The organism is Kitasatospora sp. NPDC059973 (assembly GCF_042737525.1).
In the GTDB taxonomy this organism is placed as follows: Bacteria; Actinomycetota; Actinomycetes; order Streptomycetales; family Streptomycetaceae; genus Kitasatospora.
Map to the genome: position 1 here is coordinate 1 of NZ_JBHWUI010000031.1, position 55,685 is coordinate 55,685.

A 55,685-nucleotide genomic window follows, 5' to 3' on the forward strand; every position below is an offset into this window, starting at 1 on the left:
GCGGGCCCCCCGGGGCCCGTGCCCCAAACCCGGGTGTGTAAAATTACATCCGGGGGGGGGGGGGGGGTTCCGGGTGGGGGGGGGGGGGGGGGGGGGGGGGGGGGGGGGGGGGGGGCCCCCCCCCCCCCCCCCACCGCGGGGCTCAGACGGACCGGCCGACCAGCTCGTAGCCGGCCTCGTCGACGGCCGCGCGGACCTGGTCGTCGTCGAGCGGGGCGGCCGAGGAGACCGTCACGGTGCCGGCCTTGGCGTCGGCCGCCACCTGGGTGACGCCGGCCAGCGCGGTGAGCTCCTTGCTGACCGAGCTCTCGCAGTGGCCGCAGCTCATGCCGGTCACGGTGTAGGTGATGGTGCTGGACATCGGGGCCTCCGGGAGGTCTGTTCGGCCGCGGGCGTGCGCCCGGGCTCCCACTCTTGATGACACCATACCCCTGCGGGGTATTCCCCGAAGGGGGTGGTGTGGTGCGGATCGCATCGGGGACGCGGTCCGACAGCAGAGCGTATGCGCCCGGACACGCTGCGCCCGAATCCGCGCCGCCCGGCGGGCGCGTCCGGGGCGGCCGCCTCCCGGGGGGTGCGGACGATGAGCGTCCGTTATGTTCGAGAGGTGTTCCCGATCCGCCGAGCCCAGTCGCCCGCGGCCCCCACCGCCACGGGACTGCCGCCGGAGCGGCGGCGCGGCGCGCTGCTGGCGGCCGACCTCCAGGACGTACCGCTCTGGCGCCGGGCGAGCCCCGCGCTGATCGCGATCGTCCTGGTCGGGCTGGCCGACCTGCTCTCCGGCAAGGACCGCTACCTCGCCCCGCTGATGACGGTCGTCCCCACCATCGCCGCGCTCACCCTGCGGCCGCTCGAACTGCTGATGGTCTGCCTGCTTGGCCTGTTCGCGGTCTTCGGCCTGAGCCACTACGACGAGGTCGACAACGTCAACGACGAGCGCTTCCTCTACGGCGCGATGGTCAGCTATCTGCTGCTCACCGTGTTCTCCGCCTGGGTGGCCAAGATCCGCATGCGGCGGGCCGCCGCCTTCGCGGCCGTCAGCTCCGTCGCGGAGGCCGCCCAGCGCGCGCTGCTGCGGCTGCCCGGACCGGTGGTCGGTCCGCTGCACCTGGCCGTGCGGTACGTGTCCGCCGCCGACGCCTCCCGGATCGGCGGGGACCTCTACTCCGTGCTGGAGACCCCGCACGGCACCCGGGTGGCGGTCGGCGACGTCCGCGGCAAGGGGCTCGGCGCGGTGCAGACCGCCGCCGTGGTGCTCGGCTCGTTCCGGGAGGCGGCCTACGACGAGGCCGGGCTGCGCGGGGTCGCGGCGCGGATCGAGGCCAGCGTCGAGCGGCACGCCCCGGACGGGGAGTTCACCACCGCGCTTTTCGCCGAGTTCCGGGTGCCGGGCGTGATGCAGCTGCTGCAGTACGGGCACGTCCCGCCGATCCGGGTGGACCACGACGGCGGCGCGCACGTGCTGCACGCGCCCGACCCGTGGGTGCCGCTCGGCCTGGGCCGGCTGGCCGTCGGCGAGCCGGCCACCTGGGAGCAGCCGTTCGGGCCCGAGGACGTGCTGGTGCTCTGCACCGACGGCGTGATCGAGGCGCGGCACCGCGAGAACGGCGACTTCTACCCGCTGGCGGAGCGGGTCGGCCCGCTGGTCCGGGGCGCGGCCCGCTCCGCGACGGAGCTGGAGGCGGCGGTCGGCCGGGTCTACGCCGACCTGCTGGAGCACACCGGCGGGGAGCTGCGCGACGACGCGCTGCTCCTGCTGATCTCCCGGACGGACCGGTAGGGCCGGGGCCGCTCCGGGGCTACTCCGCGCCGACCACCTCCGCCAGGGCGCGGAAGAGCAGGGCGGTGGAGGTGGCGCCCGGGTCCTGGTGGCCGACGCTGCGCGGGCCCAGGTAGGAGGCGCGGCCCTTGCGGGCCTGGAGCGGCACGGTGGCCAGCGCGCCCTGCTCGGCCGCGTCCGCCGCGGCCCCGACGGCCCGCGGCAGGTCGGCGCCGGCCGCCACCGCCTCGGCGTACGCGGCCAGCGCCGGGGTGTAGGCGTCGACGATGGTCTTGTCGCCCGGCTCCGCCTTGCCGAGGGCCTGGACCGCCCGCAGCCCCTCGGCCAGCGCCTCGCCGAAGGCGGCCGGGTCGGCCGGCCCGGGCAGTGCGGCGCCCAGCGCGCGGAAGGCCTTGCCGTACAGCGGGCCGGAGGCACCGCCGACCTTGGAGATCAGCGTGCTGCCCGTTGTGCTCAGGACCGCCCCCGGGCTGTCGGGGGCGAGCGAGTCCAGTGCGGTGAGCACGGCGGTGAAGCCGCGCCGCAGGTTGCTGCCGTGGTCGCCGTCGCCGATCGCGGAGTCCAGCTCGGTGAGCCGCCCCTGTTCCTCGTCGACCGCGGCCGCGATCGCGCGGACCCAGGCCTCGGCCAGTGCGGTGTCGAAGTCCATGACCGTCCCTCCTCCGTCAGGCCCGCTTGAGGGCGGGGGTGTCCACCGGGGCGTCCCAGAGTTCCAGCAGCCGGGCGTCGGCCTTGGTCAGGGTGAGCGAGAAGCCCGCCATGTCCAGGCTGGTCACGTAGTTCCCGACCAGGCTGCGGGCCACCGTGATGCCGCGCTCGGCGAGCCGGGCGGCGACCTCGCCGAAGACGACGTACAGCTCCAGCAGCGGGGTGCCGCCGAGGCCGTTCAGCAGGGCGATCACCTCGTCGCCGGCGCTCAGGTGGTGGTCGGCGAGCACGGTCTCCACCACCTCGGCGGCGAGCTCACGGGCCGGGCGGAGCTTCTCGCGGCGGCGGCCGGGCTCGCCGTGGATGCCGACGCCGACCTCGATCTCGTCCTCCGGCAGGTCGAAGCCGGGCTTGCCGGCGGCCGGGGTGGTCGCGGCGGTCAGCGCGATCGCGAACGACCGGGAGGCCGCGTTGACCCGGGCGCCCATGGCGGTGACCTCCTCCAGCGCGGCGCCGCGCTCGGCCAGCGCGCCGGCGATCTTCTCCACCAGCACCGTCGCGCCGGTGCCCCGGCGGCCGGCCGTCCAGGTCGAGTCCTCGACCGCGACGTCGTCGTCGACCAGCACCGTGCGGACCTCGATGCCCTCCTCGGTGGCGAGCTCGGCGGCCAGCGCGAAGTTCATCACGTCGCCGGTGTAGTTCTTGACGACGAAGACCACCCCGGCGCCGGAGTCGACGGCCTTGGCGGCGGCCAGCATCTGGTCCGGCACCGGGGAGGTGAAGACCTCGCCGGGGCAGGCGGCGTCCAGCATCCCCGGGCCGACGAACCCGCCGTGCAGCGGTTCGTGGCCGGAGCCGCCGCCGGAGACCAGGGCGACCTTCGACGCCGCCGGGCGGACCGCGCGGGTGATCACCCGATGCGCGATGTCCACCGTCAACTCCCGGTGGGCGGCGGCGATTCCGGCCAGGGCGTCCTCCAGGACGCTCTCCGGGGTGTTGATCAGCTTCTTCACAGCGCTTCGCTCCCTCGGCAGACGGTGCTGACCCGACGCTACGCCAGACGGGGGTGCCCGGCACGGGGTGCGACACGCCCCCGGGCGGCCCGCGGTACGACACGCGGGGCCGGCCGGCCCCCTCCCGCGGAGCGCCGGGGCGGTCGTAGGGTCGGCGGTATGAGCGACTACGTGGGCATCGTCCTGGTCTCGCACAGCGCACAGCTCGCCGCCGGGCTGCGGGAGCTGCTGGCGGAACTCGCCTCCGGTGCGGTGCGGGTGGTGGTGGCGGCCGGGACGGAGGACGGCGGGCTCGGGACCAGCTACGACCTGATCGCCCGGGCCGTCACGGAGGCGGACGGCGGGGCGGGCGTGGTGGTGCTGGCCGACCTCGGCAGCTCGGTGCTGACCGCCGTTACGCTGCTGGAGGACGAGCCGCGGCCCGGGGTGGTGCTGGTGGACGCCCCGTTCGTGGAGGGCGCGGTCGCGGCCGCGGTGACGGCCTCCACCGGGGCGGGCGTCGCCGAGGTGGCCGCGGCGGCCGAGGAGGCGCGGGCGTTCCGCAAGCTGTAGCGGGCGGCCTGCGCGGCCGGCCCTGGGCGCGCGGCCCGACCCCGGCTACTTGGCGTCGGCGTAGCAGTCCACCACGGCGGTGGTGAGCGGGAACCGGACCGGGGTGTCCCCGAAGACCAGCCGGCGGGCCTCGTCGGCGGACTCGGCGACGGCGGCGGCCACCTCGTCGGCGAGGTTCGCCGGGGTGTGCACCACCACCTCGTCGTGCTGGAAGAACACCAGGTGCGGCCGGTCGTCCGGGCCGGTGGCGGGCAGCGCGTTCAGCCGGCGGCGCAGCGCCGCGAGCAGGGCGAGCGCCCAGTCGGCCGCACTGGCCTGGATCACGAAGTTGCGGGTGAAGCGGCCCCGGGCCCTCGCCGAGCGGCCGCCGGCCTCCCCGGCCGTCTCCGGCGCCTCGGTGAGGTCGAGCCAGTCGGCCGAGGGGGGCGGGCAGGCCCGGCCGAGCCGGGAGGCGACCACACCGCCGTCCTCGCCGGTCCGGGCGGCCGCCTCGACGTAGCCCATCGCGGCCGGGTAGCGCCGGCGCAGGGTGGCGAGGAGCACGCCGATGTCCCCGCTGGTCTGGCCGTACATGGCGCCGAGCAGACCGAGCTTGGCCTTGTCGCGGTCCCCCTGGAAGGCGGAGGCTGCCAGCGCCTCGTAGAGGTCCCCGCCGGCGGCGGTGCGGGCCAGGCCGGCGTCCTGGGAGAGCGCGGCCAGGACGCGGGGCTCCAACTGGGCGGCGTCGGCGACGACCAGCAGCCAGCCCGGGTCGGCCACCACGGCGCGGCGCAGGATGCGCGGGATCTGCAGCGCGCCGCCGCCCCGGCTGGCCCAGCGGCCCGAGACCACGCCGCCGACCACGTACTCGGGGCGGAACCGGCCGCCGCGGGCCCAGGCGTCCTGCCAGGCCCAGCCGTGCGCGGCGTGGATCCGGGAGAGCTCCTTGTAACGGATCATCAGCGCGGCGGCCGGGTGGTCCACCGCCTTCAGCTCCCAGGACCGGGTGGATCCGAGCTGGACGCCCCGGTCGGCGAAGGCGCGCAGCACCTGGCTGTGCGAGTCGGGGTTGAACGGCCGGCCGCCGAGGGCCTCCTGGAGCTCGACGGCCAGCTCGGCGAGCAGCCTGGGCTGGGTGCCGGGGACGGTCGGACGGGGGCCGAGCAGCTCGGTGAGCAGCCGGTCGTGGACGTCGGTGCGCCAGGGCAGGCCGTCGTGCGCCATCTCGGCGGCCACCAGCGCGCCGGCCGACTCGGCGGCGACCAGCAGCCGGAACCGGGCGCGGTCACCCGGCTCGGCGATCGCGGCGAGCCGGCGCTGCTGCTCGGCGTGGACGGCCGCCACGGCGGCCAGCGCGTCGGCCCCGGGCGGGAGTTGCAGCCGGTCGGGGGCGAACAGGGTGTCCTGGCCGTCCCCGGAGTCGGCGGAGCCGGGCTCGGGCAGGTCGGCCGGGACGGGTCGCCCGTTCAGCCGGGCCCAGGCGGCGCCGAGCGAGCGGGGCGCGCCGAACCGGCCCTCGTACGCCAGCAGCAGGGCCTCGGTCAGCCGGAGGTCGTGGCAGCGGGCGAGCCGGTCGGGCAGCCGGGGGAGCAGCGGCGCGTAGGCGCTGTCGGTGGCCGCCCAGACCCAGCGCGGGTGCTCGGCGGCCTCCCGCTCGGCGACGGCGGCCGCGAGGTCCGCCACGGCGGCGGGCGGCCCGAGCGGGGCCCCGGCGTCGTCGAGGGGGAGCAGCCGGCCGCCGGGGCCGTGCGGGTCGGGGACGAGGGCGATCCGGGGTGCCACGGGGGCTCCTCCTCTCGGGCGTACGGGCTGCGGACCTCGACGGTAACCGGTGGGTACGACAACCGGCGCAGGCGCGCGTGCCGATCCGTGCGCCCGTGCGCCGACGGTGCGCCGCCCGCCGGGCCGGACGCGTGTGCCCGGCCGTTGCCACGGCGTAGGGTCGGCGAAATGACCGAGAACCCGTTCTTCAAGCCCAGCACCCTGGTCTACGAACTGCCTCCGTTCGCCGAGATCCGGGAGGAGCACTACCTGCCCGCGTTCGAGCGCGGGATGGCCGAGCAGCTCGCCGAGATCGCCGAGATCGCCGCCAATCCGGAGCCGCCGACCTTCGACAACACCCTGATCGCGCTGGAGCGCTCGGGTGCGCTGCTGAAGCGGGTCCGGGCGGTCTTCGACAACCAGGTCTCCTCGGACACCACCCCGGGCGTGGACCGGCTGGACAGCGAGATCAGCCCGAGGCTGGCGGCCCACCGGGACGCGATCCACCTGGACGCCGCGCTGTTCGCCCGGATCGAGGAGCTGCACGGGCGACGGGACGGGCTCGGCCTGGACGCGGAGTCGCGGCGGCTGCTGGAGCGGCGGCACACCGCCTTCGTCCGGGCCGGCGCCCGGCTCGGCGCCGCCGACCAGCGGCGGCTGCGCGGGCTGAACGCCGAACTGGCCGCCGGCGCCTCGGCGTTCCGCCGCAACGTGTCGGCGGACTCGAAGGCGCGGGCGCTGGTGCTGGACTCCGCGGCCGAACTGGCCGGGCTCTCGCCGGACGCGATCGCCGGCGCGGCCGCGAACGCCCGGGCGCTCGGCCACGAGGGCAAGTACGTGCTGAACCTGAAGAACTTCTCCAACCAGACCGAGCTGGCCTTCCTCACCGACCGCTCGGTGCGCGAACGCCTGCTGGCGGCCTCGCTGGGCCGGGCGGCCGACGCCAACGGCCCGCTGGCGATCCGGATGTCCGCGCTGCGCGCCGAGCGGGCCCGGCTGCTGGGGTACGACACGCACGCGGCCCACGTGGTGGCGGACGAGACGGCCGGCACCGTCGAGGCGGTCGACGCGCTGCTGACCCGGCTGGTGCCGCCGGCGGTGGCCAACGCGCGGCGGGAGGCGGTCGAGCTGGCCGCGGCGGCGGCCGTCGACGGCGTCGAGGAGATCGCCGCGCACGACTGGGCGTACTACTCGGAGCTGGTCCGGCAGTCCTCCTACCAGGTGGACGCGGCCGCGCTGCGCCCGTACCTGGAGCTGGAGCGGGTGCTGCGCGACGGGGTCTTCTTCGCCGCGAACCTGGCCTACGGGGTGACCTTCACCGAGCGGCCGGACCTCCCGGCGTACCACCCGGACGTGCGGGTCTTCGAGGTGTTCGAGGAGGACGGCGGCTCGCTCGGCCTCTTCCTCGCGGACTTCCACGCCCGGGCGTCCAAGCGCGGCGGCGCCTGGATGGACGAACTGGTCACCCAGTCGCGGCTGCTGGGCCGGCGGCCGGTGGTGATGAACAACCTGAACGTGCCCCGCCCGGCCCCGGGCGAGCCGGTGCTGCTCTCCTGGGACGAGGTGCGCACGCTGTTCCACGAGTTCGGCCACGCGCTGCACGGGCTCTTCTCGGACGTGCGTTACCCGTACTTCGCCGGGACGGACGTGCCGCGGGACTTCGTGGAGTTCCCCTCGCAGGTCAACGAGATGTGGATGGTCCGGCCCGAGGTGCTGGCCAACTACGCGAGGCACCACGTGACCGGCGAGCCGCTGCCGGCCGAGCTGGTCGAGCGGATGGCGGCGGCCGACGGCTTCGGGCAGGGGTTCCGGACCGTGGAGTACCTGGCGGCGGCGCTGCTGGACCTGGCCTGGCACACCGTGGCGCCGGGCCAGGAGATCGCGGACGCCGAGGAGTTCGAGGCGCAGGCGCTGGCGAAGGCCGGGCTCGCGGTGGCGGCGATCCCGCCGCGCTACCGGACGGCGTACTTCTCGCACATCTTCGCCGGCGGGTACAGCGCGGGGTACTACGCGTACATCTGGTCCGAGGTGCTGGACGCCGAGACGGTGGACTGGTTCGAGGGGAACGGCCGGGGGGTGCGGGAGAGCGGCGAGGTGTTCCGCCGGGAGCTGCTCTCGCGCGGGGACAGCCGGGACCCGCTGGACTCCTTCCGCGCGGTGGTCGGGCGTGACCCGAGGACCGGGCCGCTGCTGGCCCGCCGCGGTCTGGCCTGAGCCGGTTCGAGCCCGGTAGGAGCCCGGTGCCGAACCTCGCGCGGTGGCCCGTCCCGTGGTCCTGGGTTCTCGTGGTCGGGGCGGGCCACCGGGCCTCAGCGGGGCGTGACGGTCACCGTGACCGGGGTGCCCGGGCGGGTGTGCGGCAGGCGGATCCGGGCGGTGCCGGCCCGGCCGCCGGCCGGCTGGTCGACCTCGACCCGGGCCGCCGGCGTGACGGTGATCCGCGCACCGGCCGGGAAGGTGGCGGCGGGCAGCACCAGGTCGGTGGTCCGGTCGCTGCCGTCGGCGTTCCAGCGCACCACGTGCCCGCCCGCGGCGGCGCCGGTGCGCACGGCCGTCCCGGCGACCGCCGCCGGGTAGGGGCCGAAGACCGGCTCGTCGCCGGGGGCCGGCCGGCCGGCCGGATCGAACGCGCAGTAGCCGCCGTTGCCCCGGCACCAGTACCACATCGTCCAGCCGGCGGCGAAGCCGTCCATGGCGGCGACCTGACGGCGGACCAGCTGGGAGTTGCCCGGGGTCCGCGCGTCCGGCGGGCCCGACTCGCCGACCAGCACCGGCAGGCGGTGGGCGGCGGGGTAGGCGGTGATCGCGGCGGTGTAGTTCTCGACGAAGCCGCCGGAGGGGTCCCAGTCGGCGCCGCCCTCGACCGCGGTGTCGTAGAAGTGCGGCGCGTAGCCGAGCCGGGGCGCGCCGGGGCGCGGGTCGCCGAAGCCGGGCAGCCGGGTGGGGACGCCCTGGCCGACCAGTACCGTCGGCTCGACGAACAGCCAGGCGCGGGAGTCCGCGCGGCGCACGGCCCGGATCAGCCGGCGGTACATGTCGGCGAGCCGGCCCTGCTCGAGGGCGGCGGAGGAGGCGGCGAGCACGGCCGGGTCGGTCGGGTCGCCGTCCACCGGGCCGAACGGTTCGTTGAACAGGTCGTAGCCCAGCAGCGAGCGGTGGCCGCGCAGTTCGCGGGCCAGCCGGGTGTAGAAGTCCGCCTGCCAGGCGCGCAGGTCGGGGTCGTCGTAGAGGTGGCGGAAGGCCGCCTGGACGGCGGGCTGGAAGTAGCCGGCGAACCAGTCGTCCGGGTCCGGGGTGAAGGGCAGGCCGTCGTCGCGGGTGGCCCAGAGCGGGACGCCGCGGTCCCCGCCGCCGAACCTGGGCCCGTAGACGTCCTGGTGGAAGTCGACCAGGGCCAGCACGCCGTAGCGGTCGGCCCAGTCCAGCACCCGCTGCACGCGGTGCAGTTCGGTCGGGTCGAGGTGCCCGCGGACGGGCTCCAGCCTGGTCCAGGAGACGGCCACCCGGACCAGGGTGAAGCCCTGGGCGGCCAGGGACGCGACATCCTGTTCGGTGGCCTCGGCGTACTTGTCGAGGTTGAAGCCGCGGAGCCGCAGCCGGCGGCCGGCGGCGTCGGTGAGGTCGGTGGTGCCGTCCGGCGCGGTGGCGGTGCCGGTGGGGAACCCGGCCCGGAACGGGGCCGGTGACCGGGAGGCGTCCGGCGACGCGGCCAGGGCGGGGGTGGGGGCGGCCAGGGCGGCGGTGGCGGCGAGCAGGAGGGCAACGGCGGTGCGGCACAAGCGCATCGGTACCTCACGGGATCTCGCGGAGCGTGGGGGTGGGGCCCGATGATGCCCGAGCTGGCATGCACAGCACAAGAGTTCAGCTCGACGACGGGTCCTGCGCCGGGGCCGGCAGGGCGGCGGTCGGCAGGTCGGCGGCGGCGGCCAGCCGGCCCCAGAGGAGGTCGGCGAGCGCCTGCACCATCCGGGTGCGCGAGCACGGTCTGGACTCCAGCCACCAGTCCCCGGCGGCCAGCACCATGCCGGTGATCCCCCGGCCCCAGGCCTCCGCGAGGAGTTCCCGGTCGGCCCCGAGGTCCACCTGGCTCTGCACGGCCCGGGTGATCTCCTCGGCGATCTGCCGCAGCGCCGGGGCGAGCGCGTTGCCGACGCCGGACGGGTCGCCGGGCTCGGGATGGGTGAGCAGCCGGTAGACCTGCGGGCGGGCCTCGATCCCGGCGAGGTAGGTGTCCAGCACGTGCTCGACGCGGTCGCGGCGCTCCAGCGGTTCGCTCAGCGCGGCCCGTACGGCGGCCAGCAGACCGCTGGTGTGGCGCTCGGTCAGTGCCCGGATCAGGCCGTTCCGGTCGCCGAAGTGGCGGTAGAGGATCGGCTTGGTGATCCCGGCCTCGGCCGCGATGGCGTTCATGCTGGCGCCCGGGCCCTCCCGCTGGACCACCCGGTCGGCGGCGTTGAGCAGCTGCTCCCGGCGGGGTGCGTCGGAGGGCGGCATGAGGTCTCCTGGCGGGTCTGGCCGACGGGGTTGCGGCTGCGGGGTGGTGCGGGCGCGGTGCGGGCGGTCGGGTGGAGCGGGTCGGGGGCGTACGGGGGCGTGGCGCGGGGCAGGCGTGCCGCGGAGCTGCCCGGCGGGGGCGTCGACGGCCCCGGGGCGTTGACATTCCTACCTATGAGTAGCAGACTCCCCGCGATGTTACCCCCGGTAACACCTGTCCGACACCCCCACTGCCCCGCCCCTGCATCCGCCGCCCCGCCGGGCGGCGAGGGGCCCCTTCGACCGGAGGCATCATGAGCACGTTCTCGCTGGACCCGGGCGCGGACCAGCTCGCCGTACGCGACTGGCTGCACGGCTTCGCCGCCGACGTGATGCGCCCCGCCGCGGCCGAGTGGGACGAGCGCGAGGAGACCCCCTGGCCGGTCATCCAGGAGGCCGCCAAGCTGGGGATCTACTCCCTGGACTTCTACGCCCAGCAGTACTTCGACCCCTCCGGCGTCGGCATCCCGATCGCCATGGAGGAGCTGTTCTGGGGCGACGCGGGCATCGGCCTCTCGATCGTCGGCACGACGCTGGCCGCCGTCGCCGTGCTCGCCAACGGCACCGACGAGCAGATCGGCACCTGGGCGCCGCAGATGTTCGGCACCCCGGACGACCTCAAGGTGGCCGCCTTCTGCTCCTCCGAGCCGGACGCCGGCTCCGACGTGTCCGCGCTGCGCACCCGGGCCGTCTACGACGAGGCCAAGGACGAGTGGGTGCTGAACGGCACCAAGACCTGGGCGACCAACGGCGGGATCGCCGCCGTCCACGTGGTGGTGGCCACCGTCGACCCGGCGCTCGGCGCGCGCGGCCAGGCCTCCTTCGTGGTGCCGCCGGGCACGCCCGGGCTGAGCCAGGGCCAGAAGTTCAAGAAGCACGGCATCCGTGCCTCGCACACCGCCGAGGTGGTCCTGGACGGCGTCCGACTGCCGGGGCACTGCCTGCTCGGTGGCAGGGAGAAGCTGGACGAGCGGCTGGCCCGGGCCCGCGAGGGGGCCAAGCGCGGCGGCGGCCGGGGCAACGCGGCGATGGCCACCTTCGAGGCCTCCCGGCCGGCCGTCGGGGCGCAGGCGATCGGCATCGCCCGGGCCGCGTACGAGGTGGCGCTGGACTACGCGAAGACCCGGGTGCAGTTCGGCCGCCCGATCATCGACAACCAGGGCGTGGCCTTCCAGCTGGCGGACATGAAGACCCGGATCGACGCCGCCCGGCTGCTGGTCTGGCGGGCCTCCTGGATGGCGGCGAACAACCAGCCGTTCACCGCCGCCGAGGGCTCGATGTCCAAGCTCTACGCGGGCGAGACCGCCAAGTGGGTCACCGCGCAGGCGATGCAGATCCTCGGCGGCAACGGCTTCACCCGCGAGTACCCGGTCGAGCGGATGCACCGGGACAGCGCGATCTACTCGATCTTCGAGGGCACCAGCGAGATCCAGCGGCTGGTGATCGCCCGGGCGATCTCGGGGATGCCGATCCGCTGAGTGCCGCGGGGCCGGGCGGCGCGACCGGCGGGTGCGCCCTTACGTCCGTCCGGCCCGGGCCAGTCAGAACCGGGGCGGCCGGCCCTCCAGGAAGGCGGCGAGACCCTCGCGGACGTCCGGGGCCTCCCGGGAGCGGCGCTCCCAGGGGTGCAGCGCCTCGGCGGCCCGCTCCGGCGGGACGGCCAGCGCGGCCTTGACCGCGCCGATGGTCTGCGATGAGCGGGTGGTCAGCAGTCGGGCGAACTCCAGCGCCCCGGCGTCGAGTTCGGCGCCCGGCAGGACCCGGTCGGCGAGACCGAGCGTGAGGCACTCCCGGCCGGTCACCAACTCGCCAGAGAAGAGCAGGTACTTGGCCCGCGACGGGCCCACCAGCCGGGCCAGCCGAAGGGTCGGCACCGCCGGGTAGACCACCCCGAGCTTGGCCGGGGTGATGCCCAGCCGGGCGTCCTCGGCGACGAACCGCAGGTCGCAGGCGACGGCCAGCTGGCAGCCGCCGCCGACGCAGGCGCCGTGCACCACCGCGACGGTCGGATGCGGGAAGTCCGCCAGCGCCTCCTCGGCCGCGACGTTGACGGCGTGGTAGTCGTCGGCGCGGTCCGGGTCGGCGTAGATCCCGGACAGTTCGGCGATGTCCGCGCCGGCGCTGAAGGTGCCGCCCGCGCCGGTGACCAGCAGGGCCCGCAGACCGGGCTGCTCGGCGAGCCGGAGCAGGACCTTCGGCAGGGCCTGCCAGATCGCCAGGGTGACGGCGTTGCGCCGGTGCGGCCGGGCGAACTCCAGCACCGCGACGCCGTCCTCGCCGGTGTAGGCGTGGAGGCCGTCGACGTGGGTGGGCAGCGGGGAGCGGTCCCGCGTGAGCAGCGGCTGGTCCATGCGCACCTCCGGAGTTCGTGGTGCGGACACTCTCTCAGGCGCGGCCGCGGCGCCGTCGGGCGGACCGTCCGCCGCCCGACGGCGGACGGTCAGGCGGGCCGGGTGCCGTAGTCGCCGAGGCCGTGCTCGGCCAGGTCGAAGCTGCGCCGGGCGTTCTCCAGGGCCTCCGGCAGTACGTCGGCGGCCCGTTCGCCGGCCAGCATCCGGCGGTGGTTCTCGTTGGTCAGCGCCAGCCGGACGCTCATCAGCTGGGCGGCCGCGACCTGGGCCCGGAGCCGGTCGCCGGCCGGGTCCTGGGCGAGCAGCTCGGCGGCGAGCAGCTCGTTCGCCGCCCGGCCCCATGCGGTGGTCGCGCGCAGGGTCAGTGCCGGTGTCCGGTGGATCAGGCGGATCACGTCGAGCACGAAGCGGTCGTCGCTCAGACCGGTGGCCGGGTCGAACCGCTCCAGGCCCGCCGCGAACCGGGCGCGCAGCGCGGCCACCGCCGAGACGCCCGGGGCACGGTCGCGGACCGCCTCGGCGGCCTCGCCGGTGTGCCGCTCCATCGGGCTCATGACCAGGTCTTCCTTGGACGGGAAATAGTTGAAGACGGTCATCTTCGAGACGTCGGCCGCGGCGGCGATCTCGGCGACCGACACCTCGTCGAAGCCGCGCTCGGCGAAGAGGGCGATCGCGCTGTGCCAGATCCGGCGGGCCGTCTGGCGCTTCTTGCGCTCCCGCAGGGTCAGTGCCGCGTCCGCGGCCGCCTCCACTGCCTCGGGCCCGGGGGTCGTGCTGCGCTCTGCCATGGCATGAGTGTACCAGGATCAAAGATTGACCGGGCTCAATGATGGACTGAGACGAAGCATTGACTCCAGAGAACAATTGACCGAGTCAAAAATACCTGCCATGGTGGGGGCGCGCCGCCGAGCCGCACTGTCCGGTGCGGTCCGGTCCGTAGCCGAATGCCCGAATTCCGCGATCCCCGGGGGGACTTCCCATGGCCGCCACCGCGCCGGCAGCAGCTCTGATGACGGAGCCCCAGCGCAAGCTGGGCATGCTGCTCTGCCTGATCACGATCGTCCTGGCGGTGCTCGACATGAACATCGTGTCGGCCGCCACCGTGCCGATCGTCCAGGACCTCGACCCCGTCCACGGCGTCGACCGACTGCCCTGGCTGGTGAGTGCCTTCGCCCTGGCGGCGACGGCGCTGCTGCCGCTCTACGGCAAGCTCTGCGACCTCTACGGTGCCAAGCGGGCGCTGCTGGGGGCGGTCGGTGTCTTCCTGCTCGGCTCGGCGCTCTGCGGAGCGGCCCAGTCGATGACCGAGCTGATCGCCTTCCGGGCGGTCCAGGGCATCGGCGGCGGCGGGCTGATGAGCGTGACGATGGTGGTGATGGCGCAGCTCAAGGACCCGGACGACGCCAAGGGCGGCGGTGGCGGCGCCGGCGGCATCGTGGGTGGAGCGGGCATGGCCGTGGGCCCGCTGATCGGCGCGCTCCTGGCGGACCACCTCGACTGGCGCTGGATCTTCTACATCAACCTGCCGCTCGGCCTGCTCGTCCTGGTCGGCTCCGCGCTCGTGCTCAAGCTCCCGCGTTCGGCCGGCCGGCGCGTCCTGGACTTCCTGGGCGCCGCCCTGGCGGCCGCGTTCGCCACCGGGCTGCTGCTGGTGACCGAGTGGGGCGGCAAGACCTACGCCTGGACGTCGCCGGAGATCCTCGGTCTGGCCGTCGCCACCCTCGCGGCCCTCGGCCTCTTCCTGTGGCGCCAGGCCACCGCCGCCGAGCCGGTCCTGCCGCTCTCGCTGTTCCGCATCCCGGAGATCCGGATCGGCTTCGCGGTGCAGGGGCTGGTCGGCATGGGCCTGATGGGCGCGATCATGTACGTGATGCTGTACCTGCAGGTGGCCCGCGGGGTCGCCGCGACCTCCGCCAGCCTCTATCTGATCCCGATGGCGCTGGGCATGACGGCGGTCGGTCTCGCGGCCAACCGGTTCACCGCACGGGGCTGGTCGGTCCGGGCGATCCTGGCCTCCGGCGCCGCCTGCGCCACGGTCGCCCTGCTGCTGCTCGGGCTGAGCGGCCCGGACACCTCGCTCTGGCTGGTGCGGGCCGAGCTCGTCCTGCTGGGCCTCGGCCTCGGCCAGCTGATCGGCCGCCTCATCACCGTCGTCCAGGAGGCCGCCCCGGCCCACCAGCTGGGTGTCGCCACCACCGGTGTCCGGTTCTTCCAGACGCTCGGCAGCGCGCTGGGCGCCGCGCTCTTCGGCACCGTGCTGGCCCGGGTCTTCGACAGCGGCGAGCCCGGTACCGCGCTCGGTGCGGTGGGCCGGCTGACCGGCGCCGCCCGGACGCACGCGGTGCACAGCTTCATCGGCGCGGTGGACGTGGTGTTCCTCTCGGCGGCCGGGGTGATGGCGCTGGCCCTCGTCCTGGCCCTGCGGCTGCGGCCGCGCCCGGTGCCCGAGCCGGTGGCGCAGGGGCAGGCGCTGGCCGCCTGAGCGGGAGCGGTACGGGGCGGGCGCGGTGCGGGCCGGGAGTGGTGCGGCGCGGGAGTGGTGCGGCGCGGCGCCCGGTGGACGACCGTCCACCGGGCCCCGCGCCGTGCACGGCCGTCAGCCGGTCGGCTGCCACTCGTGGGCGAGCAGCGACCAGATCTCGGAGTCCTGGTGGACGCCGTTGACCAGGTACGACTCCCGCATGACACCGTCCAGCCGCATGCCCAGCCGCTGCGCGAGCGAGCGGCTGCGGAGGTTGGTCGGGCTGGTGTGCCACTCCAGGCGGTGCAGGCCGCGGGTGGTGAACGCGTAGTCGACCAGGTGGCGGACGGCGGCGCCGACCAGGCCCCGGCCCTCGCCGGCGGGCTCCGTCCAGACGCCGATCTCGGCGACCCCGGCGACGGCGTCGAAGGAGACGAACATCGTGCCGCCGACCAGCGTGCCGTCCAGCCAGATGCCGTAGAGCCGGCCGGCGTCGGCGGCCTGCCGGTCGGCGTAGCCCTGCAGGGTGGCGCGGGCCGACGCCAGGTCGGTGGAGCGGTGGGCCCAGGTGATCCACGGGTTCATGTGGTCGCGGGCGCGGTCCATGTGGGTCAGGAACTCGGCGGCCTGCCACGGTTCCAGGGGGCGCAGTTCGGCACGGTCGGCGAGCGGGACGGCGAACATCGGCGGGCCTTTCGGGCGGGGCCGGGTGTGGGGGCGGGGCGCGGCCCGGCCGTTCCGGCATACATAACAAACGTTTGGTAGGTACCATACCGCCTATGACACCAGCCCGGGGAGACCATGAAGCCCGCCGCGAGGACGTCTCCGAGGCGGTCTGGCGGGTGCTCTCCTCACGCGGCTTCGAGGGGCTGACGCTGCGTGCGGTGGCCGCCGAAATGGGCGCCTCCACCGGTTTGTTGACGCACTACTTCCCCAACAAGCGGGCGCTCGTGGCACACGCCCTCGACGTACTGGACCGGCGTTCCCAGCAGCGGCCGCGCCGGACCGCGCCGGCGGACGGCAGCCCGCCGCCGCCCGCCGGACTGCCCAGGCTGCGGGCGGCGCTGCTCGACATCCTCCCGCTGGACGGGGCCGGCACGGCCGGCAACCGGATCTGGGTCGGCTCCTGGGACGTCGCGCTGGCCGACCCGGAGCTGGCCGCCGCGCACGCGGCCCGCTACGGGCGGGCGCGGGCGCTGCTGGCCGAGTCGGTGGCCGTCGCGCAGCGGCTGGGGGAGCTGCCGGACGGCGTGGACGCCGGGCAGCTCGCCGCGGGGGCGCAGGCCTTCGCGCTGGGGCTGGTGGTGCAGGCGCTGTTCGCCCCGGCGGAGTTCCCGCCCGAGCGGCAGGTGGCGTTGCTGGACGCCTATCTGGCGGGGCTGCCCGGAGCGGCCGCCGGCCAGGGGTGAGCGAAGCCGAGCGGGACTTCGCGGCGCTGAGCGGCGCCGAGCGGGGCTTCGCGGCGCCGGGGACGGCCCGCGGCCGCCGTCCGGATCGGCACCGGAGGCGAGCGGCGTGGCGGCCCCGGGGGGCGTTGTCTGATTCGCCCGTTGTTTCCGTTCGGGCCGTACGACCGGTTCGTACCGGTGTTTCCCCCGGTGTCGTTTCCGCCCCCGCCACGACACGCATTGTCACGGGCTATGCGCGTTCGGTGCACGGGATTATCCGGCGGCCCGGCCGGGCAAAGCCCTCGCCGAGGGCGTGGCCTGCGGGAATTCGGTGCGGTGCCCCCAGCAGGATTCGAACCTGCGACCTACCGCTTAGAAGGCGGGTGCTCTATCCGCTGAGCTATGGGGGCGGGACGGACGGCGCCCTGATGGGCGTGACCGTTGCCGGGATCGGGCGACGAGCGCGCGGGGCGCCCGCTGTCCGGCCCCTGCCTGAGGGTGGGGTGGGGGTTGGCGGGGCCTTGCCCTGTCGGGGACAGGATAAGGGTGTCCAGAACCTCGGCCGGGTGTAACAACACCGTCGCGGGTGTGTCGGCTTCGGTGGAGCGGTCCGATAATCGCAGGTGACGGCCGTGCGTGCAGCGGTCTGGCCCGCTTCGGCGCCGGACGTTGTGCAGTCGTTACGGGGCTGCCGCCCCACCCGTTATGGATTCGGCACGGAGAAACTACCGGTCTCGGCGCGGGTGGGGGGCCGTATTCGGGTTCGTTCGGTCGGATGACGTGGGCGGACGGCCGGGCAGGCCACCCCTGGGGGTGCGCGGGTGTGGCGGGAAGCGGGGCGTTTGTTGTCATGGCCGCGTAGAGGTCAGGCCGAAAGTAGGACCGGAAGGGCCGAAATTCACCCCTGTGAGTGACACCGGTTTTCCACAGGGCCGACTTGTCCACAGGATTTCCGATCTGCCTGGTGCGGATTTCCCGGGAAGCGCACTCTCAACTCGCGCCGGTCGATTCCGTACGGTGCATCCGGGAGAACGGAGCGTGTTCTGTGAACGAGACCCAGGTGACGGTCATCGGCAATGTCGCGACCGAGGTGAGCTGCACGCGGACGGCGGACGGGGTGGCGGTGGCCAACTTCCGGCTGGCGTCGACGGAGCGCCGGTACGACCGGCTGCGGGAGGCCTGGGTGGACGGCGAGACGCAGTGGGTGACGGTGACGGCCTGGCGGGCGCTGGCGGCTCATCTGATCGGCTCGCTGTCGAAGGGTGATCCGGTGGTGGTGAGCGGGCGGTTGAGGGTCCGGGAGTGGATGGACGGTGAGGCGCGGCGCAGCAGGGTCGAGATCGACGCCCGGTCGGTCGGGCACGACCTCAGTCGTGGCACCGCCGTCTTCACGTGGGGTGCGGCCTCGCGGGCGCAGCCGGCCGAGGGTCGGGAGGTGTCCGTGGGCGAGGCGGTACCGGGCTGGATCGCGGACGCACTGCAGGCGCGGAGGGCGGCGGTCGGCCCGCCGGTGGCACCCCTGTTGGCGGCCGCCGGGGTCGGGGCGCGGGTGGACGGCGGGGGAACGGAGAGTGACGCCCTGGCTTCTTCGGTCTGACCGCCGACCGGTCTCAACTGTCGACAAATATGTTGATCGAGACGGTTGTTGTGCCCGCGCGTGCAAACACCGGACCGGTTAAGTGAAAGATCGGGAGTTTCTGGCTGATCGTCAGCTTGTGTGGATGATGGGAGCATTGATAACGATACAGATACGGAATCGTCCTGATTTCGCATGGGGGTTTGCGCGCCTCCCTGGCTCAATAGGATTCGTCTGGTTCACACACGTGCAGCGGCGCCACAGGGGGCGCGGCAATGCAAGGCGGGCAGCCCATCGGCATGGCCCGGCCCGGAGGGATCCCAGATGTTCCAGAGGCAGGGGCGGAGTCTTCCGCGCATAACCACTGTCATGCTCACGACCAGCGTAGCGCTGGGTGGGAGCCTGCTCGCAGCCGGTGCGGCGGCTGCGGCCGACGCACCGGGTGCGGGCGTCACGGCGGTGATCCAGCCGACCATGCAGAGCGAGGAGATCGCCATCGAGGGCGGTCACTCCGTTCAGGGCGGTCTGTTCACCCTCAAGACGGCCAACGGCGAGCTTCGTACGTACTGCATCGACATCGACCACCCGGTCAACATCGAGAGCAAGGTCGAGTACCAGGAGTCGGACTGGAAGTCGAGCTCGCTCGGCCGCAAGGAGAAGGCTCAGGACGCCGCCAAGATCCGTTGGATCCTGGAGAACTCCTACCCGCAGGTCACCGACCTCAAGAAGCTGGCCGACGCGGCCGGCATCAAGGACGGTCAGCTCACCGCCGACGACGCCGCCGCGGGCACCCAGGCCGCGATCTGGAAGTTCTCCGACGGCAAGAACGCCACCCCGGTCGACGCGCAGGCCAAGAAGCTGCGCGACTACCTGGTCAGCGACGCCAACAAGGGCATCGCGGCCGAGCCCAAGCCCTCGCTGAGCCTCACGCCGGACTCGGTGTCGGGCAAGCCGGGCAACAAGCTCGGTCCGTTCACCATCAACACCAGCGCCTCCGAGGTGAAGCTCGCGCTCTCCGGCGACGCCGCGGACAAGGCGAAGCTGGTCGACAAGGACGGCAAGCCGGTCACCGGCCTGACCGGCCCGGTCGCCAAGGACACCCAGCTGTTCCTGGACGTGCCGGCCGGCACCCCGGACGGCACGGCCACGGTGACGGCCTCGGCCGAGACCGTCGTGCCCAACGGCCGGGTCTTCCTGAGCAAGGGCTACACCCCCGAGAAGCACAGCCAGACCATGATCCTGGCCGGCTCCACCAAGCTCAGCGTGGTGGACGCGGCCAAGGCCGCGTGGAAGGCCGGCAAGGGCCCGCTGCTGGACAGCAACGCCCAGGTCGAGTGCGACTCCAACGGCGTCCGCGTCAACGTCGCCAACGGCGGCGACGAGGCGGCCTCCGTGACCGTCGCACCGGGCAAGACGGTCACCGTCCAGCCCGGCAAGATGGAGAGCGTGCTGGTCCCGGTCAACGAGGACACCGCCTACGACATCAAGGTGACCGGCCCGAACGGCTTCACCAAGGAGTTCAAGGGCATCCTGGACTGCAAGGTCACCAGCGTGACCACGCCGACCGCCACCCCGTCGGCCGGCACCAGCGCCACGGCCACGGCCACGCCGACCCCGAGCGGTACCGGTACGCCGACCGCCGCTCCGTCCAGCTCCTCGGCGCACCCGGCCCCGGCCGCCAGCAGCCCGGCTCCCGGCACCACGGGCGGCCTGGCCGCCACCGGTGGTAACGACGCCACCCCGATCCTCGCCGCCGTCGCCGGTGGCCTGGTCGTGGCCGGCGGTGCCGCGGTCTTCGTCCTGCGCCGTCGCGGTCGCCACGGTCGCAGCGCCGCCTGAGGCAGCGCCGCACCGGTACTGAAGTAGTACTGAACGCAGTGAAGGGCGCCCGACCTGCTCCGGCAGGGCGGGCGCCCACCACCCGGCCCGGTCCCCCGCACTCGCTGCGGGGAGCCGGGCCGCGGTGCGTCCGGCGGGGCCGCGCCGGACGGTGGTGGCCGGGCCGGCGCGGGCGTCCGGGACGGGATACCCCAGTGGGGCAAGGCTGGCGGTTCGGGCTCTCGGCCGGGTGCGGCACAATGGAAGGCTGCAAGCCGAATTACTCCCGACGACGCCGGAGCGATCTCACGTGGCGGAATACATCTACACGATGCGCAAGGTACGCAAGGCGCACGGAGACAAGGTCATCCTTGACGACGTGACGCTCAGCTTCCTCCCCGGGGCGAAGATCGGCGTCGTGGGCCCCAACGGCGCGGGTAAGTCCACCGTGCTGAAGATGATGGCCGGCCTGGAGCAGCCGTCCAACGGCGACGCCTTCCTCTCGCCCGGGTTCACCGTCGGCATGCTGCTCCAGGAGCCGCCGCTCGACGAGACCAAGACCGTTCTGGAGAACGTCGAGGACGGCGTCAAGGAGATCAAGGGGAAGCTCAACCGCTTCAACGAGATCGCCGAGCTGATGGCCACCGACTACTCGGACGCGCTGCTCGACGAGATGGGCAAGCTCCAGGAGGACCTGGACCACGCCAACGCCTGGGACCTCGAAGCCCAGCTGGAGCAGGCCATGGACGCGCTGGGCTGCCCGCCCGGCGACTGGCCGGTCACCAAGCTCTCCGGTGGCGAGAAGCGCCGCGTGGCGCTCTGCAAGCTGCTGCTGGAGGCCCCCGACCTGCTGCTGCTCGACGAGCCCACCAACCACCTGGACGCCGAGTCGGTGAACTGGCTGGAGCAGCACCTGGCCAAGTACGCCGGCACCGTCGTCGCCGTCACCCACGACCGGTACTTCCTGGACAACGTGGCCGGCTGGATCCTGGAGCTCGACCGCGGCCGCGCGATCGGCTACGAGGGCAACTACTCCACCTACCTGGAGAGCAAGCAGTCGCGCCTCAAGGTCGAGGGCCAGAAGGACGCCAAGCGCGCCAAGCGGCTCCGCGAGGAGCTGGAGTGGGTCCGCTCCAACGCCAAGGGCCGTCAGGCGAAGTCCAAGGCGCGTCTGGCCCGCTACGAGGAGATGGCGGCCGAGGCCGACAAGATGCGGAAGCTGGACTTCGAGGAGATCCAGATCCCGCCGGGCCCGCGTCTGGGCAGCATCGTCATCGAGGTCGAGAACCTCAACAAGGCCTTCGGCGAGAAGGTCCTGATCGACGACCTGAGCTTCACCCTGCCGCGCAACGGCATCGTCGGCATCATCGGCCCCAACGGCGCCGGCAAGACGACGCTGTTCAAGATGCTGCAGGACATGGAGACCCCGGACTCCGGCACCGTCAAGGTCGGCGACACCGTCAAGATCAGCTACGTCGACCAGAGCCGCGCCAACATCGACCCGAAGAAGACGCTCTGGGAGGTCGTCTCCGACGGCCTGGACTGGATCAACGTCGGCCAGGTCGAGATGCCGTCCCGCGCCTACGTCTCGGCGTTCGGCTTCAAGGGCCCGGACCAGCAGAAGCCGGCCGGCGTGCTCTCCGGCGGTGAGCGCAACCGCCTGAACCTGGCGCTCACCCTCAAGCAGGGCGGCAACCTGCTGCTCCTCGACGAGCCCACCAACGACCTGGACGTCGAGACCCTCTCCTCGCTGGAGAACGCGCTGCTGGAGTTCCCCGGCTGCGCCGTGGTCATCTCCCACGACCGCTGGTTCCTGGACCGGGTGGCCACCCACATCCTCGCCTACGAGGGCGAGAGCAAGTGGTTCTGGTTCGAGGGCAACTTCGAGTCGTACGAGAAGAACAAGATCGAGCGGCTGGGCGCCGACGCGGCCCGTCCGCACCGGGCCACCTACAAGAAGCTGACCCGAGGCTGACACCCAGCTGTCACAACGGCCCGGCAGACTGCCCCCCGGGGGGGCGGCCTGCCGGGCCGCGGCCCACCGGCCGTCACCGCCGGCGGGTCACCGGACATCGAGGAGAACACCCGTGGCACGCCACATCTACGCCTGTCCGCTGCGTTGGTCCGACATGGACGCCTTCGGGCACGTCAACAACGTGGTCTTCCTGCGCTACCTGGAGGAGGCCCGGATCGACTTCATGTTCACCCAGGCCGCCGCGGCCGGTGCGGGGGAGTTCGCGGGCGGCTCGGTGGTGGCCCGCCACGAGATCGACTACAAGCGCCCGCTGGTGCACCGGCCCGAGCCGGTCACCATCGAGACCTGGGTCACCAAGATCGGCGGCGCCTCGCTGACCGTGTCGTACGAGATCAAGGACACCGCCGAGGACGGCACCGAGACGGTGTACGTCCGGGCGTCCACCGTGGTCGTCCCCTACGACCTGGCCGAGGGCCGCCCGCGCCGGATCAGCCCGGTGGAGCGGGAGTTCCTGGGCCGCTTCACGGACGACGACCGCGGCGCGGACGGGCACAGCCGGGACGGACGCAGCCTGGACGCCGCGGCGGCCTGAGCCCCCGGCCCGGACCACCACCCATCACCGATGCACGGATTCGAGCTGAAGCGCGTTGACCCCCACCGCCGCCCTCGCCCTCGCCGACGCCGGGGAGGCCGCCGACCTGGGCGCCTTCCTGGTCCGTCTGCTGCGCTTCGACCGGGCGGCGGCGGTGCGCCTGCAGGCGGTGGCGAAGCAGGCCGGCGGCGACGGCGTGCTGGCCGTCTTCGGCCGGCTGCCGCTGGGGAGCTCCGGCGCGCTGGCGGTCCGGACCGCGCGGCTCGCCGGGCCGGTCGGGCCGGCCGACCGCACGGTCTCGGCGGGGCAGTTGCTGGACGGCCTGGACAGTGCCGGGAACACCGTGGAGCTGCCCGTGCCCGTGACCGGTCCGGCCTGGGCCGGCCTGTTGCCGCCGCGCTCCGGCTGGCGCCCGGTCGGCGAGCCGCCGGTGGCCGAGGTGTACCCCGAACTGATGGCCGGGGTACGGGAGTTCCGTGAGCGCAGCGAGGCCGTCCCGGCGCACCACCGGACCCGTGCGGTGCTGGACGGGCTGGCCGACGAGATCTGGTCCCGGCCGGTGGGCGCCCTTCCCGAGCTGCCGCTGCGCGCCGCGCACGCGGCCTATGTGATCGGGTTCCTCAAGCCGGGTGCGCCGCTGACCGTGCACCGCGCCGGTGGCTGGCTGCGGTTGAGCGCCCCGGCGGGGTCGGTGGCGGTGCGGACCGCGGCGGCGCCCGGGGCCGGGCTCGGGCTCAGCCCGATGCGCTAGACCCCGATGCGCGGGGCCCGGTGCGCTGGACCCCGATGTGCGGGCCCCGATGCGCTGGACCCCGATGTGCGGGGCCAGGGCGCGGGGCCCCGGGCGAAGGGGCCCGGGTCAGCTCTCGGTGTTGACCATCGAGGCGGCGGCGTAGGTGAGGTAGTCCCACAGCTGCCGCTCGGCGTCGGCCGGCAGCGCCAGCTCGTCCACCGCGGCCCGCATGTGCTTCAGCCAGGCGTCGTGCGCCGCGCGGTCGACCCGGAAGGGCACGTGCCGCATCCGCAGCCGCGGGTGCCCGCGCTGCTCGCTGTAGGTGCGCGGACCGCCCCAGTACTGCATCAGGAAGAGCGTGAGGCGCTCCTCGGCCGGGCCGAGGTCCTCCTCGGGGTACATCGGCCGCAGCAACTCGTCCCCCGCGACGCCCTGGTAGAACCGGTGCACCAGTCGCCGGAAGGTCGGCTCGCCGCCGACCTGTTCGAAGAAGGTCTCCTCGCTGAGCGTGCCACGCCGGATCTCTTTCACCCGACCATGGTCGCAGACGGCGGCGGGGCCGTACACCGGGACCTGGGGACCAGGACCGGGGGCGTACGACCCCGCCGCCGTCGGCGTTCGGCTCAGGCGTCCTCCCAGCGGAAGAACCGCCAGGCGATCGCGGTGAGCACGGCGGCGAACGCCAGCAGCCCGCCCATGGTCGGCAGCGCGTCCATCACGCCGCCGCCCCGGGAGAGCACCGACTGCGCCGCGGTGACCAGGTGCTTGAGCGGCAGCGCCTCGGAGAAGGCCTTCAGCCAGGTCGGCATGTCATCGGTCGGGAAGAACGAGCCGGACAGGAACGACATCGGCAGCACGATGATCTGCGAGATGCCGTTGGCCGCCTCCTCGGTCTTCGCCAGCGACCCGGCCAGCAGGCCGATCGACATGAAGGCGATCGTGGCGCAGACCACCAGCGGGATGATCAGCCACCAGTCGCCGGTGAGCTTCAGCCCGAAGAACGGCATGGTGGCGACCACCAGGAAGACGGCGGTCTGGACCAGGGCCGTCAGCACCGAGACGGCGATCCGGGAGGCCACGATCGACCCGGCGCTCACCGGGGCCAGCCGCAGCCGCCGCAGCACCTGCTTCTTCCGCCAGGACACCAGGGTCAGCGAGGCCCCGAACACCGCGCCGGTGGCCACCGCCCAGCCGAGCAGGCCGGGGGTGAGGAACTGGATCGGCTTCAGCGAGTTGTCCTCGACCTGGCCGGAGTCCAGGACGAAGGCGGCGGGCTTGCCGCTGGCGGCCTGGTTGGCCTGCTGGACGACCGAGTTGACGATGCCCTGGACGGAGCCGGCGCGGACCTGGTCGGCGGCGCTGAAGCGCAGCACCACCTTGCCGTCCGGGCCCTCCTTGATCATCGCGTCCAGGTCGCCCTTGCGGACCTTCTCCAGCGCGGCGGCCTCGTCGTCGCCGCGGCTGATCGTGAGGACCTTCTCCAGCGCGGCCCGGCCGTCGCCCTGCACCGAGTCCAGCACCTGGACCGCGCCGACCTGCGCCACCTTGGCGTGCGGGCTGGTCGCGCCCTTGAGCAGGGTGCCGAACAGCAGCAGGAACATCAGGGGGAAGAGGATCACGAAGAAGACGGCGGTGCGGTCCCGGAGGAAGGCGACCACCATCACCCGCGAGAGGCTGGCGAACGCGCTCACCCGCTCGCGCTCCGGCTGCCCGGCGGGCGCGCCGGCGGGTTCGGGCGTGCGCTGGGCCGGAACGGCCGCGTCCCGCGTGCGTTCGGCGCTCATGCGCGGTACTCCCGTCCGGTGAGCTGGAGGAAGACGTCCTCCAGGGTGGCGCCGCGGACTTCGAGTCCGCGCAGCGCGTTCTGCTCGGCCAGCACGGCGAGCACCGGGGCCGGGAGGCGGGTCGAGACCGAGAGCGAGACGCCGTCGTCCTCGACCGAGGCGATCTCGGCGCCGGTCGCGTCGAGCAGGTCACGCACCCGCTCGACGGTCAGCAGCCCCGACTCCACGCTGATCCGCACGGTGTCGTCGATCTCGCGGACCAGCGCGGCCGGGGCGCCGGTGCGCAGGACCTTGCCGTGGTCCATCACCGAGACGCGGTCGCAGAGCACCTCGGCCTCGTCCAGGTAGTGGGTGGTCAGCACGACCGTGCGGCCCTCGGCGTTGATGTCCCGCAGGAGGTCCCAGAGGTTGCGGCGGGCCTGCGGGTCGAGACCGGTGGTCGGCTCGTCCAGGAAGACCAGCTCCGGGTCGTGGGCCAGCGCGCAGGCGATCGAGAGGCGCTGGGCCTGGCCGCCGGACATCTTGTCGGTCATCACCCCGGCCGACTCGGTGAGGCCCACCCGCTCCAGCATCGCGTCGGCCCGCTTGGGGCCGACGCCGTAGAACGAGGCGAAGGTGCGGATCGTCTCCCGCGCCGTCAGTTTGTTGAAGAAGGCCGAGGCCTGGAACTGCACGCCGATCCGCGGCAGCAGTTTCGCGTTGCGCGGCCAGGGCGCCATCCCCAGCAGTTCGATCCGGCCCTCGTCGGGCTTCCGGATTCCCTCCAGAATCTCCAGTGTGGTCGTTTTCCCGGCGCCGTTCGGGCCCAGGATCCCGTAGAACTCGCCGACCTCGACGGTGAGGGACACCCCGTCGACGGCCTGCACATCCCCGTACCGCTGACGGATTCCGTCGGCGGATATAGCTGCAGTCATGTGGCCTGAGCGTAGGGGTACACGGGGGGTGCTGGGGAGAGCGGGCGGACGTGATTTGAAGATCATTTTGCCGGGCCGCCGGGCCCCCGACCAGGGGTTCGGACCGTGCGTGTACGGGGTGACGGGCCACTGCGCGCGGTGGCGGACGCCGAGGGGCCCGGGCGGGAGCAGACTCCCGCCCGGGCCCGGGCGTCAGGGGCCCGACCCCGGGGTCAGGCGCGGTGCAGGGTGATGGTGGTCCACGCCCCGATGTGGATCCGGTCGCCGTCGTTCAGCGGGACGGCGGTGTGCGGGGTGAGCGACTCGGCGCCGCCGTTCATCGTGGTGCCGTTGGTGGAGTCCTGGTCGACCAGCACCCAGCTGCCGTCCGACTGTTCGGCGAGCAGCGCGTGCTGGTGCGAGGCGCCCGGGTCCTCCGGCGGGACGGAGAGGTCGATCTCCGGCACGGTGCCGCGGTGCTGGCTGCGCCGGCCGATCCGCAGCTGGCCGCGGCCGGTCAGCGGGATGCGCCGCTCGGGGCAGTACGGGGGGAAGAAGAGACCCGCGGCCTCCGGACCGCTGCGGGCCATCATGTCGGTGAAGTAGTCGCGGTCGGCCGAGACCACGGCGATCCAGTTGGTCCGGACCGGCTCGGGCTGCGCGCCCTGGTACGGCGGCTGGTGCGCCTGCTGCTGGGCCTGCTCCGGCTGCGGGGCGGGCTGGGGCGGCTGCGGGACCTGCTGGCCGTGCGGGTGCTGCTGCGGAGCCTGCTGCTGGACCTGCTGCGGGGCCTGCGGCGGCTGCGGCAGGACCGGCGGGGCCAGGTTGAACGAGGTGCCGAACTCGGCGCCGCGCCCGTTCGGACCGGGCTGGGCGTAGACCGGACCGGAGTCCTCGCGCGGCCGCTCCTGGTAGGGCTGCTGCTCCTGGTAGCCGGACTCCTGGTACGGGGCCTCCTGGTAGGGCTGCTCCTGGTACGCCGGCTCCTGGTGCCGTGCCTCCTGGTGCCGTGCCTCCTGGTACGGCTCGCCGCCGAGCTGCGGGTAGCCGTAGGCGGGCCGCTGCTGCTGGGCGTGCGGCGGCTGCGGCTGCTGGGCCGGCGGCTGGGGACCGCCGTACGCCGCCGGGATGTTCAGCGGGTCGGGTCCGGGCCCGCCCGCCGGTGCCCCGCCGGTCGGCGGGGGCTGGCGCCGCGAGGGCGAGGAGAGGTCGTAGTCGTACCCGCACTCCTCGCAGAACCGGCCGGTCTGCGGGCTCCGGCAGATCGGGCAGACCACCAGGCCCTCGGTGAGGTCCGGGAAGCCCTGCGCGCCCGGCGGGACGGCGCCCGGGCCCGGCTGCTCGGGGCGCGGCTGCACCGGCCCGCCGAACGGCGCGCCGCCGTGGCCGGGGTACCCCTGCCCGCCGTGCGCCCCCTGCCCGCCGAAACCGTCGTGCCCGCCGTGACCACCGTGCGCCGCCGGTGCCCCTGGCGCGCCCGGATGGGTGCCGGGCGGCGGCGGGATCGGCGGTGGCGGTGTCATCGGAAAGCCGCAGAAGTCGCACCAGTCCTCGGCCTGCGACTCGTGCCCCCTCGGGCAGATCGGCATCAGGTCCCCCCTCGATTTCCAGCCAGCTGGGGCAGCGTCCGGCCGGGCCGCGGCCCCACCGGTACTTCAGCGGTCATTTCTTCACACGGACGGTTTTGGTCGACCGGGTCTCAAGGGTCATCGAGTCGGCCTCACTCACATTCTTACGGAACCGAACCGTACCCTCCTTCGGGTCGACCACGTCCACCACCTTCTGCAGCAGCTTGAAGGTGCCCTCGTTCCCGGTCGCGTGGGCGATCCGGACGGCGGCGCCGAGCTTGGCGGTGGCGCGGTCGACGTCCCCGGCGCGGTGCGCCTCCAGGCCCTCCTGGATCGAGGAGGCCAGCTCGGCCTGCCCGGTGTAGTGGGCGACCTGCGGGCTGATCCGGGTGGACGAGGCCAGGTCGTCCGTCCAGACCGCCTTGACCAGGCCCTGCGACAGCACCTCGGGGGTGCTCCCGGTCTGCGGCGGCAGGACGAGGCTGATCCGGGCGGCGAGCATCTCGTTGCCGACGGCGGCGGCCGGGACCTCCACGCAGACGTGGTAGTCGCGGCTCTCGTCCCCCCAGGAGCCGGTCGGGTAGTCGCCGGCCCGCGGCCCGGCCTCGGTGCGGCGGCCGGTGAGGTCCTCCACGGTGGGGGCGACCTGCTTGACGAAGGTCACCACGGCGTTGGCCGGCGTCCAGATCCGCAGCGCGACGTCGGCGACCTGCTTGCCCATGGCGCCCTCCATCATGGAGCGGAAGTCCTCGGCGAGGCCGGACGGTTCGGCGACGATGTCGACGGTGCCGAGCAGCGCGGAGGAGATCCGGCGCAGTTCGTCCACCCGCCAGTCGGTGCCGACGCCGCGGCAGTCGGCGGTGAAGTGGCCGGTGACGCGCTCGATCACGCGCTCCAGGTCGGCCGCCGACTCGTGCTCGTTCTTGCCGTCGGTGAGCAGGATGGCGTGCCGGATGGCGATGTCACGGCGGGTCAGGAAGAGCGCGTCGGCCTTGGCGAGCCAGGTGCTCATGGCGGTGCCCCCGGCCGCGCTGAGCCGGCGCAGCGCCTCCTTGGCCTGGGCCCGGGTGGCCGGCGAGGCGGTCGCGAGGCCGCCGTCGCCGGGGAAGATCTCCCGGGCCTCGTGGGTGCCGGCCACCACGGCGAAGGCGACGCCGTCGCGGACGGTGTCGATGGCGGCGGCGGTGGCCTCCCGGGCGCCGCGCATCTTGCTGGCCGGGTAGTCCATCGAGCCGGAGCAGTCCACCATGATCACCACGGCGGCGGAGTGCGCTCCCGCGTCCAGCGGCCCGCTGTCGGTCACCCCGAGCGGCCGGCCGCCGGAGGTGCCGCCGCCGGTCGCGGTGACGGTGACGATGGCGTTCACCTCGCGGGCGCCGTCGGCGAGGAACGCGTTCTGGAAGATCTCCACGTCGAACCTGGGCAGGTTCGGCTTAGCCAGTGTTGCCATGGGCCGGTGGCTCCCGTCGGGTGGTCGGATGGTGCGAACGGTCGGTGGGGCGGGCCGCGGCAGGGCGTCAGCCCAGCGGCGGCTGCGGCGGGCGCGGCGGGACGCCGGGCCGCGCGGGGGGAGCCGGCGGGGCCGGCGGCAGGGGCGCGGCGGGCGAGCCGATCACCGGCAGGTCCGGCAGCGTCGGGTCGTGGTCCTCCTCGTCGTCCGCCGGTCCGCCGACGGGGGCGGCGGCCGGGCGGAGCACCGGCAGGTCCAGGGCGGTGGCGGTGCGCTCGTCCTCGGCGTCCGGCCACGCCGCACCGGCCAGACCGGTCGGCGGGTCGATCGGCAGCACGGCGACGGTGATGTTGTCGTGCCCGCCGGCCGCGACCGCGAACTTCACCAGCGTCCGGGCGGCGGCGAGCGGCTCGGTCCGGGCGTCCTGGCGCACGTAGAACGCGAGGTCGGTGGCGGCCTCGGCGTAGTTCCAGAGGCCGTCGGTGCAGATCAGCAGCACGCCGGGGACGTGCGGGGTGAAGTCCAGGGTGTGCGGGACGACCTCCTCGGCGTCCGCGCCGAGCCAGCCGGTGATGGCGTGGGCGCGCGGGTCCGCGTAGGCCTCGGCCTCGCCCATCAGCCCGGCCTCGACCATCCGGGCGGCCCAGGAGTCGTCCTGGGTGAGCCGGAACGGCTCGGCGGCGACCCGGTCGTCCGGGATCCAGTACGCCCGGGTGTCGCCGACCCAGCCGATGGTGACCCGGCCGCCGGAGGCTATGGCGCTGACGTAGGTGCAGGCCGGTGCGTTGACGTCGGGCCGGGCGGGTGCGCCGCCGTCCTCGGCGAGCGCGGCGACGGCGGCGGCCGCGTCGGCGATCGCGTCGCGCATCGCGGCCTCGGGGTCGCGGCCGGCCTCCAGCGCGGTCAGCAGGGATTCCGACGCCGCGTCGACGGCGGTCTCGGAGGCCTGGTCGGGCCGGTCGGAGGAGGAGACCCCGTCGCAGACCACGGCCACCACGACCGGCTCGCCACCGGGCAGCGAGGTGGCGGCGACGGTGAAGGAGTCCTCGTTGCGGTGGTGGCGCAGACCGCGGTCGCTGACCCCGGCGACGCCCCCGAGAGCCTTCTCCATGTGGTCGCGCGGGCGCGGCTGGGCGCCCCCGCAGGCCTCGCAGTAGCCGTCGGAGGTGACCTGCGGCAGGCCGCAGTGCACGCAGCCGGGCCCGCCCTGGGCGGGCACCGCCGCTCCGGGCGCGGCGGCGGGGACCACCGGCACCGGCACGGTCGGCGCGTGGTCCGCCCCGCCGGCGCCCTGGGCGGCGGACCAGCTCGCGGGCATCGCGCCCGGAGCCGGACGGCCGTTCCGGCTCGCCCCGCAGGAGCCGCAGTACGCGTCCTCCTGGTCCAGCGGCTCGGAACAGCTCTGGCACACGGTCTGCTGCGGCATTGCTACACCCACGTTCTGGGGCGGGCGCGGTTGGCCCGCTCCACCATCTCGATCCTGATCTCGGCCCGGTCGGCCAACCGGGCGAGTACCCGGTAGGACTGTTCCAGTGCGAGCCGCAGTTCCCGGTCGGCGGCCGGCCGTCCGAGGACGGTGACCTCGCCGGTCGTCGCGGTCCCACCGGTCCCGTCCGCCCCGCTCGCCCCGGCCGTCACACCCGCCGTCCCGCCCGCCTGCCCGGCGCCGCCGGGCGAGCCGGCGGACACCCAGCCGAGCGCGCTGTCGAGCACCTCGACGGAGAGCTCCTCGCGGGTCCGGTCGTCGAGCCGCAGGGCGGTCAACTGCTCGGAGCACGCGCCGAGGTCGGCGCCGAGCGGGTCGGTGGCGGGCCGTCCGCGCAGCCGGGCCCGGACGGCGGCGATCCGGGCGGCGGTGAACTGGCTGGAGGTGGCCGGTACCGACTCCAGCGCCCGGACGGCGCCGGGGCGGTCCCCGTCGGCGAGGCGGACCCGGGCCAGGCCGAAGGCGGCGCTGAGGTAGGCCTGGTCGGTCGTCCACACCAGGCGGTAGAACTCGGCCGCGTCGCCGCCGTCGCCGAGCAGTTCGGCGCAGATGGCGAGGGCGAGCTTCGGGGCGGACTCGCCGGGGAAGGCGTCGTAGACGGCGTCGAAGGCCTCGGCGGCGGCCCGCAGCCTCGCCTCGTCGGGTTCGCCGGGGGACCCGGGACCGGAGGAGCCGCTGACGGAGTCGACCAGGGCGACGAGGCCGCGGTACCAGACCACCCGCCAGTCGTCCGGGTGGTCCTTCTCCAGGGCGGCGAGCATCCGGTCGGCGTCGGCGCGGCTGCGCAGTTCCAGGTGGGCGCGCAGTTCGCGCAGCCGGCGCTCGGTGGAGACGGCGGGGGCGCCGGCCAGCGCGGCGAGTGCCTCCGCCGGGTCGGCGGCCAGCAGGGCGGCCAGGAAGCCCGCGTTCGGGTCGTTCGGGTCGACCCGGGGGACGGGCAGCGCCAGGGCGGCGGCGGCCGGGTCCAGCGCGGTCACCCGCAGCTCGCCGCGGCGCACCGCGGGGAGCACCAGATCGGTGTCGACCACCCGCAGTTCCGGACCGAAGAGGGTGGAGAGGGCGGGGCGGGGCCGCTGGTCCTGGAGCGCCAGCACCTCGCGGAGCACGCCGGTGAGCTGGTCGGCCATCTCCTCGGCGGAGCCGAAGCGGCGGGCCGGGTCCGGGTCGGTGGCGCGGACCAGGAAGCGGTAGTAGGACTCGTACTCGGCGAAGGCCGGCACCGACTCCGGCCCGGGCAGGCTCTCCCGGTAGGTGGTGCTGTAGCCCTGGAAGTCGAAGGTGAGCACGGCCAGCGTGCGGGCCACCGTGTAGAGGTCGGAGGCGGGGGAGGGGCCGTCGGTGGCGATCTCCGGGGCCTGGTAGCCGATGGTGCCGTAGATCGGGCCGTCGTCGTCGAGGCGGCGGACGGCGCCCATGTCGATGATCTTGAGCGCGTCGCCGCTCTGGATCACGTTGTCGATCTTGAAGTCGCAGTAGACCAGGCCCCGGCTGTGCAGGTACCCGAGCGCCGGCAGCGCCTCCAGCGCGTACGCGATGCCCTGTTCCACCGGCAGCGGCAGCCGCCGGCCGTCCGGCGCCCGGCGCTCGTTGGCGATGTCCTTGAGCGACTTGCCGCCGACGTACTCCATCACGATGTAGCCGTCGGTGGAGCCGGTGCGCAGGTCCGGGTGCTCGGCGAAGTTGATGATGCGGACGATGTTGGGGTGGTCCACCTCGGCGAGGAAGCGCCGCTCGGCCACGGCCACCGCGAGCGCGTCCTCGTCCCCGGTGTCCAGCAGGCCCTTGAGGACCACCCACTTGTCGTTGACCCGCCGGTCGATGGCGAGGTAGATCCAGCCGAGCCCGCCGTGCGCCAGGCAGCCGACCACCTCGTACTGCCCGCCGACCAGGTCCCCCCGGCGGAGCTTGGGCGTGAACGAGTACGGCGTGCCGCACTTGGTGCAGAAGCCGTCGGGCCGCCCCGGCCGGCCGTTCTTCTCCCGGCCCACCGGGGTCTCGCACTTGGAGCAGAACCGCTTGCGCTCCGGCACCTCCGGGTCGGCCAGCACCGCCGCCGTCGGATCGGCCGCCGGCACGGTCGGCACCGTCACCAGACCGGCGCCGAGCCGGTGGCGGGTGCCCGCGCTGACGCTGCCCCGGCTGCTGCGCACCGAGACCGAACGGCCGCTGCCGGTCCGGGTGGAGCGGTGCGAGCGGGAGCGGCCGGACAGCGAGCGGGACGAGCCGGTCCGGGAGGAGCGCGCCGAGTCGGGGTCGACCCGCGCGGACGGCACGTACGGCTGGGTCAGTCCGGTGTCACCGCCGGGGGCGGTCAGGCCGCACTCGTCGCAGTACCCGTCGTCGTCGATGGTGCCGGCGCACTCCCGGGGGCAGGGCGAGCCGGGGCCCGCCGCGGCGGTGCCCACCGGGGCGGCGGAGCCCGTCGAGGGGGAGCCCGTCGGGGCGGCGCCCGCCGGGGCGAGCCCGCACTCGTCGCAGTAGCCGTCCGCGTCGATCGTCCCGTCGCCGGTGCACTCCGGCCGTACGCACGCCTGCGCCATGAACCTCAGCCCCCCAGTCCGTGTTGCTGTGTCTGTCCGTCGACCGGCCCGGCCCCGGGCGGCTCGGCCTGCGCCGGCCGCAGCGACTGCTGGAAGCGGGCCACCGCGCCGGCCGCCGCCCGCAGGTCGCAGGGCGCGCTCCAGAGCAGCCAGCGGGCCTTCTCGTAGCGCTCGATCACGACCGGGTCCTCGGCCACCCGCAGCCGGGCCGCCATCGCCTTGTACGCGTCCAGGCGCCCCCGCAGCTCGGAGCGGACGGCCAGCGGCTGGGTCACCTCGGTCAGCGACTGCCGGGCCCGGCCCAGCTCCTTGGCGGCCGCGTCCTCCAGCGCGTCCAGCAGCGGCGCCAGCCGGTGCCACTGGCCGCTCTGGCGCAACTCCAGGGCCAGCACGATCTGTTCGCGCAGCGCCGAGGCCGGTCCCGGCACGGCCGGCACCTCGGTGGCGGCTATCTTCGCCAGCACCTCGCCGCGCGCCCGGCGGGCCTGCGCCAGCGTGGCGTCGGCCCGTTGCAGCAGGTCGCCGACGCCCTGCAGCCGTTCCTCCGCGTCGTCGCGCAGCCGCAGCAGGTCCTCCAGCTCGACCCGGACGCCGTCCAGCGCCCGGCCGGCCCGGTCGAAGCGCTCGGTGTCCACCACGCCGGACGGCGTGGCGAGCGCGGTGCCGTCCGGGCGGGTGCCGCGCTGGGCCGGTACCCGGGCCGGGCGCCAGAGCGCCAGCGGGTCGCCGCGCACCTCGGTGCGCAGCTCCGTCAGATCGGCTTCGAGCCCGGCCAGGTCGTCGCCGAGCGGGTGGTTGCCGGTGTGCACGCCGAGCGAGGCCGCCAGCGTCTGCACCCGGCGCAGTTCGGCCAGCAGCAGGTCGATCCGGGCGGGCAGCGCCGACCAGACGGCGTCGGCGGCGCTCACCACCTCCAGCACGGTGGCGTACCAGGAGTTCATCCTGGTCATCAGGGAGTCCAGGCTGACCCGCTCGACCAGCTTGGCGGGTGCGCCGAGCAGCTGCGGGCCGTCCGGCACCGCGCCGCCGGGTACGGTGACCGCCTCGCCGGTGAGCAGTTCGCTCAGCTCGGCGAGTTCGGCCGCGCCCGGTCTCGACCGGCGGGCGCGCACCGCGCGGGCCGAGGCCAGCGCCTCCGAGTAGCGGTCGAACAGCGACCAGAGCAGCGGCAGGCCCTGCCCGGCGACGGACCAGCGCTCCTGCGTCCGCCCGGTCAGCGCGGCGCCGTCGAGCAGCCGCAGGCCCGCGTGGTCCTGGAGCGAGAGCAGCGCCGACTCGACCGCGTCGCGGTCCGCGCCGAGGCGTGCCAGCGCACGGTCGACCTCCTCCCGGCTCAGTACCGGGCCAGCGGAAGCTGCCAACGCCCTCTCTCCTTCTCTGTCCTGGATCGTTCTCGCTGCCCCGGACCGATCCGCCCCGACCCTAGCCTGTGGCCGCGGGGCCGGACCGGGGCCGGGCGCCGACGGGCCGTCACCGGGCCGTCACCGGTTCCTCAGGGGGTGCCGGGGTCGTGCCGGGCCGGTCAACGCTGCGCCGGCCAGTAGTGCTCGGCGTCGTTCAGCATGTACGGCTTGAGCCAGCGGTCGTACGCCGCCCGCCACGCGCCGCTCGCGTGGTAGTCGGCGAGCACCTGGTTCACCCGGGCGGTCAGGTCGGTGCTGGTCTTGAGCATCGCGACGCCCATCACGGCCGGCCGGACCTCGCCGTCGACCAGCCGGACGGTCTGGTCCTGGGCGGCCTGGCTGGCCGCGAGGCCGTCGTCGGTCATGGTCGCGTCGACCTTGCCGAGCTGCATCAGCACCAGGCAGTCCAGGTGGTTCTCCACCGAGACGATCTTCGCGACCTTCGGACGGGACTTCAGCTCGTCCTCGGCGGAGGAACTGGTCGCCGCGCAGACGGTCTTGCCGTCCACCGCCTCGTCGATCGTCCTCGCCGCAGACGCCTTGGGGACCACCACGCGCTGGCTGGTGTTGAAGTACGGCTTGGAGAAGGCGATCTGCTGGAGCCGGTCGCAGGTGATGGTCATGGTCCGGACGATCAGATCGACCCGGCCCTCCTGGACGAACTTGACCCGCTCGGCGGTCGGGACGGCCTTGAGGGTCACCTTGTCCGGATCGCCCATGATCGCGGCGCCGATCGCCCGGGCGAGGTCGATGTCGAAGCCCTCGATCTGGCCCGTGTTGGGGTTGCGGGAGCCCCAGCGGAAGCTGTTCTGGTCGACGCCGATCACCAGGCTGCGCTTGGCCTTGACGGCCTTCACCGCCGGGCCGTCCTCGCTGCTCGGCGGCACGCTCTGGTAGACGTCGCAGTCGTTGCCGGCCTGCTCCTGCCGGGGCGCCGTGGCCGGCGCGGCGGCGCCCGCCGACAGCACCGCGCCCTGCGGGCCGCCCGCGCCGAGCACCGCCGCGCAGCAGGCGAGCAGCGCCACCGCGGTGGCCGATCCGGCCCGTACCGTTGTCCTGCCCATCGTGTCCGTCCCCCTTCTACCGGTACTCGGCCAGTCGCCGGCCGAGGCCGCGCAGGGCCGCGGCGGCGGCCACCAGGGCCAGCACCGCGACCGCCGCGGCGGCGGTGCGCAAGTCCCCGTCGGTGCCCTCGGCGGCCCGCTTGAACTCCTGGAGCTCGGTCGCGGCGGCCTGCGCCAGCCGCTGGTCGGTGGCGTTGAACGCGGCGTCGGAGGTCTTCGGCACGTCCGCCTCCTTGACGGTCACCGTGGCGTCCAGCGCGCCCTGGTAGTCCGCCTCGACGTTCTCCAGGTTGCTCGCCGCCTGGTGCCGCTCGCGCCACTGGTCGTACTGCCGCATGGCGTCGAGGATGGCCGCGCCGGCGTCCTCGGGCGCCAGCCGCCGGGCCTCGGCCAGGGTGCCGGCCGTCCCGGGGCGACCGGTGTCGGAGCTGAAGAGGTGCTCGGTGGTCTTCGTCCAGAGGTCCGCGTACTGGGTGCTGGAGCCGCGGGCCACCAGGTGGAGGTTCTCCGCCAGCCGGGCGGTCAGCACGTCGACCCGGGCGGCGTTGAGGGCCTTCAGCGGGTTGGCGCCGTCGATCTGGCTCTTGCGCAGCGTGGAGTTGGCGCCCGTCCCGGCCACCGTCAGCCAGAGCACCGCGGCCAGTACGGCGGCGGTCGAGCCGAGCAGCCCGATGTTGAAGACCCGGTTGGTCCGCCGGTACAGCGTCGTCTGCACCCAGACCAGCGCGGTGAGCGTCACCACGCCCAGCCCGTACGCGGCCCAGGGGATGGACTGCGCCTCGGCGTAGTCGTCCGCCAGCGCCTGGTTCTCGGCGGCGCTGAGCTGGGCCGCGGCGGGCAGCAGCACGGTGCGCATCTGGTCCGAGGCGTGGCGCAGGTAGGCGCCGCCGAGCGGGAAGCCCTGGCGGTTGTCGGCCCGCGCCGTCTCCACCAGGCCGGCGTACACCGGGACCTGCTGGTTGAGCGTGGCGAGCCAGCCCTGGGCGGGGGAGGAGGTGGTGGTGCGCGCCGCGGCCTCGGCGATCAGCCGGGACGCCGTCGCGAGGTCCTGTTCGTAGCGGTCCCGGACGGCCTTCGGCTCGGCGCCGGCCAGCAGGAAGCCGGTGGCCGCCGTGGTGTCCGCGTCGGCCAGTGAACGGTGGATGTCGGCGGCCGCCTGGCTCAGCGGCTGGCTGTACGAGACCACCCGTTCCGCCGCCTGTGCGCGGGAGTTGACCTGCCAGGCGGTGAGCGCGCCGAAGGCCACGGTGAGCACCGCCAGCAGCGCTCCGGCCAGCCGCAGCCGGCCCGGTGCCGTCCGGGTGGCGCGGCGCAGCCGGCCGAGCGGGCCGGTCTCCCGGGCCGCGGCCGTGCCGCCGGGCCGCGCCGGCGCCACCGTGCGGGGCCGCTCCGTACGTACTGGTGTCGCCACCGGCCTCACCCTCCCCTGTGGCCGGCTCCGTCATCCGGGGCCCGGCCGTTGCCAGCAGTATGGCCGTCACTCCCCGCGGCCACACCCGACTTGCGCCGATCTTGAGCATCGCGGGGGCCCGGTCCCGGGTCCCGCTCCGCGGGCACTGCCGCGATCACTGGTACGAGTGCGGCCGACCACGGTGTCGAGCCCTGCCGGCGGCCGCCAGGGCTCGCCGGGGTCCGTCGCCCCGGTGCGCGGGGCGGGTCGGTGATCGGGTCGACGCGGGATGCACCCTATGCGGTTCCCCGGACAGTCGGAGGGGAGGGGTCCGGTTGTGCCGCCCCGGTCTCCGGAAGGGCCGTCCGTACCATGGCGGCATGCGACTTCTGGGAACGATCTCCGCCGACCGTCCGCTGCTCGTCGTCGCCGTCCGGGAGGAGGCCGCGTACCTGGGTGACCGGCTCCCGGTCCTGCTGACGGGCATCGGCAAGGTCAACGCGACCGCCGCACTGGCGACCGTCCTCGCCCGTGGCGAGCACCCCTCCGAGGTGGTCAACCTCGGCACCGCGGGCGCGCTGCGCTCCGGCTGGGCGGGCACCCACACGGTCGTCCAGGTGATCCAGCACGACCTCGACAGCCCCGCGCTGCTGGAGCTGACCGGCCGTACCTACGGCGCTCCGCTGATGGTCGGCAAGGGGGACGGCCCGGTGCTGGCCACCGGCGACCAGTTCGTCTCCGGCGCGGCCGCCCGTGACCGGCTCGCCGAGCACGCGGACCTCGTCGACATGGAGGGCTACGCCGTCGCCACCGTCGCCCACCGGGCCGGGCTCTCCGTGCGGCTGGTGAAGCACGTCAGCGACGAGGCCGGCGAGGGCGCCGTCCACTCCTGGCGGGAGTCCGTCGACGACTGCGCCCGCCACCTCGGGGACTGGGTCCACCACCAGGGCTGGTGACGGGAGGGCTCGTTAGCCTGGTGGGCGTGACCGACAACACCGCCGCGAACGAGCACCGTGACGTCCGCCCGCCGGGCCTCGACGCCGACGAACCGACCACCCTGCTGACCTTCCTGGACTACCTGCGCGAGGCCGTCATCGGCAAGACCGACGGCCTCACCGACGAGGACGCCCGGCGCCCCGGCGTCGCCTCCGGCACCAGTCTGCTCTGGCTGGTCCGGCACCTCACCGCCGTCGAGCTCAACTGGTTCCTCTGGGCCTACCGGGGCGAGGGCGACGAACCGTGGGACGACGAGGCCGCCTCGCCCGGCGACGAGACGGTGGCCGGGTCGGTCGCCGCCTACCGGGCCGCGATCGCCCGCGCCAACGAGGTGATCGCCGCCGCCTCCGACCGGCTCGACCGCCCCGGGGTCCGGTCGCTGCGGCCCGGCGCCGAAGCGCCGTCGATGCGCTGGGTGCTGGTCCACATGATCGAGGAGACCGGTCGGCACGCCGGCCACGCCGACATCATTCGCGAGCAACTGGACGGTTCGGTCGGCCGGTAGGGCCCTGCCCGGACCCCGCCCCCGGACCCCGTTGCCGGGCACCCGCCCGCGGCGCGACGCCGGGGGCGGGTTGGCCCGCATCTGACGGTCAGTGGAATACTCCCCCGCGCACCGCGGCGCCGTCTCGACGGCGCAGCGCGCTTTCACACATGGGGGATTCGGAAGTTCATGTCATCGTCAGTCAGATCCACGCGTTCCGCCCGGGCCGTCCTCGGGGCGTCGGTCCTCGCACTCACCCTGCTCGGCACCTCGGCGTGCGGGCCGGACAACAGCTCGGCGGACACCGCCGCCGCGGCGGGCGCGCCGGCCCTCGGCCTCCCCGCCAACCTCGACGACCTGAAGAAGTGGAAGTTCGAGGACTGGGAGAAGTGGGCGAAGGACTACGCCCTCCCGGCCGCCACCAAGGGGTTCTGGACCCTGGAGAAGCTGCTCCAGGCCAAGCCGAACGAGCCGATCGAGCCGCCGGCGCCGCAGCCCGCGGGCACCCAGGCGCCCGCCCAGCCGTCGGCCCCGGGGCCGAGCACCCCGGCGGCGGGCAGCAAGCCGCCGGCCGGCCAGCCCACCCAGCCGGGGCACCCGACCACGCCGGCCGCCGCGACCACCCCGGCGGCGCCGAAGCCGTCCAACACCCAGCAGCCGGCCTCGCAGGCCCCGGCGCCGCCCAAGCAGCCGGCGCAGCCGCCCTCCCAGGCCCCGGCCCAGCCGACCCAGGCCCCGGCCCAGCCTTCCCAGCCCGCGCAGCCGCCGGCCCAGCCCGGGCAGCCGCCCGCGCAGCCCGCCGACAACGGCAACGACCCGCTGCCGAAGACCGTCAACGCCCAGCCCCTGCAGCATCCGTACACCAAGCTCGCCGTGCACGGGAAGCTGTTCGCGGACGAGCCGGGCGCCGGCGCGGCCGGCGGCGGTCTGGGCCGTTCGCAGTGCTCGGCGACCGTGGTGGCCGACCCGGCCCACCCCGGCAAGAGCAACCTGGTCTGGACGGCGGGCCACTGCGTCCACCAGGGCAAGGGCGGTTCGTTCTACAGCAACATCTCCTTCATCCCGGCCTTCAACAGCAATGCCGCGATGAGCGGTGGCAAGCAGGCGGACGAGTCCCAGTACGCGCCGTTCGGCATCTGGGGCGCGACCCAGGCGGTGACGTCCCCGCAGTGGAAGGCCGAGGGCGGCAAGACCGGTGACGCGGCCACCCACTACGACTTCGCGGTCATCCGGGTGAAGCCCGCGGACGGCGCGAAGTCGCTGGAGGAGACGGTCGGCGGTGCGGTGCCGGTCTGGTTCAACGCGCCGCGTGACCAGCTGAGCGTCACCGAGTACGGCTACCCGGCCGCCCCGCCGTTCGACGGCATGGAGCTGAACCGCTGCGAGAGCGGCAAGCCGGGCCGGCTGTCCTACGAGCCGACCCGCCCGCCGATGCTGGTCATCGGCTGCACCATGACCGGCGGCTCCAGCGGGGGCGGCTGGCTGGCGGTCAAGGACGGCAAGCCGGCGCTGGTCAGCAACGTCTCGGTCGGGAAGCACACCGGCGACCCGATGTACCAGGCCGGCCCGTACCTGGACGACGTCGCCGCGGGGGCGTACGACTTCCTCTCCAAGAAGGGCTGAGCCCCCAGCGGCCGCCCCCGCACCCCGGTGTGCGGGGGCGGCCTATGAGGCGCTGATCAGCTGACTGCTGGTCAGTCAGTCAGCTGACCGCCGCCGCCAGGACGGCGCCGGTGGTGACCACCTTGGCGAAGCGCATCGCGTGCAGCACCGTCGCGGTGGCCCGGGCGAGTTCGGCGGCCGGCACGGTCACGCCGTCCGGCCCGGCCATGTCGAAGGTGTGCATGGCGTCGGTCGGGAAGACCGTGTCGTACCCGAGGTTGCCCGCCATCCGCGCCGTGGTCTCGTTGCACACGTTCGTCATGATCCCGACGATGACGACCTGGCGGGCGCCCCGCTGCCGGAGCCAGGCGTGCAGGTCCGGGGTGCCGTAGAAGGCGCTGTTCACCGGCTTGGTGATGTGCAGGTCCGCCTTGACGTCCGCCACCACGTCCTTCAGCTCGTACCCCGGGGTGCCCGGCGCCAGTGGCCCGGTCTGCGAGGCGTGCTGCACCACCACGACCGGGCGCCCGGTCTCCTGCCAGGTGCCGATCAGTTCGCCGATCCGCTGCTCGGCCTCCGGGTTGTCCCGCTCGCCCCAGAACGCGTGGTCGTCGAAGCCCTTCTGGACGTCGATGACGACGAGTACGGCGTCGGAGTCGATGGTGAGCGGGGCGTCGAATGCGTCGGTGTTCGTCATGCGTCCATCGTGTCGGCGCCCGGGCACCCCGGGTGAGGGGCGCCGGCGCCACCCATCGATCGATTCCTGCCACCGTGCCCCGGGCGCCCGGGTGCCCTTCGTCGCTAGATTTCTGCCATGCGGACTGTGGGTTGCCTGATCTTCGAGGGCGTGCGGGCGTTCGACTACGCGGTGATCGGCGAGGTGTGGTCGAACCGGCTGACCCGGCCCGGGCTGCCCGCGTTCGACCTGCGGGTCTGCGGGCCGCAGGGCGCCCGGGTGCGGCTCGGCGGCGGGCTGGAGCGGGTGCCGGACTTCGGCCTGGAGACGCTGCGGGAGTGCGATCTGGTCGTCGTCCCGGGGATGGAGCGGCTGAACGAGCCGCGCGACCCGGCCGTGCTGGCCGCCCTGCGCGCCGCCCACGAGGGCGGCGTCACCGTCGCCTCGCTCTGCGCGGGCGCCTTCGTCCTCGCCGAGGCCGGGCTGCTGGACGGCCGGACCGCCACCACCCACTGGGCGCTCGCCGGCGAACTGGCCCGGCGCTTCCCGGCGGTGGACGTCCGCCCGGAGGTGCTCTTCACCGGTGAGGGCGGGCTCTGGACCTCCGCCGGGGTGGCGGCCGGCATCGACCTGTGTCTGCACCTGGTGCGCGCCGCGCACGGCCAGCAGGCCGCCGCCACGATCGCCCGGACGATGGTCACCGCGCCCTTCCGGGCTGGTGGGCAGGCGCAGTTCATCCCGTCGCCGGTCCCCGAGGACGCCGGCGGTGACGACGTCCTGGCCCGGGTCCGCGCCGAGGTCCTGGCCGCCCTCGACACCCCGTGGACGGTCCGCGGGATGGCCGGGCTGGCGCTGATGTCGGAGCGCTCGTTCGCCCGCCGCTTCGTCGGCGCGACGGGCACCACGCCGCTGCGCTGGCTGCTGGAGCAACGCGTGCTCCTGGCCCAGCGGTTGCTGGAGGAGACGGACCTGCCGGTGGACGCCGTCGCGGTCCGCAGCGGCTTCGGTGCGGCGGTCTCGCTGCGGCCCGTCTTCGTCGCCCGGGTCGGGGTCGCCCCGCGCGAGTACCGCCGGGCCTTCCGGGGGCGCGAGGGGGATCAGGGACCGGCGGGCGCCGCCGGGCCGACGCGGGAGGCCAGTCCGTCCAGCAGGTTGGCCAGGCCGAACTCGAACAGGGTGTCCAGGTCCAGGTCGTAGCCGTTCGGGAGGTCGGCCATCAGCCGGCCGAACACCGGGAAGCGGCCGGAGTCGGCGAGCGCGCCGATGACGGGGAGCTGGCGGTCCATCCACTGGTCCTCGGTGACGCCGGTGGCGGCCCGGGCCTGGTCCTCGCGCTCCAGGTTGACGGCGATGCCCTCGATGTAGCTGTACAGCAGCACGTGGATGTCGAGCATGGCCGGCGCGGAGAGGCCGTGGCCGTCGAGCGCGGCGAGCGCCCATTCGGCGTGCACCAGCAGGTTGGGCAGCAGCAGCGGCCGGGTGACCGGGCTGAGCTGCGCGAGCCAGGGGTGGCGGCGGAACAGGGCCCAGAGGGTGCGGGCGCCCAGCTCCAGGCGGGGCCGCCAGCCGGCGGGCGGGTCGGCCGGGTAGCGGGCCTCGCCGAAGGCCGCGTCGGCGGCCAGCATGACCAGCTCCTCCTTGCTGGTGACGTAGCGGTACGGCGACATCGCGGACACCCCGAGCCGCCCGGCGACGGCGCGCATCGAGAGCGAGCCGAGCCCTTCGGCGTCGGCCAGCTCCAGCGCGGCCCGGACGATCCGCTCCCGGCTCAGCTCGCCGTCCCCGGCGGGCGCGCGGTCCGGTGCGGGGTGGGCGGCGGCTGCGGTGGGCGGCGCGGGCACGGGCGCGACGGCAGCTGCGGCCGGTGCGACCGCCGGAACCGCCACGCCCGGTCCGGTCGGGCGGGTCGGGCCGCCGGCCACCACGGTGCCGACCCGGGCCCGGGCCTCCACCAGCCCTTCCAGCCGCAGCACGGTCAGCGCCTTGGTGGCGGTGGCGAGGGCGACGCCCCACTCCTGGGCGAGCCGGCGGTTCGAGGGCACCCGCTCGCCCGGGGCGAGCGCGCCGGTGGCGATCCGCCGTCGGAGGTCGGCGGCGATGCGCCGGTAGGGCGGGTCCGGGTCCGTGGCCATGCTGTCGACTCCTCGGAAGATCTTTTCGCGGTCGTCCGCCCTGTACTAGCTCAGGGCCGACCGGCCGAGATGCCCGCCGAAAGGCCCGCTGTACTAGCACAGATACGCCCGAACCTGCTGGTCAGCTCCTTGCGTGCCTCTGAATTTACGTCGTACATTCAGAGCGCGAGCTGCGCACGAGCAGCTCGCTTACAGCGTACAGACACAGGCGTCCGGGTAACCGGCCGCGAACAGGGGGAGTTCCTCATGCAGACCGTCCTCGTCTCCGGTGGCGGCATCGCCGGCCTCACCCTCGCCCACTGGCTGCGCCGCAACGGCTTCGCCCCGACGGTGGTGGAGCTCGCCGCCGCCCCGCGCCGTGGCGGCCAGGCCGTCGACATCCGGGGCGTCGCACTCGACGTCGTCGACCGGATGGGTCTGACCGGGCCGATCCGGGCCGCCCGGACCCGGATGCGCGGCATGTCCGTCCTCGACGCCGACGGCAACGAGGTGCACCGCTCCACCGAGGCCACCTACAGCAGCGGCCGGCTCGACAGCGACGACGTCGAGCTGCTGCGCGAGGACCTCGTCGCCCTGCTGCACGAACACGCCTCCGACGGCGTCGAGTTCGTGGGCGGCGACAGCATCACCGGGCTCCGGGAGGACGAGCACGGCGTGCACGTCACCTTCGCGCACGGCGCGCCCCGCACCTTCGACCTGGTGGTCGGCGCGGACGGCCTGCACTCCGGGGTCCGCAGGCTGGCCTTCGGCCCCGAGGAGCGGTTCCTGCGCCACCTCGGCTCCCACGTCGCCATCTTCGGCGCGGACAACTTCCTCGGCCTGGAGGACTGGCAGGTCTGGCAGCGCGACGGCCACGCCGGCTACGGCATCTACCCGGTGCGCGGCAACCGCGAGCTGCGGATCACCTTCGGCTACGGGAGCGACGAACCGGCCGTGCGCGACATGGCGCTGGCCAGGCGGCAGGTCGCCGAGCGGATGGGCGCGCTGCGCTGGGAGACGCCCCGGCTGCTGGCCGCGCTGGAGCGGGCGCCCGACTTCTACGCCGACGTGATGGCCCAGGTGCACCTCGACCGCTGGTCCGTCGGCCGGACCGCCCTGGTCGGCGACGCCGGGTACTGCGCCTCGCTGCTCTCCGGTCAGGGCACCAGCCTGGCGCTGGTCGGCGCCCATGTGCTCGCCGACGAGCTCGGGCGGGAAAGGGCGGCGGGCGGGGACCACCGCGCCGCCTTCACCCGCTACGAGGAGCGGATGCGCCCCTTCGTGGTCCTCAACCAGGCGCTGGCCACCGAGAACCCCGGCGGCCCGCCGGCCGAGGAGTCGGTCGAGCGGGCCAAGCGCGCCATCGCCCTCGACCGCTGAGCGGCCCAGGCGCCGAGCCGGCGCAGGGGCGGGGGCAGGGGGCAGACGCAGGGGCAGGGGCAGGGGCAGGGGCAGGGGCAGGGGCAGGGGCTCAGGGCCGAGGGCGCCCCTAGAAGTCGCCCGCCCGGCGCAGGACGAGGTCGGCGACGGCCTCCCAGTGGGCGTCCGGCGCGGTCACCACGAGGTGCCCGGCGCCGCACGGCAGCGAGGCGCTGGTGCAGCCGTGGGACCGGGACCCCGCCACCCGGGTGGCGACCCCGTCCAGGCGGAGGACGACCTCGTGGCGGACGGGCCCGAGGTCCTCCGGGAACGTCCCGTGGTCGATCCGCCCGGAGTCGGCGAGGAAGACCCAGAGCTCGGACTCGGGCGTGCTGAACGGCCGGACCCGGTGGCTCTCCGGCAGCGGCCGGGAGGTCTGGACGGTCGCCATCAGGTCGGTGCCGCGGTGGTAGCCGACGTCGAGGCAGTGGAGGAACCCGTCCGAGCTCTGCCGCCCCAGCAGGGTGAACCACCCGGCCGGGGCGTCGCGGAGCACGGCGACCGGCTCGCCGAACTCCTCGGCGGTCTCCCGGTCGGGCGTCCGGATGCCGGGCGGGCGCCGGTCGTCGCTGTGGAACACGGCTCCCCCAAGTGTGTGCTGCACGGGCCGACTTGACCCAGTACACCACGGCGGGCCGGTCCGCCGGGGCCGGGCCGGGCGGTCACCGGGACGGCGTGACCAGCCCGGCCTCGTAGGCGGTGATCACGAGCTGGACCCGGTCCCGGGCGCCCAGCTTGGCGAGCAGCCGCGACACGTGCGACTTGGCGGTGGCCACCGTGATGAAGAGGTCCTCGGCGATCTCGGCGTTCGACCGGCCGCGTCCGACCAGGGTCAGCACCTCCCGCTCCCGCTCGGTGATGCCCTCGACCGTCGGGGGCGGGCCCTCCGGGGCGGCCCCGGGGCGGGCGGCCCCCGGGCGCCCGACGAAGTCCGCGATCAGCCGGCGCGTCACGCCCGGCGCGATCAGCGCGTCGCCGTCGGCGACCACCCGGACCGCCGCGAGGATGTCGTCCAGCGCCATGTCCTTGACCACGAAGCCGCTCGCCCCGGCCCGCAGCGCGTCGTAGACGTGGTCGTCCTCGTCGAAGGTGGTCAGCACGAGGACGCGGGCCGTCGCCGGTCCGGCCGTGATCAGTCGGGTGGCCTCGATCCCGTCCATGCCGGGCATCCGGATGTCCATCACCACGACGTCGGGGCCCAGCTCGCCGACCAGTCGGACGGCCTCGGCGCCGTCGGCGGCCTCGCCGACCACCAGCAGGTCGGGGTGGTCGGCCATGATCACGCGCAGTCCGGACCGCACCAGCGGCTGGTCGTCGACGAGCAGGACGCGGACGCTCATCGGGCCACCGCCGTGACTCCGGCGGGCAGCGGCAGCCGGGCGGCCACCCGGAAGCCGCCCCCGGGGCGCGGCCCGGCGCTCAGCCGGCCGTGCAGCAGGGCGACCCGCTCCCGCATGCCCACCAGCCCGAAGCCGTGGTCCGGCCCGCTCGTGGCGGCGCCGCGCCCGTCGTCGACGATCTCCACCGACAGCTCCCCGTCCCCGTGATCGATGGTCACCCGGCAGTGCCCGGTGCCCGCGTGGCGGACCACGTTGGTCAGCGCCTCCTGGACGATACGGTAGGCGGACAGCTCGATCTCGGCCGGCAGCGGACGCCGCTCCCCCCGCTGGCGCAGGTCGACCCGCACCCCCGCGTCGGCCGTCGCCGCCACCAGCCCGTCGATGTCCGCCAGTCCGGGCGAGGGCGCGAGCGGCGCCCGCCTCGACTCCGCGGGGCCCGGGTCGCTCTGCCGCAGCGCCACCAGCGTGCGGCGCAGACCCGCCAGCGTCTCGCGGCTGGTGGCCTCGATGGCGCGCAGCGCCTCCCGGGCCTCCGCGGGCTGGGTCTCGATCACCCGGCTCCCGACCCCGGCCTGGATGGCGATGATGCCGATGCTGTGCGCGACCATGTCGTGCAACTCCCGGGCGATCCGCAGCCGTTCGGCGGTCACCGCCTCGGCCGCCTCCTGCGAGCGCAGCGCCACCGCGTGCTCGCGGCGCTCGCGGACCAGCAGGCCGACGGTGCAGGCCGCGGCCGTCGCCAGGACGGCGATCACGGCGTTGGCGGTCAGGTTGTCCCCGTGGGCGAAGCCGCCGACCAGCAGCAGTTGGACGAGGGTGGACACGGTCACGGCGCCGATCCAGGCCCGGCGCGCACCGGTGGCGACGACGAAGCCCAGGAGGGCGTCCACCGCCAGGAAGGGCAGGAACTGGCTCTGGTAGGTCAACGCCAGGTGCGGATCCCCGGAGTTCCCCGTGCCCACCACCACGACGGCGGAGCCGAGGAGGGCCATCGCCAGCGCCAGCAGCGGCATCCTCCGCACCACACCGACCAGCAGGCTCACGGCCAGCAGCGACCCGACGGCGTGCAGCGCGTGCGGAGCCCGCGGCGTGGCCCCCGCCAGCAGAGCCGTCGCGAGCACGTAGACGGAGCCGCCCACCCAGGCCGCGACGCGCGTGCCGGTCACCGGCACGGCGCCTCTCCGCGAGGGCCGGGGCGGGGGCGTGGCGGTGCGCGGGGTGATCGTTCCGACGTTCATGCGGCGAGGTTAGCCAGCGGCCGCCCGCGCGGCATCGGCCCGGGGGCGTACGCCCGTGGGCGGATCCCGCCGGGGGAGGTGTCGCCCCGGGCCCGATGCCCGGACGAGGGCCGCCCGGGCAGAGTCGTCCTCGTGATCGAAGTCAAGGAACTCACCAAGCACTACGGCGGCAGGACCGCCGTCGACCGTCTCACCTTCACCGTGCGGCCGGGCCGGGTCACCGGATTCCTCGGCCCCAACGGAGCGGGCAAGACCACCACCCTGCGGATGATCCTCGGCCTGGACGCCCCGACGGCCGGCACCGCCACCGTCGGCGGCCTCCCCTTCCGCACCCACCCGCGCGGCCTGCGGCACGTCGGCGCGCTCCTCGACGCCAACCAGGTGCACGGCGGACGCAGCGCCGCGGCCCAGCTGTCCGCCCTGGCCCGCAGCAACGGCATCCCGCTGCGCCGGGTCGACGAGGTGCTGCGGGAGGTGGGGCTGGCCGAGGCGGCGGCCCGCCGGATCGGCGGGTTCTCGCTGGGCATGAAGCAGCGGCTCGGGATCGCCACCGCCCTGCTCGGCGACCCGCCCGTGCTGGTCTTCGACGAACCGGTCAACGGCATGGACCCGGAGGGCGTGCTCTGGATGCGCCGGCTGTTCCGGCGCCTGGCCGCCGAGGGGCGCACGGTGCTGCTGTCGAGCCACCTGATGTCGGAGATGGAGCACACCGCCGACGACCTCGTGGTGATCGGCCGGGGCCGGCTCATCGCCGCCGAGCCGGTCGGGGAGTTCGCGGCCCGCAGCACCGGCCGGGGCGTCGTGGTGGGCACCCGGCAGGCCGCCGAACTGGCGGCGGTGCTGGCCGCCGCGGGCGGCTCGGTCGCACCGGCGGACCCGGCCGGTACCGGGAGGCTCACCGTGACCGGACTGCCGGCGGACCGGATCGGCGCGCTCGCCCTGGAGCACCGGATCCTGCTGGACGAACTGACCACCCGGAACGCCTCCTTGGAGGAGGCCTTCATGGAACTCACCGCCGACAGCGTCGAATACCTGGCAGGAGAGCCCCGATGACCACGTCCACGGCCGCCCCGGCGGCAGCCCCCGCAGTCACCCCCTCAGTCGTCCCGGCGGCTGCCTCGCCCGTGCGCTTCGGCGATCTGCTCGCCTCCGAGTGGATCAAGACGCGGTCGCTGCGCTCCACCCCGTGGGCGATCGCGGTCACCACGGTGTTCGTCATCGGCTCCGCCGTCGCGGCGACGATGGCGGCGCACGACGGCGACGCGGTCCCGGGCGCGCCCCGCGAGTTCCTCCCCTTCAACGCCTTTCCGGCGGCCGGGTACTGGACCCTGATGCTGGTCGCCGCCACGATGGGCGCCATCACCGTGGTGAGCGAGTACAGCAGCGGGCTGATCCGCACCACCACGGTGGCCGTCCCCGCCCGTGGCCAGGTGGTCCTGGCCAAGGCGGCCGTCACCGCCGCGCTGTGGACCGCGGTCGGCGCGGTGACCTCCGTCGGCTCCTTCCTGGCCTCCCAGGCCGTGCTGGGCGGGGGAGCCCCCGCCACCCAGCACGGCCTGGCCCGGGCCCTGGTGGCGTGCACCCTGGTGGCCCCGATCTGCGCCCTGGTCGGGCTGGGTCTCGGGGTGCTGATCCGGCACACCGCCACCACCGTGGTCACCGGGGTCTTCACGCTGGTGCTGCTGCCCCCGATGTTCTCGGAGGGGACGCGCTGGTCGGCGGACGTCAACCACCTGATGCCGTCCACCGCCTGGCGGCGCCTGGTCCAGAACTGGCCGGCGGATCCCGACTCCCTCGCGTACACCGCGACCGTCCCCGGCTCGTGGGCCGTGTACCTGCTCTGGCCGCTGGTCGCCGTCGTGCTCGCGGTGGTCGTCGTGCGGCGCCGCGACGTCTGAAAGGCTGCTGCGAGGGCCTCGGATGACGCTGGGTCACGTCCGGCACCGTCCGAGAATTGACCCATGGAAGTGGGTCGGAAATGCACCCTGGCTCGGGTCTCTCGACTGCGTAGAGTCGTAGACACAAGGCCACGGCGAGAGACCGGGGCCCACCACCCGAAACACGGAGAACGACTGTGAACACCGCTGCGAACCTCATCCCGGCCGCCGCCGACCTCAAGCCCGTGCTGACCCGCGCGGCCGAGGCCGAGACCACCAGTGACCCGAGCAGCGTGATGACCCTGCTGGCCGACTGCGGCACCGACGGCAGCTCGATCACCAGCTACCGCTCGACCTTCGCCAAGGGCGCGGTCGGCGCCCCGGCCCACTTCCACACCCGGGCCTCGGAGCTGTTCTTCGTGATCGACGGCTCGCTGCAGGTGCTGGTCGAGAACGAGATCAAGGTCCTCGGCGCCGGCGACCTGCTGCTCGTCCCGCCGCACACCCCGCACGCCTTCGCGGCGGCGCCCGGCTCCGAGGCCGACGTGCTCTTCGTCTTCACCCCGGGCATGCCCCGCTTCGACTACCTGCGCCTGCTCGGCCGGGTGATGCGCGGCGAGGCGAGCCCGCAGGAGATCAAGGACTCCTCCGAGCAGTACGACAACCACTACGTCGACAGCCCGCTCTGGCGCGCCACCCTCGACGCCGCGAAGTAACGGCCAGCGGTAGTCGTCGACCGGGGGAGGAGCGGCGAACGGGGTGGCAGCCCTCAGCGCCGCCACCCCGCCCGGGACTTGCGCCGCATGGGGCATCGGTACGCACGGGCCGACGGGTTGAGCCAAACCCCACGTTGGGGGGAAACCGTTGCGGGGCGCACGGTGAATGCGCCGGGGCGGCGCTGCCGTCAGACGGCGATGACGCCGGGAGCACGACCGAAGGCCGGGCCGGTGTACTCGGGCCCGGGGGCGACCAGGGCCCAGACGAACTTGCCCACCCCGCCCGCACGCGGGCGGCAACCCCACCGGTCCGCGAGCTCGTTGACGAGGAAGAGGCCCCGCCCGTGCTCGTCGTCGGTGGCGGAGAGCCGGGCGGTCGGGCGGCCGGTGCCCGCGTCGTGCACCTCGATCCGGAGCCGGTCGGTGATCAGTGCGAACCGGACCTCGATCATGCGGTCCGGCGGCGCGTCACTGTGCTGGACGGCGTTGGCGAAGAGTTCGCCGAGCAGCAACTCGCCGACGTCCGAATAGCGTTCGCCCTGCGGCATCCCGGCCAGATAGGCCCGCAGCATCAGCCGGGCCAGGGGAGTGCACGCGGGCCGGGAGTCCAGCCGCGCCGCGAATTCACGCGGCCGACGGTGCTGGGGGCCGAACAGCCGGCGGTCTACGCAGTTCTTGGACATGGCGTGGCTACCTCCTGGGGCGATGGGGGAGTGGAAGCGGCTCGCGGGACGGCGCGTGGTCACGCGGTGCAAGCAGAAGATTGCGTTCCGGCATCAATCATCGAGGGGACGGAGGTACGGTGACGACCAATCCGGAGTACCGGTCACATGCGGCACGTGAGGGGGGACGGCATGTCACACCGGAGGGCGAAGCAGGGGCCGACGGCCAGCTCCGCCGTGATGTTCGGCGAAGAGCTGCGGTTCTACCGCGAGTTGGGCGGCTACACGCAGGAGGAGCTCGGCAAGCTCCTGCACTGCAATCGGACGAACATCACCCGATATGAGAGTGGCAAGCGCCGGATGCCTCCTGAGTCGGTGGAGGAAGCCGACCAGTTGATGAGCACCGGTGGCTTGCTGAAGCGGCTCTGGGACCGGGTGGACTGGAACGCGGAGATCGAGCACCCGGACTGGTTCCAGGAGCACGCGGACATGGAGGCCGAGGCAGTTGCCATCAGGGTCTTCCAATTCAACTTCATGCACGGGCTGCTGCAGTGCAGGGAGTATGCGCGGGCTCTGTTCGCCACGGGGGATGCCGCGGGAAGTCCCGAGTTGGTCGAAGAGCGGACTGCCGCGCGATTGGGAAGGCAGCGACGGTTTCTCGCCGACGGTGGACCCCTCTTGCTTGCACTCCTGGACGAGAGTGCCATCCGGAACGTGGTCGGCGGCCCCGGTGTGATGAGGCGCCAGATGGAGCACTTGCTGGCCGTTGCCGAGTTGCCCAACATCGTCATCCAGGTCGTGCCGTTCGCGCAGTGCCGGACCGTAGTCGACAAGTCCATGGTGATGTTGGAGATGCCTGGCGGGCAGCACTGGGTTTACTCGGAGAGCCTTGATCGAGGGCATCCGTGCGACGTCGCGGCAATCGTGTCCGGTCACCAGCAAAGCTATGATCGCCTCCGTGGGGACGCGTTTTCAGTGGGGGACTCGCTCGCGCTGATCGCCGACGCGCTGGAAGGGTTCAGAGATGACGACGAACGAGCTCGCCGCAGCCGCCTGGCGCAAGAGCAGCCACAGCGGAAGCAACGGCGGCGACTGCGTCGAAGTGGCCCCCGGATTCCCCGGCCTCGTGCCGGTGCGTGACTCGAAGGACCCCGACGGGCCCGCGCTCCTCTTCCCCGCCTCCGCCTGGGACTCCTTCCTCGCCGCCGTCCGGGCCGGCGACTTTCCCGTCTGACCGGTCGGACAACTCCGGTCATCCGCCAACTGCGGCCGAACAATCTCGATCACTCTGCGTGTTTCGCTGGTGCGGTGCGTGATCAAACCATTACGGTCATCGACTGTGCGCACGTGATCCCCGTTCGACTGGACCGAGGCGGTAGTCATGACACAGGAACCCCGGATCGACGTAGCCCTGACCCTCAAGGGGAGCCAGGCGGAGCCCAGTCAGGCGGAGGTGGCGGAGCTCGCCGCCTCGCTGACGACCGACGTGTGGTTCGCCTCCGCGCTGGAGCGCTCGGCCCCGGGCGGGCGCCAGGCCGACGTGGTCTGGGAGCTGACCGGTGCCGAGTACAAGGGGCAGGCGGCGAAGGGCAAGGCGGCCGTCTACTACGCCAACCCGAAGCTCGGCCTGCGCAAGCCCTTCCTCTTCGCGGACGGCTTCAGCTACGGCCCGAGCAAGCTCCCCGAGCTGTTCGCGTACTTCAACCAGCCCTACGGCGACAAGCAGGGGCTCTTCGACCAGCTGCTCGCCCGGGGCTTCGACATCGTCCTGCTCGGCTTCGAGGAGCGGCACACCCACATCCAGGCCAACGCCGAGGTCGCGATCGCGGCGATCCAGAAGCTGATCGACGAGCGGGTGGGCGACGAGCGGCTGACCGTCGGCGGGGTGAGCATGGGCGGGATCGTCACCCGCTTCGCGCTCGCCAAGCTGGAGACGCAGAAGATGGACCACGAGACGGAGACGTACCTCTCCTACGACTCGCCCCACAACGGCGCGTGGATCCCGCTGGTGCTCCAGCAGATGGCCTACTTCTTCGAGGACTACACCCCGGCGGGCCCGGACGGCGCCAAGCAGGCCGACCTGATCCGCAGCCCCGCCGCCCAGCAGCTGCTCTGGGCCTGGGTGGAGAACTCCAAGTACTCCGGGCCGGTCGCCACCTCCAGCCCGCTGCGCGAGGAGTTCCTGGCGGACCTCAAGCGCTTCGACGAGTTCCCGTCGATCCCGCGCAAGCTGGGTGTCTCCAACGGCCGCCGCGACGGCGTCGGCCGCCCGCTGCCGGCGGGCGAGGTCGCCTTCGACTGGCAAGCGCTGATCGCCAGCGCCACGGCTCGCTTCCAGCCGGAGCGGGGCGAGGAGCAGCCGATCGGCGGCATGCACCTCGGCCTGGCGATGCGTCGCAGCACCACCACCGAGGTCCCGGCGCTGGACGGGGCGCCCGGCGGCACCCTGGACTCCTTCGGCAAGGTCGCGGACGCGCTGAAGGCGAAGATCTCCGAGGACTTCCGCAGCGGCGCCTTCGTCCCGTCCGTCAGCGCGGCGGCGCTGGACTTCGACCCGGTGCGGTGGAACGTCGACGTGAACCTCTCCATCACCGACGCGGACCTCGACCGGGGCCACCTGGACGAGGTCGCCTTCGACGACGACAACACCGTGCACAGCAACGGATCCCCCGTGCTGCTGGACTGGATCGTGGAGCGCCTCGCCGGCTGATCCCGGCGGCCCCACTGACCTGGTTCGGAGCACCCGCGCGGATGGGCTACGATTTACCTCATCACCCAGATGCGCGGGTGGCGGAATAGGCAGACGCGCTGGATTCAGGTTCCAGTGCCCGAAAGGGCGTGGGGGTTCAACTCCCCCCTCGCGCACACTTGGTCGTCAGACCAGCAGAAGGCCGGTCGGCCCGACTCACGTCGGACCGGCCGGCCTTCTCGTTGTCCCGGGGTCACCGCCTCGGGCGGCCGGCCTTCCGGACCTCGTCGTGGACGGCCCAGGCGTCGGCGACCGGGCCGAGGTGGCCGAGCTTGTCGGGGTTGAGGACCAGGCGGATGGCCTGGATCCGGCCGTCGAGCACGTCGAGCGACAGCGCCTGCAGCACCCTGCCGTCCCGGTCGCGAAGGATCGCGCCCGGCTGTCGGTTGACCTCGTGCGGCTCGCAGGTCACGTCGACCAGCGCCAGCCGGGGGAAGAAGGCGGCCAGCAGCCGGGCCACGTTCCCGGCGCCGACGATGGCCCTGGCCAGCTGCGGGGTCTTGCCGCCGCCGTCGCCGACCATCGTCACGTCGGCGGCCAGCAGCTCCTGCAGACCGGCCACATCACCCTCGCGCAGGGCCTCGAAGAACCGCGCCGACAGCTCCTCCTGCTCCGTGCGGACCGCCTCGAAGCGCGGCCGTCCGGCCTCCATGTGCCGGCGGGCCCGCACCACCAGCTGCCGGCAGGCGGCCTCGGACCGGCCGACCGTCGCCGCCACCTCGTCGTACCCGAAGCCGAACACCTCCCGCAGCACGAACGCCGCCCGCTCCAGCGGGCTGAGCCGCTCCAGCAGCAGCAGCGCCGCCATCGACACCGAGTCCGCCAGCTCCGCCGACCGCGCCGGGTCCTGGTAGGGGTCGTCCAGCAGCGGCTCGGGGAACCACGCGCCCACGTACGCCTCCCGCCGCACCCGGGCCGAGCGCAGGACGTCGATCGAGATCCGCGTCACCGTCGCCGACAGGAAGGCCCTGACCGACGTGGGCCGGGTCGCCGAGCCGTCGTAGCGCAGCCACGTCTCCTGCACGGCGTCCTCGGCCTCGCTCACGCTGCCCAGGATGCGGTAGGCGATCGAGAACAGCAGCGACCGCAGCTCCTCGAACTCCTCGACCTTGCTCACGCCGGATCCCCTCTCCTGATCGTCCGAACCATTCGCGGGCGGGAGCCCCTCGCCCCCGCCCGTCGCGTACTCAGTGGAACTGGCCGACCTCGTAGTCCCCGGCGGGCTGCCGGGTGATGACGTTGAGCCGGTTCACCATGTTCATGAGCGAGACCAGCATGGTCAGGGCGGTCAACTGCTCCTCGTCGTAGTGCGCGGCAGCCCGCGCCCACACCTCGTCGTCGACCCCGCCGGCCGCGTCCGCGACCCGCGTCCCCTGCTCCGCCAGCTCCAGCGCGGCCCGTTCGGCCTCGGTGAAGACCGTCGCCTCCCGCCACGCCGCCACCAGGTTGAGCCGCGCCGCGGTCTCGCCGGCGGCCGCGGCCTCCTTGCCGTGCATGTCGATGCAGACCGCGCAGCCGTTGATCTGGCTCACCCGCAGCGCCACCAGCTCCTGCGTCGCCGCCGGCAGCGGTCCGTCCTTGAGCGTCCTGCCCAGCGCCATCAGGTGCTTGAAGGCCTTCCCGGCAACCGGGGTGGCGAACAGGCTCAGTCGCGCGTCCATGGGGTGCTCCTCCGTTGTCGTCCGTCCCTGCACCCCTTGAGACGGACCGGGCGGCCGGGTTGTGACACGCACGGATGTGACCCGCGTCTCGGGCGGCCCGGCTGGTGCGGTTGCTGGACACCCGGGACGGCGAGGGCGCCCGTGCCGGTCCTTCGCCGTCCCGGTCCTTCGCCGTCTTGGGCAGGCCCGGGCCCGGGCCGGGGTGGCTACGGCAGCTCCTGCTCGGCCCAGATGGTCTTGCCGTTGCGGGTGTAGCGGCTGCCCCAGCGGCTGGTGAGCTGGGCGACCAGGTACAGGCCCCGGCCGCCCTCGTCGGTGAGCCGGGCCCGGCGCATCCGCGGCTGGGTGGCGCTGGGGTCGGAGACCTCGCAGGTCAGCCGCTCCGCCAGGATCAGCCGCACCTCGACCGGGCCACCGGCGTAGCGGATGGCGTTGGTGACCAGCTCGCTCAGCACCAGCTCGGTGGTGAAGACCAGCTCCTCCAGGCCCCACGCGCGCAGCCGCGCCGTCGCACTGCCGCGGACCCGGGCCACGGCCGCCGGGTCGGCCTCCACCGACCAGGTGGCGGTGGCGTCGGTCGGCACCGCCCGGGTGCGGGCGAGCAGCAGGGTGACGTCGTCGGCCAGCCGGTGCGCCGGCTGACCGTCGACGATGGCGCGGCCGAGCTCCCGCAGCGGTGCGGCGGCGGCGCCGGGGCGGGCCATCCGGCTGCGCAGTTCGGCCAGCCCCTCGTCGAGGTCGCCCCCGTACCCCACGATCAGCCCGTCGGTGTAGAGCGCCAGTACGCTGCCCGGCGCCAGCTCGACCTCCGCCACCTCGAACGGCAGACCGCTGACGCCCAGCGGCGGGCCCGGGCGCACCGGCACGTACTCGACGGTGCCGTCCGGCGCCGCGACGGCGGGCGGCGGGTGTCCGGCGGAGGCCATCGCGCACCGCCGCGAGACCGGGTCGTAGACGGCGTAGACGCAGGTGGCGCCGAACGGGCCGGTCCGCTGACCGGCGGGCCACTCGCCGTCCTCCTCCGGCCTCTCGCCCTCGATCAGCAACTGGCAGACCAGGTCGTCGAGATGGACCAGCAGCTCGTCGGGTTCCAGGTCGAGGTCGGCGAGGGTCCGGACGGCGGTGCGCAGCCGGCCCATGGTGGCGCTGGCCTCCAGCCCGTGGCCGACCACGTCCCCGGCGACCAGCGCGACCCGGGCCGAGGAGAGCGGGATCACGTCGAACCAGTCGCCGCCGACGCCGCTGGCGGTGTCGGTGGGCAGGTAGACGCTGGCGGTGGTCACGGCGGCGGTCTCGAAGTGCGCGGGCGGCAGCAGGCTGCGCTGGAGGCTGACGGCGGCGCGGTGCTCGCGGGTGTAGCGGCGGGCGTTGTCCAGCGCGAGGGCGGTGCGGGCGGCGATCTCGCGCAGCAGGTCC

50 protein-coding genes and 2 tRNA genes (1 of these 52 running past the window's edge) are annotated in these 55,685 nt (G+C 74.1%); 23 read left to right on the forward strand and 29 right to left on the reverse strand.

The features are described 5' to 3' along the window. Positions 1–142 precede the first annotated feature (142 nt). Complete coding sequence (locus ACFWA9_RS11480; protein ID WP_329489908.1) at positions 143–361, reverse strand: cation transporter; 219 nt, start codon at positions 359–361, stop codon at positions 143–145. Between the two features lie 246 nt (positions 362–607). Between ACFWA9_RS11480 and ACFWA9_RS11485 the strand changes: the two genes are divergently transcribed. Then, positions 608–1,780, forward strand: coding sequence for a PP2C family protein-serine/threonine phosphatase (locus ACFWA9_RS11485; RefSeq protein ID WP_380385782.1), 1,173 nt, complete (start codon positions 608–610; stop codon positions 1,778–1,780). 19 nt (positions 1,781–1,799) lie between these two features. Here the strand turns inward: ACFWA9_RS11485 and dhaL are convergent, their stop codons facing one another. Both dhaL and dhaK read right to left on the reverse strand, forming a co-directional pair. Next, on the reverse strand, positions 1,800–2,429 hold the full coding sequence (dhaL, locus tag ACFWA9_RS11490; RefSeq protein WP_380385785.1) for a dihydroxyacetone kinase subunit DhaL: 630 nt from the start codon (positions 2,427–2,429) through the stop codon (positions 1,800–1,802). A 16-nt stretch (positions 2,430–2,445) separates the two neighbouring features. Then, positions 2,446–3,441, reverse strand: coding sequence for a dihydroxyacetone kinase subunit DhaK (gene dhaK / locus ACFWA9_RS11495; protein ID WP_352297772.1), 996 nt, complete (start codon positions 3,439–3,441; stop codon positions 2,446–2,448). Between the two features lie 159 nt (positions 3,442–3,600). Between dhaK and dhaM the strand changes: the two genes are divergently transcribed. Next, positions 3,601–3,993, forward strand: coding sequence for a dihydroxyacetone kinase phosphoryl donor subunit DhaM (dhaM, locus tag ACFWA9_RS11500; RefSeq protein ID WP_352297769.1), 393 nt, complete (start codon positions 3,601–3,603; stop codon positions 3,991–3,993). 45 nt (positions 3,994–4,038) lie between these two features. Here the strand turns inward: dhaM and ACFWA9_RS11505 are convergent, their stop codons facing one another. Beyond that, positions 4,039–5,754 carry a bifunctional 3'-5' exonuclease/DNA polymerase gene (locus ACFWA9_RS11505; protein ID WP_380385789.1) on the reverse strand — a complete coding sequence of 572 codons (1,716 nt, stop codon included), beginning with the start codon at positions 5,752–5,754 and terminating at the stop codon, positions 4,039–4,041. Between the two features lie 168 nt (positions 5,755–5,922). Here ACFWA9_RS11505 and ACFWA9_RS11510 point away from each other — a divergent pair, with 168 nt between their 5' ends. After that, on the forward strand, positions 5,923–7,947 hold the full coding sequence (locus ACFWA9_RS11510; RefSeq protein ID WP_380385792.1) for a M3 family metallopeptidase: 2,025 nt from the start codon (positions 5,923–5,925) through the stop codon (positions 7,945–7,947). A gap of 95 nt (positions 7,948–8,042) precedes the next feature. On the opposite strand, the gene ACFWA9_RS11515 is transcribed toward ACFWA9_RS11510, so the two are convergent. Further along, positions 8,043–9,518, reverse strand: a complete 1,476-nt coding sequence (locus tag ACFWA9_RS11515; RefSeq protein ID WP_380385795.1) for a cellulase family glycosylhydrolase — start codon at positions 9,516–9,518, stop codon at positions 8,043–8,045. Between the two features lie 76 nt (positions 9,519–9,594). Further along, the gene (locus tag ACFWA9_RS11520) at positions 9,595–10,227 is read right to left on the reverse strand and encodes a TetR family transcriptional regulator (protein WP_359810444.1); all 633 of its coding nucleotides are present in this window, start codon (positions 10,225–10,227) and stop codon (positions 9,595–9,597) included. A gap of 293 nt (positions 10,228–10,520) precedes the next feature. On the opposite strand from ACFWA9_RS11520, the gene ACFWA9_RS11525 reads away from it, so the two are divergent. Next, positions 10,521–11,744 carry an acyl-CoA dehydrogenase family protein gene (locus tag ACFWA9_RS11525; protein ID WP_352297756.1) on the forward strand — a complete coding sequence of 408 codons (1,224 nt, stop codon included), beginning with the start codon at positions 10,521–10,523 and terminating at the stop codon, positions 11,742–11,744. A gap of 63 nt (positions 11,745–11,807) precedes the next feature. Here ACFWA9_RS11525 and ACFWA9_RS11530 read toward each other — a convergent pair whose 3' ends face one another. Continuing rightward, a complete protein-coding gene (locus ACFWA9_RS11530) occupies positions 11,808–12,617 on the reverse strand; it encodes an enoyl-CoA hydratase/isomerase family protein (protein WP_329489918.1) in 810 nt (269 codons plus the stop codon). Positions 12,618–12,706: 89 nt separating this feature from the next. Continuing rightward, positions 12,707–13,405 carry a TetR family transcriptional regulator gene (locus tag ACFWA9_RS11535; RefSeq protein ID WP_352297750.1) on the reverse strand — a complete coding sequence of 233 codons (699 nt, stop codon included), beginning with the start codon at positions 13,403–13,405 and terminating at the stop codon, positions 12,707–12,709. A 221-nt stretch (positions 13,406–13,626) separates the two neighbouring features. Between ACFWA9_RS11535 and ACFWA9_RS11540 the strand changes: the two genes are divergently transcribed. Then, positions 13,627–15,099 (forward strand): MFS transporter, encoded by a 1,473-nt coding sequence (locus ACFWA9_RS11540; RefSeq protein WP_380385804.1) that lies wholly within the window; start codon positions 13,627–13,629, stop codon positions 15,097–15,099. Between the two features lie 114 nt (positions 15,100–15,213). Here ACFWA9_RS11540 and ACFWA9_RS11545 read toward each other — a convergent pair whose 3' ends face one another. Beyond that, positions 15,214–15,762, reverse strand: coding sequence for a GNAT family protein (locus ACFWA9_RS11545; RefSeq protein ID WP_352293824.1), 549 nt, complete (start codon positions 15,760–15,762; stop codon positions 15,214–15,216). A 95-nt stretch (positions 15,763–15,857) separates the two neighbouring features. Between ACFWA9_RS11545 and ACFWA9_RS11550 the strand changes: the two genes are divergently transcribed. Next, positions 15,858–16,487 carry a TetR/AcrR family transcriptional regulator gene (locus tag ACFWA9_RS11550; RefSeq protein ID WP_380385807.1) on the forward strand — a complete coding sequence of 210 codons (630 nt, stop codon included), beginning with the start codon at positions 15,858–15,860 and terminating at the stop codon, positions 16,485–16,487. Between the two features lie 316 nt (positions 16,488–16,803). Here ACFWA9_RS11550 and ACFWA9_RS11555 read toward each other — a convergent pair. Continuing rightward, positions 16,804–16,876: transfer RNA gene (locus tag ACFWA9_RS11555), tRNA-Arg, on the reverse strand. A 635-nt stretch (positions 16,877–17,511) separates the two neighbouring features. Between ACFWA9_RS11555 and ACFWA9_RS11560 the strand changes: the two genes are divergently transcribed. The 5 genes from ACFWA9_RS11560 (at position 17,512) to ACFWA9_RS11580 (ending at position 23,178) form a co-directional block, all read left to right on the forward strand. Next, positions 17,512–18,063 (forward strand): single-stranded DNA-binding protein, encoded by a 552-nt coding sequence (locus ACFWA9_RS11560; protein WP_380385810.1) that lies wholly within the window; start codon positions 17,512–17,514, stop codon positions 18,061–18,063. Positions 18,064–18,411: 348 nt separating this feature from the next. Then, positions 18,412–19,881, forward strand: a complete 1,470-nt coding sequence (locus ACFWA9_RS11565; RefSeq protein WP_380385813.1) for a Cys-Gln thioester bond-forming surface protein — start codon at positions 18,412–18,414, stop codon at positions 19,879–19,881. 289 nt (positions 19,882–20,170) lie between these two features. Then, on the forward strand, positions 20,171–21,835 hold the full coding sequence (ettA, locus tag ACFWA9_RS11570; RefSeq protein WP_380385815.1) for an energy-dependent translational throttle protein EttA: 1,665 nt from the start codon (positions 20,171–20,173) through the stop codon (positions 21,833–21,835). Positions 21,836–21,947: 112 nt separating this feature from the next. Further along, positions 21,948–22,427 (forward strand): thioesterase family protein, encoded by a 480-nt coding sequence (locus ACFWA9_RS11575; protein WP_329489926.1) that lies wholly within the window; start codon positions 21,948–21,950, stop codon positions 22,425–22,427. Between the two features lie 55 nt (positions 22,428–22,482). Next, positions 22,483–23,178, forward strand: a complete 696-nt coding sequence (locus ACFWA9_RS11580; protein ID WP_380385818.1) for a hypothetical protein — start codon at positions 22,483–22,485, stop codon at positions 23,176–23,178. Between the two features lie 108 nt (positions 23,179–23,286). On the opposite strand, the gene ACFWA9_RS11585 is transcribed toward ACFWA9_RS11580, so the two are convergent. From ACFWA9_RS11585 to ACFWA9_RS11630, 10 genes are all read right to left on the reverse strand, one after another. Continuing rightward, positions 23,287–23,691 (reverse strand): globin, encoded by a 405-nt coding sequence (locus ACFWA9_RS11585; RefSeq protein WP_380385821.1) that lies wholly within the window; start codon positions 23,689–23,691, stop codon positions 23,287–23,289. 92 nt (positions 23,692–23,783) lie between these two features. After that, positions 23,784–24,944: an ABC transporter permease gene (locus ACFWA9_RS11590; RefSeq protein WP_380385824.1), complete on the reverse strand. Its 1,161-nt coding sequence runs from the start codon at positions 24,942–24,944 to the stop codon at positions 23,784–23,786. Continuing rightward, the gene (locus ACFWA9_RS11595) at positions 24,941–25,858 is read right to left on the reverse strand and encodes an ABC transporter ATP-binding protein (RefSeq protein WP_352293840.1); all 918 of its coding nucleotides are present in this window, start codon (positions 25,856–25,858) and stop codon (positions 24,941–24,943) included. The genes ACFWA9_RS11590 and ACFWA9_RS11595 overlap by 4 nt, the downstream gene beginning before the upstream one ends. A gap of 212 nt (positions 25,859–26,070) precedes the next feature. Further along, a complete protein-coding gene (locus ACFWA9_RS11600; protein ID WP_380385827.1) occupies positions 26,071–27,426 on the reverse strand; it encodes an FHA domain-containing protein in 1,356 nt (451 codons plus the stop codon). A 73-nt stretch (positions 27,427–27,499) separates the two neighbouring features. Next, positions 27,500–28,855: a VWA domain-containing protein gene (locus ACFWA9_RS11605; RefSeq protein WP_352293844.1), complete on the reverse strand. Its 1,356-nt coding sequence runs from the start codon at positions 28,853–28,855 to the stop codon at positions 27,500–27,502. A 67-nt stretch (positions 28,856–28,922) separates the two neighbouring features. Continuing rightward, the gene (locus ACFWA9_RS11610; RefSeq protein WP_380385830.1) at positions 28,923–30,281 is read right to left on the reverse strand and encodes a PP2C family protein-serine/threonine phosphatase; all 1,359 of its coding nucleotides are present in this window, start codon (positions 30,279–30,281) and stop codon (positions 28,923–28,925) included. A 2-nt stretch (positions 30,282–30,283) separates the two neighbouring features. Then, positions 30,284–32,881, reverse strand: a complete 2,598-nt coding sequence (locus tag ACFWA9_RS11615; protein ID WP_380385832.1) for a tetratricopeptide repeat protein — start codon at positions 32,879–32,881, stop codon at positions 30,284–30,286. A gap of 5 nt (positions 32,882–32,886) precedes the next feature. Then, on the reverse strand, positions 32,887–34,242 hold the full coding sequence (locus ACFWA9_RS11620) for a hypothetical protein (RefSeq protein WP_352293850.1): 1,356 nt from the start codon (positions 34,240–34,242) through the stop codon (positions 32,887–32,889). A 161-nt stretch (positions 34,243–34,403) separates the two neighbouring features. After that, entirely contained in the window at positions 34,404–35,348 is a 945-nt protein-coding gene (locus ACFWA9_RS11625; RefSeq protein WP_352293852.1) for a glutamate ABC transporter substrate-binding protein, read from the reverse strand. Between the two features lie 16 nt (positions 35,349–35,364). Next, positions 35,365–36,759 (reverse strand): hypothetical protein, encoded by a 1,395-nt coding sequence (locus ACFWA9_RS11630; protein ID WP_380385836.1) that lies wholly within the window; start codon positions 36,757–36,759, stop codon positions 35,365–35,367. A 359-nt stretch (positions 36,760–37,118) separates the two neighbouring features. Between ACFWA9_RS11630 and ACFWA9_RS11635 the strand changes: the two genes are divergently transcribed. The 3 genes from ACFWA9_RS11635 (at position 37,119) to ACFWA9_RS11645 (ending at position 39,841) form a co-directional block, all read left to right on the forward strand. Next, positions 37,119–37,694 carry a nucleosidase gene (locus ACFWA9_RS11635; RefSeq protein WP_329489938.1) on the forward strand — a complete coding sequence of 192 codons (576 nt, stop codon included), beginning with the start codon at positions 37,119–37,121 and terminating at the stop codon, positions 37,692–37,694. Positions 37,695–37,720: 26 nt separating this feature from the next. Next, positions 37,721–38,239 carry a DinB family protein gene (locus ACFWA9_RS11640; protein ID WP_380385840.1) on the forward strand — a complete coding sequence of 173 codons (519 nt, stop codon included), beginning with the start codon at positions 37,721–37,723 and terminating at the stop codon, positions 38,237–38,239. A gap of 168 nt (positions 38,240–38,407) precedes the next feature. Then, positions 38,408–39,841: a hypothetical protein gene (locus tag ACFWA9_RS11645; RefSeq protein WP_380385843.1), complete on the forward strand. Its 1,434-nt coding sequence runs from the start codon at positions 38,408–38,410 to the stop codon at positions 39,839–39,841. A 79-nt stretch (positions 39,842–39,920) separates the two neighbouring features. Here ACFWA9_RS11645 and ACFWA9_RS11650 read toward each other — a convergent pair whose 3' ends face one another. Next, positions 39,921–40,517: a cysteine hydrolase family protein gene (locus tag ACFWA9_RS11650; protein WP_352293862.1), complete on the reverse strand. Its 597-nt coding sequence runs from the start codon at positions 40,515–40,517 to the stop codon at positions 39,921–39,923. Between the two features lie 117 nt (positions 40,518–40,634). Here ACFWA9_RS11650 and ACFWA9_RS11655 point away from each other — a divergent pair, with 117 nt between their 5' ends. Beyond that, positions 40,635–41,693: a GlxA family transcriptional regulator gene (locus tag ACFWA9_RS11655; RefSeq protein ID WP_380385846.1), complete on the forward strand. Its 1,059-nt coding sequence runs from the start codon at positions 40,635–40,637 to the stop codon at positions 41,691–41,693. On the opposite strand, the gene ACFWA9_RS11660 is transcribed toward ACFWA9_RS11655, so the two are convergent. Then, complete coding sequence (locus tag ACFWA9_RS11660; protein ID WP_380385849.1) at positions 41,594–42,628, reverse strand: TetR/AcrR family transcriptional regulator C-terminal domain-containing protein; 1,035 nt, start codon at positions 42,626–42,628, stop codon at positions 41,594–41,596. The genes ACFWA9_RS11655 and ACFWA9_RS11660 overlap by 100 nt on opposite strands. Positions 42,629–42,874: 246 nt before the next feature. On the opposite strand from ACFWA9_RS11660, the gene ACFWA9_RS11665 reads away from it, so the two are divergent. After that, positions 42,875–43,987, forward strand: coding sequence for an FAD-dependent monooxygenase (locus tag ACFWA9_RS11665; RefSeq protein WP_380385852.1), 1,113 nt, complete (start codon positions 42,875–42,877; stop codon positions 43,985–43,987). Positions 43,988–44,096: 109 nt separating this feature from the next. Here ACFWA9_RS11665 and ACFWA9_RS11670 read toward each other — a convergent pair whose 3' ends face one another. From ACFWA9_RS11670 to ACFWA9_RS11680, 3 genes are read right to left on the reverse strand one after another with little or no spacing between them, the layout of a single operon-like run. Then, positions 44,097–44,630: a hypothetical protein gene (locus ACFWA9_RS11670; RefSeq protein WP_380385855.1), complete on the reverse strand. Its 534-nt coding sequence runs from the start codon at positions 44,628–44,630 to the stop codon at positions 44,097–44,099. A gap of 58 nt (positions 44,631–44,688) precedes the next feature. Next, a complete protein-coding gene (locus ACFWA9_RS11675; protein WP_329489946.1) occupies positions 44,689–45,366 on the reverse strand; it encodes a response regulator transcription factor in 678 nt (225 codons plus the stop codon). Further along, positions 45,363–46,604, reverse strand: coding sequence for a sensor histidine kinase (locus ACFWA9_RS11680; RefSeq protein ID WP_380385858.1), 1,242 nt, complete (start codon positions 46,602–46,604; stop codon positions 45,363–45,365). The genes ACFWA9_RS11675 and ACFWA9_RS11680 overlap by 4 nt, the downstream gene beginning before the upstream one ends. A 132-nt stretch (positions 46,605–46,736) precedes the next feature. On the opposite strand from ACFWA9_RS11680, the gene ACFWA9_RS11685 reads away from it, so the two are divergent. The 3 genes from ACFWA9_RS11685 to ACFWA9_RS11695 all read left to right on the forward strand — a co-directional run bounded on the left by ACFWA9_RS11685 (position 46,737) and on the right by ACFWA9_RS11695 (position 49,197). Next, positions 46,737–47,657 (forward strand): ABC transporter ATP-binding protein, encoded by a 921-nt coding sequence (locus tag ACFWA9_RS11685; RefSeq protein WP_380385862.1) that lies wholly within the window; start codon positions 46,737–46,739, stop codon positions 47,655–47,657. After that, on the forward strand, positions 47,654–48,502 hold the full coding sequence (locus ACFWA9_RS11690; RefSeq protein ID WP_380385865.1) for an ABC transporter permease: 849 nt from the start codon (positions 47,654–47,656) through the stop codon (positions 48,500–48,502). The genes ACFWA9_RS11685 and ACFWA9_RS11690 overlap by 4 nt, the downstream gene beginning before the upstream one ends. Before the next feature lie 176 nt (positions 48,503–48,678). Then, a complete protein-coding gene (locus ACFWA9_RS11695) occupies positions 48,679–49,197 on the forward strand; it encodes a cupin domain-containing protein (protein WP_329489950.1) in 519 nt (172 codons plus the stop codon). A 188-nt stretch (positions 49,198–49,385) separates the two neighbouring features. On the opposite strand, the gene ACFWA9_RS11700 is transcribed toward ACFWA9_RS11695, so the two are convergent. Beyond that, the gene (locus ACFWA9_RS11700) at positions 49,386–49,880 is read right to left on the reverse strand and encodes an ATP-binding protein (protein WP_380385868.1); all 495 of its coding nucleotides are present in this window, start codon (positions 49,878–49,880) and stop codon (positions 49,386–49,388) included. 219 nt (positions 49,881–50,099) lie between these two features. On the opposite strand from ACFWA9_RS11700, the gene ACFWA9_RS11705 reads away from it, so the two are divergent. From ACFWA9_RS11705 to ACFWA9_RS11720, 4 genes are all read left to right on the forward strand, one after another. Then, positions 50,100–50,999, forward strand: coding sequence for a helix-turn-helix domain-containing protein (locus ACFWA9_RS11705; RefSeq protein WP_380385871.1), 900 nt, complete (start codon positions 50,100–50,102; stop codon positions 50,997–50,999). Next, a complete protein-coding gene (locus tag ACFWA9_RS11710; RefSeq protein ID WP_380385873.1) occupies positions 50,962–51,093 on the forward strand; it encodes a DUF397 domain-containing protein in 132 nt (43 codons plus the stop codon). Before ACFWA9_RS11705 ends, ACFWA9_RS11710 begins: the two co-directional genes overlap by 38 nt. Positions 51,094–51,240: 147 nt before the next feature. Beyond that, on the forward strand, positions 51,241–52,569 hold the full coding sequence (locus tag ACFWA9_RS11715) for a hypothetical protein (protein ID WP_380385876.1): 1,329 nt from the start codon (positions 51,241–51,243) through the stop codon (positions 52,567–52,569). 71 nt (positions 52,570–52,640) lie between these two features. Continuing rightward, positions 52,641–52,724 (forward strand) — tRNA-Leu (locus tag ACFWA9_RS11720). Between the two features lie 77 nt (positions 52,725–52,801). Here the strand turns inward: ACFWA9_RS11720 and ACFWA9_RS11725 are convergent. The 3 genes from ACFWA9_RS11725 to ACFWA9_RS11735 form a co-directional block, all read right to left on the reverse strand. Continuing rightward, positions 52,802–53,725 carry an RNA polymerase sigma-70 factor gene (locus ACFWA9_RS11725; RefSeq protein WP_329489957.1) on the reverse strand — a complete coding sequence of 308 codons (924 nt, stop codon included), beginning with the start codon at positions 53,723–53,725 and terminating at the stop codon, positions 52,802–52,804. Positions 53,726–53,795: 70 nt separating this feature from the next. Continuing rightward, positions 53,796–54,269, reverse strand: a complete 474-nt coding sequence (locus ACFWA9_RS11730; RefSeq protein WP_352293890.1) for a carboxymuconolactone decarboxylase family protein — start codon at positions 54,267–54,269, stop codon at positions 53,796–53,798. Positions 54,270–54,475: 206 nt separating this feature from the next. Beyond that, positions 54,476–55,685: the 3' portion of a SpoIIE family protein phosphatase gene (locus ACFWA9_RS11735; RefSeq protein ID WP_380385880.1), read on the reverse strand. Its footprint extends 1,262 nt past the window's final position; the window shows 1,210 of its 2,472 coding nt (coding positions 1,263–2,472); its start codon lies beyond the right edge, outside the window — the gene reads right to left on this strand; it ends in the stop codon at positions 54,476–54,478.

What these genes read in the sequence shown, in the direction of transcription:
- ACFWA9_RS11480 (WP_329489908.1), bottom strand. Translation starts at nt 361, where the DNA reads ATGTCCAGCACCATCACCTACACCGTGACCGGCATGAGCTGCGGCCAC.
- dhaL (WP_380385785.1), bottom strand. Translation starts at nt 2,429, where the DNA reads ATGGACTTCGACACCGCACTGGCCGAGGCCTGGGTCCGCGCGATCGCG.
- dhaM (WP_352297769.1), top strand. Translation starts at nt 3,601, where the DNA reads ATGAGCGACTACGTGGGCATCGTCCTGGTCTCGCACAGCGCACAGCTC.
- ACFWA9_RS11510 (WP_380385792.1), top strand. Translation starts at nt 5,923, where the DNA reads ATGACCGAGAACCCGTTCTTCAAGCCCAGCACCCTGGTCTACGAACTG.
- ACFWA9_RS11515 (WP_380385795.1), bottom strand. Translation starts at nt 9,518, where the DNA reads ATGCGCTTGTGCCGCACCGCCGTTGCCCTCCTGCTCGCCGCCACCGCC.
- ACFWA9_RS11520 (WP_359810444.1), bottom strand. Translation starts at nt 10,227, where the DNA reads ATGCCGCCCTCCGACGCACCCCGCCGGGAGCAGCTGCTCAACGCCGCC.
- ACFWA9_RS11525 (WP_352297756.1), top strand. Translation starts at nt 10,521, where the DNA reads ATGAGCACGTTCTCGCTGGACCCGGGCGCGGACCAGCTCGCCGTACGC.
- ACFWA9_RS11530 (WP_329489918.1), bottom strand. Translation starts at nt 12,617, where the DNA reads ATGGACCAGCCGCTGCTCACGCGGGACCGCTCCCCGCTGCCCACCCAC.
- ACFWA9_RS11535 (WP_352297750.1), bottom strand. Translation starts at nt 13,405, where the DNA reads ATGGCAGAGCGCAGCACGACCCCCGGGCCCGAGGCAGTGGAGGCGGCC.
- ACFWA9_RS11540 (WP_380385804.1), top strand. Translation starts at nt 13,627, where the DNA reads ATGACGGAGCCCCAGCGCAAGCTGGGCATGCTGCTCTGCCTGATCACG.
- ACFWA9_RS11545 (WP_352293824.1), bottom strand. Translation starts at nt 15,762, where the DNA reads ATGTTCGCCGTCCCGCTCGCCGACCGTGCCGAACTGCGCCCCCTGGAA.
- ACFWA9_RS11550 (WP_380385807.1), top strand. Translation starts at nt 15,858, where the DNA reads ATGACACCAGCCCGGGGAGACCATGAAGCCCGCCGCGAGGACGTCTCC.
- ACFWA9_RS11565 (WP_380385813.1), top strand. Translation starts at nt 18,412, where the DNA reads ATGCTCACGACCAGCGTAGCGCTGGGTGGGAGCCTGCTCGCAGCCGGT.
- ACFWA9_RS11590 (WP_380385824.1), bottom strand. Translation starts at nt 24,944, where the DNA reads ATGAGCGCCGAACGCACGCGGGACGCGGCCGTTCCGGCCCAGCGCACG.
- ACFWA9_RS11595 (WP_352293840.1), bottom strand. Translation starts at nt 25,858, where the DNA reads ATGACTGCAGCTATATCCGCCGACGGAATCCGTCAGCGGTACGGGGAT.
- ACFWA9_RS11600 (WP_380385827.1), bottom strand. Translation starts at nt 27,426, where the DNA reads ATGCCGATCTGCCCGAGGGGGCACGAGTCGCAGGCCGAGGACTGGTGC.
- ACFWA9_RS11605 (WP_352293844.1), bottom strand. Translation starts at nt 28,855, where the DNA reads ATGGCAACACTGGCTAAGCCGAACCTGCCCAGGTTCGACGTGGAGATC.
- ACFWA9_RS11610 (WP_380385830.1), bottom strand. Translation starts at nt 30,281, where the DNA reads ATGCCGCAGCAGACCGTGTGCCAGAGCTGTTCCGAGCCGCTGGACCAG.
- ACFWA9_RS11615 (WP_380385832.1), bottom strand. Translation starts at nt 32,881, where the DNA reads ATGGCGCAGGCGTGCGTACGGCCGGAGTGCACCGGCGACGGGACGATC.
- ACFWA9_RS11625 (WP_352293852.1), bottom strand. Translation starts at nt 35,348, where the DNA reads ATGGGCAGGACAACGGTACGGGCCGGATCGGCCACCGCGGTGGCGCTG.
- ACFWA9_RS11635 (WP_329489938.1), top strand. Translation starts at nt 37,119, where the DNA reads ATGCGACTTCTGGGAACGATCTCCGCCGACCGTCCGCTGCTCGTCGTC.
- ACFWA9_RS11645 (WP_380385843.1), top strand. Translation starts at nt 38,408, where the DNA reads ATGTCATCGTCAGTCAGATCCACGCGTTCCGCCCGGGCCGTCCTCGGG.
- ACFWA9_RS11650 (WP_352293862.1), bottom strand. Translation starts at nt 40,517, where the DNA reads ATGACGAACACCGACGCATTCGACGCCCCGCTCACCATCGACTCCGAC.
- ACFWA9_RS11655 (WP_380385846.1), top strand. Translation starts at nt 40,635, where the DNA reads ATGCGGACTGTGGGTTGCCTGATCTTCGAGGGCGTGCGGGCGTTCGAC.
- ACFWA9_RS11660 (WP_380385849.1), bottom strand. Translation starts at nt 42,628, where the DNA reads ATGGCCACGGACCCGGACCCGCCCTACCGGCGCATCGCCGCCGACCTC.
- ACFWA9_RS11665 (WP_380385852.1), top strand. Translation starts at nt 42,875, where the DNA reads ATGCAGACCGTCCTCGTCTCCGGTGGCGGCATCGCCGGCCTCACCCTC.
- ACFWA9_RS11675 (WP_329489946.1), bottom strand. Translation starts at nt 45,366, where the DNA reads ATGAGCGTCCGCGTCCTGCTCGTCGACGACCAGCCGCTGGTGCGGTCC.
- ACFWA9_RS11680 (WP_380385858.1), bottom strand. Translation starts at nt 46,604, where the DNA reads ATGAACGTCGGAACGATCACCCCGCGCACCGCCACGCCCCCGCCCCGG.
- ACFWA9_RS11690 (WP_380385865.1), top strand. Translation starts at nt 47,654, where the DNA reads ATGACCACGTCCACGGCCGCCCCGGCGGCAGCCCCCGCAGTCACCCCC.
- ACFWA9_RS11700 (WP_380385868.1), bottom strand. Translation starts at nt 49,880, where the DNA reads ATGTCCAAGAACTGCGTAGACCGCCGGCTGTTCGGCCCCCAGCACCGT.
- ACFWA9_RS11705 (WP_380385871.1), top strand. Translation starts at nt 50,100, where the DNA reads ATGTTCGGCGAAGAGCTGCGGTTCTACCGCGAGTTGGGCGGCTACACG.
- ACFWA9_RS11715 (WP_380385876.1), top strand. Translation starts at nt 51,241, where the DNA reads ATGACACAGGAACCCCGGATCGACGTAGCCCTGACCCTCAAGGGGAGC.
- ACFWA9_RS11730 (WP_352293890.1), bottom strand. Translation starts at nt 54,269, where the DNA reads ATGGACGCGCGACTGAGCCTGTTCGCCACCCCGGTTGCCGGGAAGGCC.